At 43.9% G+C, this 57671-nt stretch carries 48 protein-coding genes, 6 tRNA genes and 1 other annotated feature (1 of these 55 cut by a window edge); of the genes, 13 read left to right on the forward strand and 41 right to left on the reverse strand.

What is annotated here, in order from left to right:
• Nucleotides 1–490: 490 nt before the first annotated feature.
• The 3 genes from clpB to rluD form a co-directional block, all read right to left on the reverse strand.
• The gene (clpB, locus tag Xbed_RS04690) at nucleotides 491–3064 is read right to left on the reverse strand and encodes an ATP-dependent chaperone ClpB (protein ID WP_086111783.1); all 2574 of its coding nucleotides are present in this window, start codon (nucleotides 3062–3064) and stop codon (nucleotides 491–493) included.
• A gap of 136 nt (nucleotides 3065–3200) precedes the next feature.
• The gene (gene yfiH, locus Xbed_RS04695) at nucleotides 3201–3932 is read right to left on the reverse strand and encodes a purine nucleoside phosphorylase YfiH (RefSeq protein ID WP_086111784.1); all 732 of its coding nucleotides are present in this window, start codon (nucleotides 3930–3932) and stop codon (nucleotides 3201–3203) included.
• Between the two features lie 4 nt (nucleotides 3933–3936).
• Nucleotides 3937–4914, reverse strand: a complete 978-nt coding sequence (rluD, locus tag Xbed_RS04700; protein ID WP_086111785.1) for a 23S rRNA pseudouridine(1911/1915/1917) synthase RluD — start codon at nucleotides 4912–4914, stop codon at nucleotides 3937–3939.
• 137 nt (nucleotides 4915–5051) lie between these two features.
• Between rluD and bamD the strand changes: the two genes are divergently transcribed.
• The 3 genes from bamD to pheA all read left to right on the forward strand — a co-directional run bounded on the left by bamD (nucleotide 5052) and on the right by pheA (nucleotide 8086).
• Nucleotides 5052–5783 carry an outer membrane protein assembly factor BamD gene (gene bamD, locus Xbed_RS04705; protein ID WP_086111786.1) on the forward strand — a complete coding sequence of 244 codons (732 nt, stop codon included), beginning with the start codon at nucleotides 5052–5054 and terminating at the stop codon, nucleotides 5781–5783.
• Between the two features lie 451 nt (nucleotides 5784–6234).
• Nucleotides 6235–6567 carry a ribosome-associated translation inhibitor RaiA gene (raiA, locus tag Xbed_RS04710; protein ID WP_086111787.1) on the forward strand — a complete coding sequence of 111 codons (333 nt, stop codon included), beginning with the start codon at nucleotides 6235–6237 and terminating at the stop codon, nucleotides 6565–6567.
• A 158-nt stretch (nucleotides 6568–6725) separates the two neighbouring features.
• Nucleotides 6726–6851, forward strand: a sequence feature (Phe leader region).
• Nucleotides 6852–6931: 80 nt separating this feature from the next.
• A complete protein-coding gene (pheA, locus tag Xbed_RS04715) occupies nucleotides 6932–8086 on the forward strand; it encodes a bifunctional chorismate mutase/prephenate dehydratase (RefSeq protein WP_086111788.1) in 1155 nt (384 codons plus the stop codon).
• 60 nt (nucleotides 8087–8146) lie between these two features.
• Here pheA and tyrA read toward each other — a convergent pair whose 3' ends face one another.
• Both tyrA and Xbed_RS04725 read right to left on the reverse strand, forming a co-directional pair.
• Nucleotides 8147–9268 (reverse strand): bifunctional chorismate mutase/prephenate dehydrogenase, encoded by a 1122-nt coding sequence (tyrA, locus tag Xbed_RS04720; RefSeq protein ID WP_086111789.1) that lies wholly within the window; start codon nucleotides 9266–9268, stop codon nucleotides 8147–8149.
• Nucleotides 9269–9273: 5 nt separating this feature from the next.
• Nucleotides 9274–10368, reverse strand: a complete 1095-nt coding sequence (locus Xbed_RS04725; protein ID WP_086111790.1) for a 3-deoxy-7-phosphoheptulonate synthase — start codon at nucleotides 10366–10368, stop codon at nucleotides 9274–9276.
• Nucleotides 10369–10922: 554 nt separating this feature from the next.
• On the opposite strand from Xbed_RS04725, the gene Xbed_RS04730 reads away from it, so the two are divergent.
• Nucleotides 10923–12266, forward strand: coding sequence for an anaerobic C4-dicarboxylate transporter (locus tag Xbed_RS04730; RefSeq protein WP_086111791.1), 1344 nt, complete (start codon nucleotides 10923–10925; stop codon nucleotides 12264–12266).
• Nucleotides 12267–12404: 138 nt separating this feature from the next.
• Here Xbed_RS04730 and rplS read toward each other — a convergent pair whose 3' ends face one another.
• From rplS to ffh, 5 genes are all read right to left on the reverse strand, one after another.
• Complete coding sequence (rplS, locus tag Xbed_RS04735) at nucleotides 12405–12758, reverse strand: 50S ribosomal protein L19 (protein ID WP_038262425.1); 354 nt, start codon at nucleotides 12756–12758, stop codon at nucleotides 12405–12407.
• 63 nt (nucleotides 12759–12821) lie between these two features.
• A complete protein-coding gene (gene trmD / locus Xbed_RS04740; RefSeq protein WP_086111792.1) occupies nucleotides 12822–13574 on the reverse strand; it encodes a tRNA (guanosine(37)-N1)-methyltransferase TrmD in 753 nt (250 codons plus the stop codon).
• A gap of 37 nt (nucleotides 13575–13611) precedes the next feature.
• On the reverse strand, nucleotides 13612–14160 hold the full coding sequence (gene rimM, locus Xbed_RS04745; RefSeq protein ID WP_086111793.1) for a ribosome maturation factor RimM: 549 nt from the start codon (nucleotides 14158–14160) through the stop codon (nucleotides 13612–13614).
• Nucleotides 14161–14178: 18 nt separating this feature from the next.
• On the reverse strand, nucleotides 14179–14427 hold the full coding sequence (gene rpsP, locus Xbed_RS04750; RefSeq protein WP_086111794.1) for a 30S ribosomal protein S16: 249 nt from the start codon (nucleotides 14425–14427) through the stop codon (nucleotides 14179–14181).
• Nucleotides 14428–14564: 137 nt separating this feature from the next.
• Nucleotides 14565–15926, reverse strand: coding sequence for a signal recognition particle protein (gene ffh, locus Xbed_RS04755; protein WP_086111795.1), 1362 nt, complete (start codon nucleotides 15924–15926; stop codon nucleotides 14565–14567).
• 286 nt (nucleotides 15927–16212) lie between these two features.
• Here ffh and Xbed_RS04760 point away from each other — a divergent pair, with 286 nt between their 5' ends.
• Both Xbed_RS04760 and Xbed_RS04765 read left to right on the forward strand, forming a co-directional pair.
• The gene (locus tag Xbed_RS04760) at nucleotides 16213–17004 is read left to right on the forward strand and encodes a cytochrome C assembly family protein (protein WP_086111796.1); all 792 of its coding nucleotides are present in this window, start codon (nucleotides 16213–16215) and stop codon (nucleotides 17002–17004) included.
• Between the two features lie 54 nt (nucleotides 17005–17058).
• Entirely contained in the window at nucleotides 17059–18354 is a 1296-nt protein-coding gene (locus Xbed_RS04765) for an HlyC/CorC family transporter (protein WP_139837452.1), read from the forward strand.
• 177 nt (nucleotides 18355–18531) lie between these two features.
• On the opposite strand, the gene Xbed_RS04770 is transcribed toward Xbed_RS04765, so the two are convergent.
• The 21 genes from Xbed_RS04770 to gpt form a co-directional block, all read right to left on the reverse strand.
• Entirely contained in the window at nucleotides 18532–19476 is a 945-nt protein-coding gene (locus tag Xbed_RS04770; protein WP_086111797.1) for a hypothetical protein, read from the reverse strand.
• A gap of 618 nt (nucleotides 19477–20094) precedes the next feature.
• A complete protein-coding gene (gene luxS, locus Xbed_RS04775) occupies nucleotides 20095–20610 on the reverse strand; it encodes an S-ribosylhomocysteine lyase (protein ID WP_086111798.1) in 516 nt (171 codons plus the stop codon).
• Nucleotides 20611–20771: 161 nt separating this feature from the next.
• Nucleotides 20772–22331: a glutamate--cysteine ligase gene (gene gshA / locus Xbed_RS04780; RefSeq protein ID WP_086111799.1), complete on the reverse strand. Its 1560-nt coding sequence runs from the start codon at nucleotides 22329–22331 to the stop codon at nucleotides 20772–20774.
• 196 nt (nucleotides 22332–22527) lie between these two features.
• A tRNA-Arg gene (locus Xbed_RS04785) sits at nucleotides 22528–22604 on the reverse strand.
• Between the two features lie 85 nt (nucleotides 22605–22689).
• Nucleotides 22690–22766: transfer RNA gene (locus Xbed_RS04790), tRNA-Arg, on the reverse strand.
• An 85-nt stretch (nucleotides 22767–22851) separates the two neighbouring features.
• Nucleotides 22852–22928 (reverse strand) — tRNA-Arg (locus Xbed_RS04795).
• An 85-nt stretch (nucleotides 22929–23013) separates the two neighbouring features.
• Nucleotides 23014–23090, reverse strand: a tRNA-Arg gene (locus tag Xbed_RS04800).
• A gap of 85 nt (nucleotides 23091–23175) precedes the next feature.
• Nucleotides 23176–23252, reverse strand: a tRNA-Arg gene (locus Xbed_RS04805).
• A gap of 10 nt (nucleotides 23253–23262) precedes the next feature.
• Nucleotides 23263–23355 (reverse strand) — tRNA-Ser (locus Xbed_RS04810).
• Between the two features lie 453 nt (nucleotides 23356–23808).
• Nucleotides 23809–23994, reverse strand: a complete 186-nt coding sequence (gene csrA / locus Xbed_RS04815; protein ID WP_010845367.1) for a carbon storage regulator CsrA — start codon at nucleotides 23992–23994, stop codon at nucleotides 23809–23811.
• 247 nt (nucleotides 23995–24241) lie between these two features.
• A complete protein-coding gene (alaS, locus tag Xbed_RS04820; protein ID WP_086111800.1) occupies nucleotides 24242–26869 on the reverse strand; it encodes an alanine--tRNA ligase in 2628 nt (875 codons plus the stop codon).
• Between the two features lie 330 nt (nucleotides 26870–27199).
• Entirely contained in the window at nucleotides 27200–28276 is a 1077-nt protein-coding gene (gene recA / locus Xbed_RS04825; protein ID WP_086111801.1) for a recombinase RecA, read from the reverse strand.
• Nucleotides 28277–28381: 105 nt separating this feature from the next.
• On the reverse strand, nucleotides 28382–28885 hold the full coding sequence (gene pncC, locus Xbed_RS04830; RefSeq protein ID WP_086111802.1) for a nicotinamide-nucleotide amidase: 504 nt from the start codon (nucleotides 28883–28885) through the stop codon (nucleotides 28382–28384).
• Between the two features lie 25 nt (nucleotides 28886–28910).
• A complete protein-coding gene (lplT, locus tag Xbed_RS04835) occupies nucleotides 28911–30107 on the reverse strand; it encodes a lysophospholipid transporter LplT (RefSeq protein ID WP_086111803.1) in 1197 nt (398 codons plus the stop codon).
• Between the two features lie 4 nt (nucleotides 30108–30111).
• The gene (gene aas, locus Xbed_RS04840; RefSeq protein ID WP_086111804.1) at nucleotides 30112–32259 is read right to left on the reverse strand and encodes a bifunctional acyl-ACP--phospholipid O-acyltransferase/long-chain-fatty-acid--ACP ligase; all 2148 of its coding nucleotides are present in this window, start codon (nucleotides 32257–32259) and stop codon (nucleotides 30112–30114) included.
• A gap of 129 nt (nucleotides 32260–32388) precedes the next feature.
• Nucleotides 32389–32919 (reverse strand): shikimate kinase AroL, encoded by a 531-nt coding sequence (aroL, locus tag Xbed_RS04845; RefSeq protein ID WP_086111805.1) that lies wholly within the window; start codon nucleotides 32917–32919, stop codon nucleotides 32389–32391.
• Nucleotides 32920–33098: 179 nt separating this feature from the next.
• A complete protein-coding gene (gene proA / locus Xbed_RS04850; protein WP_086111806.1) occupies nucleotides 33099–34352 on the reverse strand; it encodes a glutamate-5-semialdehyde dehydrogenase in 1254 nt (417 codons plus the stop codon).
• Nucleotides 34353–34390: 38 nt separating this feature from the next.
• Entirely contained in the window at nucleotides 34391–35494 is a 1104-nt protein-coding gene (proB, locus tag Xbed_RS04855; protein WP_086111852.1) for a glutamate 5-kinase, read from the reverse strand.
• A gap of 165 nt (nucleotides 35495–35659) precedes the next feature.
• Nucleotides 35660–36061: a sigma factor-binding protein Crl gene (gene crl, locus Xbed_RS04860; protein WP_086111807.1), complete on the reverse strand. Its 402-nt coding sequence runs from the start codon at nucleotides 36059–36061 to the stop codon at nucleotides 35660–35662.
• A gap of 71 nt (nucleotides 36062–36132) precedes the next feature.
• Nucleotides 36133–37416 (reverse strand): esterase FrsA, encoded by a 1284-nt coding sequence (gene frsA, locus Xbed_RS04865; RefSeq protein WP_086111808.1) that lies wholly within the window; start codon nucleotides 37414–37416, stop codon nucleotides 36133–36135.
• Nucleotides 37417–37431: 15 nt separating this feature from the next.
• Complete coding sequence (gene gpt / locus Xbed_RS04870; protein ID WP_086111809.1) at nucleotides 37432–37893, reverse strand: xanthine phosphoribosyltransferase; 462 nt, start codon at nucleotides 37891–37893, stop codon at nucleotides 37432–37434.
• Between the two features lie 278 nt (nucleotides 37894–38171).
• Here gpt and pepD point away from each other — a divergent pair, with 278 nt between their 5' ends.
• Nucleotides 38172–39632, forward strand: coding sequence for a beta-Ala-His dipeptidase (gene pepD, locus Xbed_RS04875; protein ID WP_086111810.1), 1461 nt, complete (start codon nucleotides 38172–38174; stop codon nucleotides 39630–39632).
• A 76-nt stretch (nucleotides 39633–39708) separates the two neighbouring features.
• Here pepD and dinB read toward each other — a convergent pair whose 3' ends face one another.
• Nucleotides 39709–40764: a DNA polymerase IV gene (gene dinB / locus Xbed_RS04880; protein WP_086111811.1), complete on the reverse strand. Its 1056-nt coding sequence runs from the start codon at nucleotides 40762–40764 to the stop codon at nucleotides 39709–39711.
• 370 nt (nucleotides 40765–41134) lie between these two features.
• Here dinB and Xbed_RS04885 point away from each other — a divergent pair, with 370 nt between their 5' ends.
• On the forward strand, nucleotides 41135–42394 hold the full coding sequence (locus Xbed_RS04885) for an MFS transporter (RefSeq protein ID WP_279625506.1): 1260 nt from the start codon (nucleotides 41135–41137) through the stop codon (nucleotides 42392–42394).
• 111 nt (nucleotides 42395–42505) lie between these two features.
• Here Xbed_RS04885 and Xbed_RS04890 read toward each other — a convergent pair whose 3' ends face one another.
• Entirely contained in the window at nucleotides 42506–44548 is a 2043-nt protein-coding gene (locus Xbed_RS04890; RefSeq protein WP_086111813.1) for a choline transporter, read from the reverse strand.
• A gap of 209 nt (nucleotides 44549–44757) precedes the next feature.
• Between Xbed_RS04890 and betI the strand changes: the two genes are divergently transcribed.
• The 3 genes from betI to betA are packed head-to-tail and all read left to right on the forward strand — an operon-like array spanning nucleotide 44758 to nucleotide 48573.
• Nucleotides 44758–45345, forward strand: coding sequence for a transcriptional regulator BetI (betI, locus tag Xbed_RS04895; protein WP_086111814.1), 588 nt, complete (start codon nucleotides 44758–44760; stop codon nucleotides 45343–45345).
• A 42-nt stretch (nucleotides 45346–45387) separates the two neighbouring features.
• Nucleotides 45388–46866, forward strand: coding sequence for a betaine-aldehyde dehydrogenase (gene betB / locus Xbed_RS04900; protein WP_086111815.1), 1479 nt, complete (start codon nucleotides 45388–45390; stop codon nucleotides 46864–46866).
• 27 nt (nucleotides 46867–46893) lie between these two features.
• On the forward strand, nucleotides 46894–48573 hold the full coding sequence (gene betA, locus Xbed_RS04905; protein WP_086111816.1) for a choline dehydrogenase: 1680 nt from the start codon (nucleotides 46894–46896) through the stop codon (nucleotides 48571–48573).
• Nucleotides 48574–48733: 160 nt separating this feature from the next.
• On the opposite strand, the gene Xbed_RS04910 is transcribed toward betA, so the two are convergent.
• Both Xbed_RS04910 and Xbed_RS04915 read right to left on the reverse strand, forming a co-directional pair.
• Nucleotides 48734–49171 carry a GNAT family N-acetyltransferase gene (locus tag Xbed_RS04910; protein WP_086111817.1) on the reverse strand — a complete coding sequence of 146 codons (438 nt, stop codon included), beginning with the start codon at nucleotides 49169–49171 and terminating at the stop codon, nucleotides 48734–48736.
• A 190-nt stretch (nucleotides 49172–49361) separates the two neighbouring features.
• Nucleotides 49362–49883: a hypothetical protein gene (locus Xbed_RS04915; protein ID WP_086111818.1), complete on the reverse strand. Its 522-nt coding sequence runs from the start codon at nucleotides 49881–49883 to the stop codon at nucleotides 49362–49364.
• Between the two features lie 297 nt (nucleotides 49884–50180).
• On the opposite strand from Xbed_RS04915, the gene Xbed_RS04920 reads away from it, so the two are divergent.
• Nucleotides 50181–52490, forward strand: coding sequence for a TonB-dependent hemoglobin/transferrin/lactoferrin family receptor (locus tag Xbed_RS04920; RefSeq protein ID WP_244182408.1), 2310 nt, complete (start codon nucleotides 50181–50183; stop codon nucleotides 52488–52490).
• 141 nt (nucleotides 52491–52631) lie between these two features.
• The gene (locus tag Xbed_RS04925; protein ID WP_086111819.1) at nucleotides 52632–53147 is read left to right on the forward strand and encodes a sigma-70 family RNA polymerase sigma factor; all 516 of its coding nucleotides are present in this window, start codon (nucleotides 52632–52634) and stop codon (nucleotides 53145–53147) included.
• 96 nt (nucleotides 53148–53243) lie between these two features.
• Here Xbed_RS04925 and nqrM read toward each other — a convergent pair whose 3' ends face one another.
• The 6 genes from nqrM to Xbed_RS04955 form a co-directional block, all read right to left on the reverse strand.
• Entirely contained in the window at nucleotides 53244–53468 is a 225-nt protein-coding gene (gene nqrM / locus Xbed_RS04930) for a (Na+)-NQR maturation NqrM (protein WP_086111820.1), read from the reverse strand.
• 16 nt (nucleotides 53469–53484) lie between these two features.
• Nucleotides 53485–54513, reverse strand: a complete 1029-nt coding sequence (locus Xbed_RS04935; protein ID WP_086111821.1) for an FAD:protein FMN transferase — start codon at nucleotides 54511–54513, stop codon at nucleotides 53485–53487.
• 125 nt (nucleotides 54514–54638) lie between these two features.
• On the reverse strand, nucleotides 54639–55865 hold the full coding sequence (gene nqrF / locus Xbed_RS04940) for an NADH:ubiquinone reductase (Na(+)-transporting) subunit F (protein WP_086111822.1): 1227 nt from the start codon (nucleotides 55863–55865) through the stop codon (nucleotides 54639–54641).
• A gap of 15 nt (nucleotides 55866–55880) precedes the next feature.
• Nucleotides 55881–56477 (reverse strand): NADH:ubiquinone reductase (Na(+)-transporting) subunit E, encoded by a 597-nt coding sequence (gene nqrE / locus Xbed_RS04945; RefSeq protein ID WP_038235359.1) that lies wholly within the window; start codon nucleotides 56475–56477, stop codon nucleotides 55881–55883.
• A gap of 8 nt (nucleotides 56478–56485) precedes the next feature.
• On the reverse strand, nucleotides 56486–57115 hold the full coding sequence (locus tag Xbed_RS04950) for an NADH:ubiquinone reductase (Na(+)-transporting) subunit D (RefSeq protein WP_086111823.1): 630 nt from the start codon (nucleotides 57113–57115) through the stop codon (nucleotides 56486–56488).
• On the reverse strand, nucleotides 57108–57671 hold the 3' portion of the coding sequence (locus Xbed_RS04955; RefSeq protein WP_086111824.1) for a Na(+)-translocating NADH-quinone reductase subunit C. Its footprint extends 231 nt past the window's final position; the window shows 564 of its 795 coding nt (coding positions 232–795); its start codon lies off the right edge, out of view; its stop codon occupies nucleotides 57108–57110. Before Xbed_RS04955 ends, Xbed_RS04950 begins: the two co-directional genes overlap by 8 nt.

A 57671-nucleotide genomic window follows, 5' to 3' on the forward strand; every position in this document is an offset into this window, starting at 1 on the left:
AAGGTTTGATGCTCAAAGAATTGTTTACTGTTAGTTCGTAATGAATTAACTGTTTTAGTCACTCTTCAAGACTTGTTTAATCTTTTTCGCCTTTCGGCGCTAGATAGGGTCTTGCGAGTGCCCACACAGATTGTCTGATTAATTTGTTAAAGAGCGTGGACAACCGGACATTCGTTCCGGGTTGCGAGGCTGCGTATCTTACGCTTTTCGCCTCGGGAGTCAAGCGTTTATTTTCGCTTTCCTTCCCCTGGCCTTCGCGGCGTGTTGCAGCTCAGCGTCGGTCAGTGGTGGCGCATTATAGGGAGTTTTCCGCGCCTGACAATAGTTTTTTTGAAAAAAACTTCCGAACGCCCATTTATCATCCAAAACAGCCCAATTCGATGTTTTTCTAATCTGCAAAAAGAAAAAAGAGGTGCTTTTTTCACCTCTTTTTATCGTTACGATTTATTTTCACTGGGTCTTTTAGTCACGACTCTCTAAGTAAACAGTATCACTGCCTTGCAACAATACGATTATTTTCCAGATCTAGGGTCACCAACTTACCCGGAATTAATTTGCCAGAAAGAATTTGTTGCGCCAGTGGATTTTCAATCTCTTGCTGAATAGCCCTTTTTAATGGGCGAGCACCATATACAGGATCAAAACCCGCTTCGCTAAGTTTTTCCAATGCAGAAGAGGTCATAGTAACCTGATAACCACGTTCTTCCAGGCGTTGATATAAACGCTGCAATTGAATATTCGCAATAGATGTTAAATGTTCTTTTCCTAATGGATGGAACACAACGATTTCATCGACACGGTTAATAAATTCAGGTCTGAAATGATGACCAACCACTTCCATTACCATCTCTTTCATTCCCGTATAATCCAGTGTACCAAAACGTTCCTGAATCATATCTGAGCCTAAGTTAGAGGTCATAATCACAACCGTATTGCGAAAATCAACCGTTCTTCCCTGACCATCGGTCAGACGACCATCATCCAATACCTGCAACAATATATTGAAAACATCTGGGTGTGCTTTCTCTACTTCATCCAGCAAAATGACAGAATAGGGACGACGGCGTACCGCTTCTGTTAGATATCCCCCTTCTTCGTATCCAACGTATCCTGGAGGAGCGCCTACCAACCTTGAAACGGCGTGTTTCTCCATAAATTCCGACATATCAATACGCACCATGGCATCATCACTGTCGAACAAGAAGTTAGCCAACGCCTTGCATAATTCTGTTTTACCTACCCCTGTTGGCCCTAAGAACATGAAAGAGCCAATGGGACGATTGGGATCAGACAGCCCGGCCCTGCTACGGCGAATTGCATTCGATACGGCATCCACGGCCTCATTCTGTCCGATAACGCGTTTATGCAATTCTTGCTCCATACGCAGCAGTTTGTCTTTTTCACTCTCCAACATTCTGGATACAGGAATTCCTGTCCACCGAGCCAGTATTTCAGCGATTTCGGCATCGGTGACTTTATTACGCAGCAGTTTCATATGGCGATTGTCTGCCGTGGTTGCTGTTGCCAGACGTTTTTCTAACTCCGGAATTTTTCCGTACTGAATTTCAGACATCTTGGCCAAGTCACCGCTACGGCGAGCTTTTTCTAACTCAATACGTGCCTGTTCTAATTCAGCCTTAATATTCTGGGTGCCACTGAGTTCTGCTTTTTCTGCTTTCCACTCTTCTTCCAGTTCAGAGTATTCACGCTCTTTTTCTGCCAGTTCTTCATTCAGCATTTCCAAGCGTTTCTTGCTGGCATCATCTGACTCTTTTTTCAGTGCCTGTTGTTCAAGTTTTAATTGAATGATCCGGCGTTCCAAGCGATCCAAGGCTTCTGGTTTAGAATCCATCTGCATACGCAGACTTGCCCCAGCTTCATCAATCAAGTCAATGGCCTTATCGGGCAACATACGATCAGCAATATAGCGATGAGACAGTGTTGCAGCCGCAACGATTGCCGGATCGGTAATCTGTACATGATGATGCAATTCATAGCGTTCTTTGAGGCCACGCAAAATAGCGATGGTGTCCTCAACAGTCGGTTCTGCAACATAAACTTTTTGAAAACGACGCTCCAAAGCGGCATCTTTTTCAATGTACTGACGATATTCATCCAATGTCGTCGCACCAACACAATGCAGTTCACCACGAGCCAGAGCGGGTTTCAACATGTTACCGGCATCCATTGCACCTTCAGCTTTACCGGCTCCTACCATGGTATGCAATTCATCAATAAACAGGATGACGGAACCTTCCTGTTTGGCAAGATCGTTCAAAACGCCTTTCAAACGCTCTTCAAATTCACCACGGTATTTCGCACCTGCCAATAGCGCTCCCATATCCAGGGATAAAACACGTTTGTTTTTCAGCCCCTCAGGTACTTCACCATTAACAATGCGCTGTGCCAAGCCTTCAACAATGGCCGTTTTCCCAACACCCGGCTCACCAATAAGAACAGGATTGTTTTTAGTTCTACGCTGCAACACCTGAATTGTGCGACGAATTTCTTCGTCACGCCCGATGACAGGGTCCAATTTGCCTTGTTCAGCACGTTCCGTCAGATCAATGGTATATTTCTTTAACGCTTGACGCTGATCTTCTGCGCCCTGGTCATTCACGTTTTCACCACCACGCATTTGTTCTATTGCCTTAGTGATTTTATCTTTGGTTGCCCCGACAGCTTTCAGTATGTCACTTAATGTTCCACGTTCTTCTATCGCTGCCAGAACAAAAAGTTCAGAAGAAATAAAGTTATCGCCTGCTTTTTGTGAAAGTTTGTCACACAGGTTTAAATAACGTCCTAACTCGTTGGATACCTGAACATCTCCACCGTTACCTTCGACTTTTGGCAATCGGTTCAGAGCCTGATTAAGTTGATGATTAAAGCTCCCCGTATCCACCCCTGCTGACATCAATAAAGGGCGAACAGAACCCCCCTCTTGATTGAATAGTGCACTCATCAAATGGATAGGTTCAATGAATTGATTATCACGCCCTAATGCGAGGGATTGGGCGTCAGCGAGAGCAAGCTGGAATTTATTGGTAAGACGATCCAGACGCATAACACCTCCAATACTGGTCAGAATTTGCTACTGGAGACTAGATAAAGTCATTCCTTAAATATTCAAGGTCTTCTGAAAAGTTAATTGGAAACTGATTGCTATACGTCAAAGATCGCCCTGTGAATTGTAAAGTAGGTTATTTCAACCAGATTAAGGTTGCCATTCGCCCAGTATTACCGTTGCGACGATAGGAGAAAAAGGTTTTCTCCTCTGTGACTGTGCATGCAGTTCCACCAAAAATGTCTGTTATCCCTACAGACTGCAATTTTAATTTAGCCAGTAAATAAATATTTGCCAGAAATTTATCGCCATAAGGTGTGAAGGCTTGTTCCAGATCAGCATTGGTTGCGATGAAAGCCTCCCTGACTTCATTGCCCACCTCAAATTTTTCAGGGCCAATAGCTGGCCCTAACCACACGCGGATCGTTTCAGGTTTTGCACTAAATCGAGATACCGTATTTTCCAATACGCCTGCACATAACCCACGCCATCCAGCATGAGCGGCTGCAACCTCATCTCCTGAAACACTACAAAACAGCACAGGCAGGCAATCTGCTGTCATAACAGCACAAATCTGCCCCGGGATATTGGTGTAAACGGCATCAGCCTGATTATTTGCCTGTGGCTGCCCATCAAGTGTGATAACACGTGTTCCATGTACTTGTTCCAACCAAATGGGGTGCCGTGGCAATTGAGCATATTCAGCCAACAGTGTTCTATTTCGTTCCACACTTTCCGGCTTATCCCCAACATGATCACCCAAATTTAAACTGTCATACGGGGGCAGACTGACGCCCCCCAAACGGGTTGTACTACAAGCGCCAACATTATCAGGCTGTGGCCAATCAGGAAAAATCAGTGATGTCATTTAGCTACCAATCCATTTCATCTTTGAAAGTTTCAGCATCCGCTTTCATTACTTCAATCAATTTAACTATGTCATCCGGTAGTGGTGCATGCCATTCCATCTCAATCCCAGTAATCGGATGGTAAAGGCGTAACATGGTGGCATGCAATGCCTGACGATCAAAATTGCGCATCACTTCGCGAAATTCGTCTGAAGCGCCTTTTAGAGGACGAGGACGACCACCATATAAAGGATCTCCAACCAAAGGATGCTTAATATGTGCCATATGCACACGAATTTGGTGTGTCCTGCCCGTCTCCAAACGCAGACGCAAACGAGTATGTGCCCGAAAATGCTCCATCACTCGATAATGGGTAACAGCAGGTTTTCCCATAGGATGTACGGCCATATGTGTCCGTTTAGTTGGATGGCGGGAAATAGGTTCCTCTACCGTCCCCCCTGCTGTCATACATCCCAAAGCAACAGCTTCATATTCACGGGTTATTTCGCGTAATTGCAGGGATTCTACCAAGCGGGTTTGTGCTGGTACGGTTTTTGCCACAACCATTAACCCTGTTGTATCTTTATCGAGACGATGAACGATGCCCGCCCGAGGCACATCTGCAATTTCAGGGTAACGATATAGCAACGCATTCAATACCGTACCATCAGGGTTACCCGCTCCTGGATGAACCACTAAATCCCGTGGTTTATTGATAACCAGAATGTCGTCATCTTCATAGACAATATTCAGCTCAATGTCCTGTGGTTCCCAACGTGCATCTTCTTCAATGATAGCATCAATGGAAATTTCCTCACCGCCCAGCACTTTTTCTTTTGGTTTACTAATTAATTTACCGTTAACTTGAACTTTATCATCCAAGATCCACTCTTTTATACGTGACCTGGAATAATCAGGGAACAATTCAGCCAAGGCCTGATCTAAACGTTGACCAAGCTGAGATTCAGCGACTATTGCATTAAGTCGGATTTGTTGTGCCATATATAATGTCTATATTTTACGTTGAGTTTTGACGGCGAAGCCGTTTCATTTAAAATAGTGTGCTATTGTAACTCTAATTTTGCCGGGAGCTTCATGGACAGTCTCCTAGAAAACACTCAGAGGATAATCAACACGTGATGATTCGCATGAAATATCTGGTGGCAGCGACCACATTGAGCCTGGTTTTATCTGGATGCTCCAGCAATAAGGATGCTGTTCCTGATATCCCGCCATCTCAAATTTATTCAATCGGGCAGGAAAAGCTGCAAGAAGGTAACTATAAAGCGGCAATCAAGCAATTGGAATCTCTTGATAACCGTTATCCTTTTGGGCCGTATTCCCAACAGGTGCAGCTCGATTTGATCTACGCCTATTATAAATCAGCCGAATTCCCACTGGCTCTGGCATCCATTGATCGTTTCATGCGCCTGAATCCAACCCACCCTAATATAGACTATGTCATGTATATCCGTGGATTGGTTTCACAGGCTCTGGATGACAGTACATTACAAGGCTTTTTCGGCATTGATCGTTCAGATCGTGACCCCGAACATGCCCGTGCTGCATTCCGTGATTTCGATCAGCTTGTGCGTTACCATCCCAACAGTCAATATTCCGCTGATGCAACCAAGCGTTTAATCTTCCTTAAAGAACGTTTGGCTAAATATGAGCTTGCTGTTGTGAAATATTACACTAAACGCAGCGCTTATGTGGCAGTTGTCAATCGCGTAGAACAGATGTTACGAGATTATCCTGATGCCAAAGCGACGTTAGAAGCTCTCCCTTATATGGAATCATCCTATAAAGAGTTGGGACTGACGGCAGAAGCAAATAAGGTAGCGCAGCTTATTGCCGCCAACCCTGCATAACATTTAACCTGATTAAAATTTAAACAGGCACTCAAAAACAGCAGCTAAACAGTTGCTGTTTTTTTTTATGGCGTCTGGTTCTTACGGGGCTTAGATTTTGGTGTTTTGACTTTGGTGCTTTAACAGATTTGGTGCTTTAACAGAACAGAACAGAACAGAAAAGTTAGCAGGGCAGAAAACGAGTGTTTCTTTAAGTTACACTTGTAATATTTTCATAACGGCAATAACTTCCATATTGGCATTATAACGTATTTTATAATACCATAACTGACCGATAATGACGCATAATGCGCCACTCCGCAACAAAAATTCTCTACATTTTCCCGGGCTATCACAATTCTGTCACTGACTTCCGAAATCGCTCAATAAAAGTGATTTAGATCATTCTTTTTACGCCAAAGCGCGGTATGCTGAATTCATCAAAGACGGAGTAACATTAAGAGGTAACTATATGTTAGTAAACATTACCAGCAAGCAAATGGAAATTACCCCCGCAATTCGTAGCCATGTGGAAGACCGTCTAAATAAGTTGAGCAAATGGCAAGTCAATCTAATTAGTCCACATATTGTACTGTCAAAAGAACCACAAGGATTCTTGGTTGATGCTACCATTGGTACACCTAATGGCACATTAGTCGCCAGTGCCAAACATGAAGACATGTATGCTGCCATCAACGAGCTATTAGCGAAATTAGAGCGCCAGCTCAATAAAGTGCGACATAAAGCAGAAGCTCGCCGTGCAGATAACAGCGTAAAAGAGTCCAACCTTAATCTAGAAGCATAACCATTCCTTATTCTTGTTCTAACGCGCTCAATGAGCGCGTTTTTACTGCCTGTTTTTACATTCTATCTCAGATGATAAAAGCCTTCTGTTGACACATCTCGTCAAATAGGTTAATAAAAGTACATTATTGAAACTATAAAGTGTTGGTTTACAAACCCAATGACTATCAATTCGTCTTGCTTATTTTTCTTTTTCTTCACCTTCTTATAAGGAGGTTGTTTCGTTTTAAAAAGAAATTAAGAAGACGAACAAAAAACCTCCCTACCGATGGGAGGTTTTTTGTTTTACAGGTCATAAACAATATCCACGATACACAAACTATATCGATAAACTATACCCATAATAAGAAGGTCAGGAACATGCTATGGAACGAGATTTGATTAACTTACGAGAAGAGATTAGTAATCTTGATGCAGACCTGCTGGACTTGCTCGCTAAACGTCGGCGGTTAGCCAGTAATATCGCCCAGACCAAACTGCTCGATCACCGCCCTATTCGAGATAAAAACCGTGAACGGGAACTACTGAATGTATTAATTGATAAAGGTAAATCCCGTGGGTTAGATGGATTCTACATTACGCGACTATTTCAGATGATCATTGAAGATTCTGTTCTCACTCAACAGGCTTTATTGCAACAGCATCTGAACCAGACACCTTACGATACTGCCCGCATCACTTTCTTAGGACCAAAAGGTTCTTATTCTCATATCGCGGCTCGCCAATTTGCAGCCCGTCACTTTAATCAGTTGGTTGAATGCAGTTGTCACAAATTCCCAGACATTTTTTCATTAGTTGAGATTGGTCAGGCTGATTATGGCATTCTACCGCTGGAGAATACGAGTTCTGGGGCAATTAATGAGGTTTATGACCTATTGCAACATACTCCCCTATCCCTTGTTGGGGAGATAACCCTGCCAATCAATCACTGTTTATTGATTTCCGGAAAAACAGATATCTCCAAGATAAAAACCGTTTATAGCCACTCCCAACCTTTCCAGCAGTGTAATCAATATCTCAATCAATACCCTCACTGGAATATCATCTATTGTGAAAGTACCGCTGCAGCCATGCAGAAAGTCGCTGAGCTAAACTCACCCGAAGTGGCTGCATTAGGGAGTGAAGTCGGTGGTGCTCTCTATGAATTACAGGTTTTGGAAAATAATTTAGCTAATCAGCAAGACAATAGTACTCGCTTTATTGTTGTGGCCCGCAAGCCTATTGAGGTATCGGACCAAGTTCCCGCCAAAACGACTTTTATCATGTCAACAGGGCAACAAGCAGGTGCCCTGGTTGATGCACTGATTATTTTGAAAAAAAATGAGATCGTCATGAGTAAGTTGGAATCTCGCCCAATAACCGGCAAACCGTGGGAAGAGATGTTTTACATTGATGTGCAAGCCAATCAGCGTTCTATGAAAATGCAGCAAGTACTTAAGGAGTTGTCAGAAATCACCCATTTCTTGAAAGTGTTGGGCTGTTATCCATCAGAAAATGTGATTCCTGTCGATCCAATATAAAATAAGCAACCGGATGGAAACATCCGGTTTCAGCAGACCATAAACAGACCAAATTGCTTGCTATACTCGGCTATCACTGGCCTGTTGCAGAAGAGTCCGACTCTCTTTCATAAATCGGGTTGCTTCATCCCCGAACCACTCACTAACTTGGTTAAAACTCGCAATGAATGTCGATTTATCCTGATTTTCCAATATCTCTAACGCCTGTCCAAAACTTTGGTGATAACGACGGATCAACGCAATATTCTCAGGGCTGGACATAATAATATCAGCGTATAGCTGGGGATCTTGTGCAAATAACCGCCCTACCATCGCCAGTTCCAGTCTGTAAATTGGTGAAGATAGTGAGAGCAATTGCTGTAAATCAATACCTTCTTTTGCAAGGTGCCGGCCGTAAGAAAAAGTAGTGAAATGGCGCAGGGCCTGAATAAAACTCATATTTTTATCATGCTGCTCTGCGCTGATTTGATACAATCTCGCCCCCCACACCGCTATTTGCTCCAAAAACCATTGATATGCTTCTGGATAACGCCCATCACAATACACAACTACCTGTTTAGCAAAACTGCCTACATCCGGCCCAAACATAGGGTGTAGCCCCAAAACAGGCCCTTGATGCACATCAAGCATCGCTTTTAACGGCCTGTGTTTGATGGAAGCCAAATCGACCAAAATACATTGTTCTGGCAAAGGAGGTAAACGGTGGATAATTTCTTCAGTCAGATGAATCGGAACACTGACTATCACCATCCCTGCATCGGCCAATATAGATTCAGCGTTATCCCAATCCCCGGCCTCAAGCACTCTCACTTCATAACCCGACAAGGTTAACAAGCGGCTGAATAGTTTCCCCATCTTGCCTGCACCACCGACAATGACGACCGGTCCCAAGTGGCTACAGAGTTTTTTGAAACCCTTATCGTTTTCACTGACATAAGATTCCCGCATAATGCGACGCAAGATATCTTCAATCAAATCAGGCGGAATTCCCATATTTTCAGCTTCCTGCCGACGGGAAGCCAACATTGCAGCCTCCCTATCAGGTGCATAAATCGGTAAACCAAGCTGACTTTTAATTTCCCCAACTTGCGCCACTAAATTCATACGATTCGCCAACAAAGCTAATAGCGCTTTATCTACCTCATCAATTTGTTCCCTCAACTGCGACAATTCTGCTGCCATATTGATTACCCTGCTTTTGCCATCACCGTGTTTCTGTTTGCCAAATGTGGAGCCATTTGTTGATGTAATTTTCTTAATACCTGCTCCGTGGTCTGCCAGTTAATGCAGGCGTCTGTTACTGAAATACCATACTTCATCCCGGCACGCGGCTGTTCGGAGGATTGATTGCCCTCGTTAATATGGCTTTCCAGCATGATGCCAATAATGGACTTATTCCCCGCCATAATCTGTTCAGCAACAGAGTCCACGACAACACTCTGACGGCGAAAATCTTTATTGGAATTACCATGACTGCAATCAATCATGAGTGATGGCGTTAGCCCTGCTTTAAGCATTTGGTGTTCACAGTCAGCAACATGTTCAGCGCTGTAATTGGGGACTGCCCCACCACGTAGGATCACATGCCCGTTCGGATTACCTTGGGTTTGCAGCAAGCAGACTTGGCCTGACTGATTGATGCCCATAAAACGATGAGGCATTGCCGCGGCTTTCATGGCGTTAATTGCGGTATTCAGATTACCGTCAGTGCCATTTTTGAACCCAACTGACACAGATAACCCTGATGCCATTTCCCGATGGGTTTGAGATTCAGTCGTTCTCGCGCCTATTGCTGACCAGCTAAATAAATCTCCCAGATACTGTGGATTATTGGGATCAAGCGCTTCATTCGCTAAAGGCAAACCCATTTTTACCAAATTTAATAACAGACTACGGGCAATATGTAGCCCGGCATCCATATCAAATGAACCATCCATATAAGGATCACTGATTAAGCCTTTCCAACCCACCGTGGTACGGGGTTTTTCAAAATAGACACGCATGACAATATACAGACAATCACTCAATTCAGCAGAAAGCGTTTTCAAACGCTGCGCGTAATCTAAAGCAGCCTCCACATCATGAATTGAACACGGGCCACATACCACTAATAAACGAGGATCACGATGCTGGATGATATCAGCAATAGTATTACGTGCGTTTGTGATGGCATGCAGATCGTTGCTACTCAATGGGTATTTTTGTTTTAGTTCTTCTGGAGTGATAAGAACCTGTTCATCAAGAATATGAACGTTATTAAGTGCATCTTTTTGCATGATCATTTCTATACCTGCCTTGTCCATTTAAGGTTTTTTTGAGTGTCTGCTGGATAACATACCATGCATCGTGCAGAATACAATTCAAAAGTGTAAATAATTTACATTAACTGTAAATAAAACTTTCCATTAACGTAGTTATCATCATTACTGTATACAAAAAAATAATTTATTCAGTTTCTAGTTTACAAAAAGAATATATAAATAAATTTGTAAGTTACTTTTTTGTAAATTGGGTTTCACAATTTCATTTACAATAGAAATATTTCATTAACTTTCTGTAATTCATTTATCATGAAGATAAAATTCTTTTAAAATCATCTAGTAAAAATAAGATCTCAATCCCGTTTTTATATTCAGTTTCTAATAATATTAATATGTGTTTTTAATGTTGATGTGAAACTATAAAACAACATTTATAAAGAATAGCTATGCCCAATAGATCTCAAATTTGTGAGCAAAAAATAGCAGATTGAAAGACGACGGGGATACGTGATGCAGATTCAACAGCCTGTATTACCAGCTTTTATTTATTTTTTAATCACTTATTAAGGACAGATATGATAACGCTGCAATTTGCAATAATAATCATATGCTTATTGATCGGTACGCGTTATGCGGGAATGGGATTAGGGCTGATCAGTGGTATTGGGCTTTTTATACTGACATTTGTTTTCGGCTTGGAACCGGGTAAACCTCCTGTTGATGTGATGCTCACTATCCTCGCCGTCATTGGGTGTGCGTCTGTTTTACAAACAGCGGGTGGACTTAATGTCATGATGCAATTTGCAGAACGCCTTTTACGTCGCCACCCACAACACATTACCCTTTTGGCGCCATTGACAACTTGGACCCTCACTTTCCTTTGTGGTACAGGGCATGTGGTTTATACCATGTTTCCCATCATTGGGGATATTGCCCTTAAAAAAGGCATCCGCCCTGAGCGTCCAATGGCCGTTGCCTCTGTTGCTTCTCAAATGGCAATCACGGCTTCTCCCGTTTCTGTTGCCGTTGTTTCCTTAGTGTCAATTATTGCTGCCAGTCATGGTATTGGTCAGGCTTACGGGATCTTGGAAATTTTAGCTGTTTCAATACCCGCATCGCTGACGGGTGTAATACTTGCTGCGTTATGGAGTTTGCGCCGAGGAAAGGATCTCGATAAGGACGAAGAGTTTCAGGAAAAAATTAAAGATCCGAAACAACGTGAATTTATTTATGGTGGCTCAGAAACGTTGTTAGACCAGATATTTCCTAAGCAGGCTTATTGGGCAACCTGGATTTTCTTTGCCGCCATTGCTGTCGTGGTCTTATTTGGTGCATTTACAGATTTACGCCCTGCCTTTGAAGTAAAAGGCACATTAAAACCGCTCTCTATGAATCTGGTCATTCAGATGATGATGCTGATTGCTGGTGCTATCATGTTGATGGTGTGCAAAGTCAAAGCCAACGATGTCGCCAATGGTGCCGTGTTCAAAGCCGGTATGGTTGCCATCTTTTCTGTCTTTGGCGTGGCATGGATGAGTGATACTTTCTTTCACTCACATCTGGGCGATTTAAAACTAGTCTTAGAAGATGTTGTTCAAGCTCAACCGTGGACTTATGCCTTAGTGCTATTCTTGGTCTCAAAATTAGTCAACAGTCAGGCAGCAGCTTTAACCGCTATTGCTCCAATGGGGTTACAACTTGGCGTTGACCCCAAACTCCTGATTGCTTTCTTCCCTGCCGCCTATGGCTATTTTGTTTTGCCTACTTATCCAAGTGATCTAGCCTGCATCGGTTTTGACCGTTCAGGTACAACAAAGATAGGGAAATTCATTATAAACCACAGCTTTATTCTGCCAGGGCTGATTGGCGTCAGTGGTTCCTGCACAGTAGGATATCTTTTAGTCAGTGCTTTGATGTAATGCCAAAATCAACTTGGAACACAGTCAACTTCATAGCCCGCTTATCGCGGGTTATTTGTTGGATGGGTTTATTAATAACGTAAAAAGGCCAGCAAATGCTGGCCCTTAACGATAACTTTCGGATGTAGCAAAAGCGTATTATTTCGCGTTCAGACGCTCTTTAATACGAGCAGCCTTACCGGAACGCTCACGCAGGTAATACAGTTTAGCTCTGCGAACAGCACCACGACGTTTAACGTTGATGCTGTCTACAACTGGGGAGTGAGTCTGGAATACACGCTCAACACCTTCGCCGTTAGAAATCTTACGAACAGTGAATGCAGAGTGCAGACCGCGGTTACGGATTGCAATAACCACGCCCTCGAATGTCTGCAGACGCTTTTTAGAACCTTCAACGACCCATACCTTAACTTCCACGGTGTCACCCGGACGGAATGATGGTACGTCTTGCTTCATCTGCTCTTGTTCAATTTGTTTAATAATGTTGCTCATAATAACTCTCTTACCCTAGGTAAACTGATATATCAAAGACATTCCTTCACGGATATGTCTGGATTAATTTGTTGCCTGATCTTGATATTCACGTTGGAATTCAGACAGCAACATCCTTTGCTCGTCAGTCAGAGCTAGGCTTTCTAGAAGTTCGGGCCTTCTTAACCAAGTTCGGCCAAGGGCTTGTTTCATTCGCCAGCGATTAATTTCGGCATGGTTTCCCGACAGCAAAACAGGTGGAACTTCCATGCCATCTAACACTTCAGGGCGAGTATAGTGCGGACAATCCAACAATCCATCAGCAAATGAGTCCTCTTCTGCTGACGCCTGATGCCCCAAAACCCCCGGAATGAACCGAGATATTGAGTCAATCATGGTCATTGCAGGAAGTTCTCCCCCGCTAAGAACGTAATCACCGATAGACCATTCTTCATCAATTTCGGTTTGGATAACACGCTCATCAATACCTTCATAACGACCGCAAACCAGAATTAATTTCTCATTTGCTGCCAGTTCACAAACTCCCTGTTGATCGAGTCTGCGCCCCTGAGGTGAAAGATAAATCACCTTTGCACCAACACCCGCCGAAGATTTGGCTGCATATATGGCCTCCCGTAATGGTTGCACCATCATCAGCATACCTGGACCACCGCCATAAGGACGATCATCAACAGTACGATGCCGGTCGTAGGTAAAATCCCGCGGACTCCAACATTCGATACTCAGCAGGCCATTTTTTACTGCCCGACCAGTTACCCCGTAATCGGTTATTGCGCGGAACATTTCAGGAAACAGGCTAATAACCCCAATCCACATAGTGCGTCCCACTCATTTAAACCGTTTTTACCGGAGATTAAAAACTAGGATCCCAATCTACCTCAATAGTTTTGGTAGCGAGATCGACTTTCTTGATAACCTGCCCATCAAGAAACGGAACTAACCGCTCCTTGATACCGAATGCATCTTTCAGGTTCGCTTGTATTACCATCACATCGTTAGAACCGGTTTCCATCATGTCATGAATGATCCCAAGGTTGTAACCCGCAGTGTTTATTACCTGGCAACCCATTAGGTCTTTCCAATAATAATCACCGTCTTCCAGTTCTGGTAATTGACGAGAATCCACTACGACTTCACAGTTGGTCAGTAAATTCGCCGCATCCCGATCATCAATATCTTTGATTTTGATGATAATATCCTGATTGTGGTGTTTCCACGTTTCCAGCTCAACGTGTTGCCACTGGCCTGAACGTTGAATAAACCACGGTTGATATTCAAAAATGTCTTCGGCATGTTCGGTGGAAGAAAAAACTTTGAGCCAACCACGAATGCCATATGCTGCCCCTAATTTTCCCAATACGATTGGCTCAACAGGGAGCTTCAGGCCAGATTGTTTGCTCATTGTTACCACCGCGACAGATTAAGCTGCTTTCTTAGCGTCTTTGATCAGTGTAGCAACACGATCAGACACAGATGCACCCAGACCAACCCAATGTTCGATGCGGTCCAGATTTAAACGCAGAGTTTCTGCATTGCCAGAAGCGATTGGGTTGAAGAAACCAACACGCTCAATAAAACGACCATCACGCGCATTGCGGCTATCGGTCACGACTACTTGATAGAACGGACGCTTTTTTGCGCCGCCACGAGCTAAACGAATTGTTACCATAACATCCTCATTAGTTAGCAAAACAACCAGACTCCATCGGGGAACAGAGTCCGGCTGTCCATTAAAAAGCCCGAAAATTTTACTCACTTTGGCGCAAAAAGCAATCCAAAGTACATTTTCTTTCGCGACTTTGTTGATTATCGCCCCATAAATCCAGGTGGCAGCATGCCTTTCATACCGCGCATCATTTTTGCCAACCCACCTTTCTTCATTTTTTTCATCATACGCTGCATTTCGTCAAATTGTTTCAGCAAACGGTTGACATCCTGCACTTGCGTACCCGAACCCATCGCAATGCGACGTTTACGAGAGCCCTTAATGATTTCTGGTTTTTCACGCTCCTTGCGGGTCATGGAATTAATAATCGCTTCCATTTTAACCAGAACTTTGTCATCCATCTGAGATTTGACAGTATCAGGGATCTGCGACATTCCCGGCATTTTGCTCAACATGCTGGTCATACCACCCATGTTACGCATCTGCTTTAGCTGATCGAGAAAGTCGCTTAAATCAAAACCATCACCTTTTTTCAGTTTCGATGCTAATTTTTCCGCTTGGGTACGATCAACCTTGCTTTCAATTTCTTCGATCAGTGAAAGCATATCTCCCATACCCAGAATACGGGATGCAATGCGATCCGGATAGAAAGGCTCCAGCGCATCGGTCTTCTCGCCGACCCCAAGGAACTTGATTGGCTTGCCAGTAATATGGCGGATGGAAAGCGCTGCACCACCACGGGCATCACCATCAACTTTGGTCAGGACAACCCCTGTTAATGGCAAGGCTTCATTGAATGCTTTTGCTGTATTTGCCGCATCTTGGCCCGTCATTGCATCAACGACAAACAGCGTTTCGACAGGATTGATAGCGGCATGAACCGTTTTAATCTCATCCATCATGGCTTCATCAACATGCAGACGACCTGCGGTGTCAACTAACAGCACATCATAGAATTTCAACTTAGCGTGCTTGATGGCCTTAGTGACGATATCAACCGGCTTTTCCTGCGGGTCTGAAGGGAAAAAATCAATTCCGACGGTTTCAGACAGCGTTTCAAGTTGTTTAATAGCCGCAGGACGATAAACGTCAGCCGAAACGACCAATACTTTTTTCTTATTTTTTTCTTTTAGCAGTTTACCCAATTTGGCAACACTGGTTGTTTTACCTGCGCCTTGCAAACCGGCCATCAGAACAACCGCAGGAGGCTGTGTAGAAAGGTTTAGTTCACTATTAACCTCTCCCATCGCCTTAACCAATTCATTCTGAACGATTTTGACGAATTCCTGACCTGGGGTCAGACTTTTGTTAACTTCATGCCCCACTGCGCTCTCTTTGACTCGCGAAATAAAATCACGCACAACGGGCAATGCAACATCGGCCTCAAGCAAAGCCATACGAACTTCGCGCAGTGTATCTTTAATATTATCTTCAGTCAGCCGCCCACGGCCGCTGATATTGCGCAGTGTGCGCGATAGTCTGTCAGTTAAATTATCAAACATTGTCTCAGCTCAGATATCTACAAGTGGGTCTACCTGTAAGGCAAATTTTGCGAATTATAACACGATGATCATGTGATCTCTGCAAAGAGATTCCCAACTATAATTAACAATGGTTGGAGGCTCCTCCTGCTAGCGGTATACTTAAATTTTAAGTTCAATCCATACCCAATAGATTTCAAGCTGTAGTTTAATGCCTGTAGTTGAAACCTATAGTTTAAAACCTATAGTTTAAACCTGTAGCTTGAAAAATGACGGGTATAACACTATTGCGAAAACGATAAACGTTATGCTGGTATTCTCAATTATTGCCTTACTTGCTTATCTCATTAGCCTGACGCTCGTCGTACCAGGTTTACTGCGCCAACAAAACAGTTATCAAAAACTGGCTCTTTTTTTCGCAATTGTGGCATTAGTTAATCACGCGATTGCATTAAAATATCAAATATTTCATGTCAGTAGTGGCCAAAATCTTACGCTACTGAATTTAGGTTCAATCGTTAGTTTGCTGATGTGCATCATTATGACGATCGTCGCGTTTCGTGGCCGTGCATGGTTTTTATTGCCGATTGTTTACAGTTTTTCCATGATAAATTTGATACTAGCCAGCATGATGCCAGGAGAATTCATTACTCATCTTGAAGATAGTATTGAATTATTCATCCATATTGGGCTGGCCTTGTTTAGCTATGCGACTTTGCTCATTGCCGCTCTTTATGCATTGCAGCTTGGTTGGTTGGACTATCAGCTTAAAAAGAAAAAATTCTCTTTCACCTCTGGTATGCCTCCATTGATGGTAATTGAGCGTAAAATGTTTCACATTACTCAAGTCGGTGTAATCTTACTAACATTGACGTTATGCACCGGCATCATGTATATGGATGATGTTTTCAGTAAAGAAAATATTCATAAGTCCGTTTTATCTATTGTTGCATGGTTTATCTACGTCATTCTACTTTGGGGACATTATCATGAAGGGTGGCGTGGTAAACGTGTTATTGGCTTCAATCTGATTGGCGCGTTTATTCTGACCCTCGCTTTTTTCGGTAGCAGGCTATTGCAGGAAATTATGGTCTATTAAGAATTCAAAGCACACTATAGCCAGTTTGTATAAATATTAGGAAGGAATTCTGTTTTGGAGCACGTCTCAACAGGCACACTGATTATCATTCTCGTTGTCATGGTTTTCGTTTCAGCCTATTTCTCGGCTTCAGAAACTAGCATGATGACGATCAACCGCTATCGCTTACGTCATTTAGCTAAACAAGGGAGTAGCCCCGCACGCAGGGTAGAATCTCTGCTGCGTCACCCCGACAGACTGATCAGCCTTATTCTTATTGGTAATAACCTTATCAATATTCTTGCATCTTCTCTCGCGACTATTGTTGGCATGCGACTTTATGGTGATGCCGGTGTTGCCATTGCAACGGGCATACTCACTTTTGTGATCCTCATTTTCTCCGAAGTTATGCCAAAGACCATTGCGGCGCTTTATCCAGAAAGGGTGGCATTTCCAAGTAGTTTCCTGCTGCGCCCACTGGAAAAAATCATGCTGCCGCTTGTTTGGGCATTTAATAGAATCAGTTTGTTACTTATGCGTTGTATGGGCATCAAAGTCTCTAATATTCGTAATGATGCGGTCAGCAAAGATGAACTCCGAACAATCGTGAATGAATCAAACACCAACCTATCTCGCCGCAATCAAGACATGTTGATCTCAATATTAGATCTTGAAAAAGTTACTGTCGGCGACATCATGGTGCCTCGCAATGAGATTGTCGGTATTGACATTAACAATGATTGGAAATCCGTCATCAGGCAATTGACGCACTCACCACATGGGCGCATTGTGCTTTATCGGGATTCCCTTGATGATGCCATTGGTATGTTGCGAGTCCGTGAAGCCTATCGACTGATGATGGAGAAAAAAGAGTTCACAAAAAGAAATTTGATCAAAGCGGCGGATAAAATCTATTTTATCCCTGTCAGTACGCCACTGAATACCCAGCTTATTAATTTCCAACGCAATAAACAAAAAGCGGGCCTGATTGTGGACGAATATGGAGATATTCAAGGACTCGTCACTGTCGAAGATATTTTGGAAGAAATTGTCGGTGATTTTACCACCTCCATGTCCCCAACTCTGGCAGAAGAAGTCCTCCCACAAAGTGATGGTACTGTTTTAGTGGATGGTACAGCCAATATTCGTGAATTAAACAAAGCCTTTAATTGGGCGTTACCCGAAGACGGTCCAAGAACAATGAATGGGATGATTTTGGAAGAGTTAGGTGAAATTCCTGGATTGAATATTCAAGTACAGATTGGTGGATACAATTTTGAGATTCTTTCAGTACACGATAACGTTATCAAGCGAGTTCGTGTCACACCCTTACACAAAAGTACAGAACAAAACATAAAATCCAGTGAATAATTTCATTATTATTCACGCAAGATAATGAGTTCCAAACTCTGTCTAGCTTTATCATCGAGGGTAGTTGAAGAGTCATAATAGTTTTACTTTTTGAGAAAGAATACAGGAAGAAAGCATACATATTCAATGCATTAAACATTGGATATGTATGCCTGTGTAATATTCACCAAAATAATACTAACCATGCACAACATTATTAACCGTCATTTCAACTTTCAATCTTTCTATATGTGGATTATCAAGTAAATCTTGATTGGATTTTAAATGATTAAATTCTGAAAATGTAATTGGATAATAAGAAGACCCTATATCGGAATAAGCCTTATTGAACCTATGAGGCTCTATGTTTTCCAACATTTTAATTTGATTAGGCACACGCTCTTGATCTAAATAATTTGTAATAAACTTCAATGACTTAACTGGCGAGTTTACTTTATTCAATTCTATATTGATCCAATCTAATGCTAATTTACATGATTTTCTGAGAAATGCATGTATAAAAGAATGTATAATCACTCTATTAAAGCTCATATTTAGATAAGTATCCATGCTACTCTCAATTTTAATCAATAACTCAAAACCTTCCTTATCTCCTTTTTCCATAAAAGTTTTGAAAACATCATTAGTACCATTATAATTAGCTACTTCATTAAACGATGTTTCACCATATGGATCTTCATGATGTCCAGTCATGGGATTTAATCTAAGATTGCGAAAATTTTTACTCAGGAATCTTGCTTGGTAATCCCCCTTCAAGTTATTCTTTTGTTTTTTCCTTTGCAAACTACGACTAATCGATAACTTATCCTTATTGAAATTTAAAAAGTCCAACCAACTCTTTAGCAAAAATTTTGCTATCTCTTTTTCTAAGTTTTGTCCCGTTATTTTTATGAGTCGTTCTATCATATCATCTTCAATATTAAAAGAATAATTTCTCTCAATAACTTTTGATATGTCGCCAATCCCTGTTAGCCCCAGACATACATTAAATGTATCGATAACGACATATATATCATCATCATGACCTGATTTTTTTCTATCATTTTTCAAATGATGAAGTAGATTTGCTCTTGTTTCCCGCATACCAAAAACAAAAACAATATTTTTATTTTCATTCATCATACTTCTCCCAAAACTTATCTTCTACGTTTTAGTTTGCATCACTGGCATAACTCTCTGAAAAAAATCATTATATCCACTTGGTCTTGAGTGATATTCAATAATAATCTTTTCTCAATAAATAAATAGTTATGATACCTTCAGAAAGGCTTTTATCATCAATTTCTATTGGCTGTGGATCTGTGGGTATAGTGTGTTATTTAAAGAACCTAAGGTAATATCAATATTCTTATCTTTACTTACTGCATTCAGATAAGATAATTTTAACTGCTTGAAGTATTCTGATCTCACCAAATTAATACCAAAAACAAACACAATGTTTTTATCAAAGTTATTCATAATGAAATCCATAACAGTAATAAAAATATAAGGTTAAGATATTATAACATCTCGAATGTTTCCATTCAGAAAGGAACTCTCTGTTCAAAAGGAAAATACATCGCACTGATACACTTTCGATGAGCATTTTTTAAGAGGGAAAAATCAGTATAGGGTTAGCAAAAAATCAGCTAACCCTATCAATATAAAGTAGATTTTACAACTTAACAAGAGCTTTGCAGCCAGAATAGAAGGGTGGCCGAAATATCGTATCACTTATACGATATTTCGCTAATAAATAAACTAAACCTGAAGCGCAACCAGTTTTTCTTCAGGCAATGCCAATTCGTCGTTCAGATTAACACGAACATCAGCATCAAGAATACTCTGAGCAATATCTTGAGCCTCTTTCAGTGAGTGCATTTCGTAAGTACCACACTGATAGATGTTTAATTCTGGGATCTGGCTCTGATCTTGCACTTTCAATACATCTGCCATCGCAGCTTTCCAAGACTCGGCCACTCTCAATTCTGCTGGAGCACCGATCAAACTCATATAAAAACCAGTGCGGCATCCCATCGGGGAGAGATCGATAATTTCAACACCATCACCGTTCAGATGATTGCGCATAAAACCCGCGAACAGATGTTCAAGCGTATGAATACCTTTTTCTGGCATCACTGCTTTGTTGGGAACACAAAAACGTAAATCGAATACGGTGATAGTATCGCCATGAGGCGTTTTCATCGTCTTGGCAACTCTGACGGCTGGTGCAGCCATGCGAGTATGGTCAACTGTAAAACTGTCCAATAAAGGCATAATCCTACCTCCTAATGCATCAGATTTTTTACGAAAATTTTTTCAGATAGATGAAACCTTTTCATTTGCGGCTGGTCATAAGATATGAAGACGCGCAAATTGTTATCATCCCTATTCTCTAAGTGATTTTATTCGGCCACCTTTGGTGGCCATTTTCTTTTCTAACTTCCAGCATGAAGTTTTAGATAGTCTTCAAAACTCATGCTGTCTTGCTGCTCAAGATTGTGCTGCCTCAATATAGAAGCATCACGCTCGGCAGAGAAATGTTCATCATTCAAAACTGAGTATGGCTCTTCAATTAATTCTTTACTGTATTTTTTTGCCAGATCCAATCCAAGACCAACTATTCCCTGAGTTTTCATCTTGCCCAATACTTGAGCTGAAAACGTTAATGATGGATCTTCAAACATCGTAATCAGTTTCTTACACACTGACTGATACTGAGTTCCTGAGCAAGTATCCAAAATTTCAGCAACCCGTTCTAAGTCCCGGAAGAGTTTTTGACCCACACTTTTGAAGGATTGTTGTTCAATACCACAGCCAATGCCAATACTCAACCCTGGTTTACGCCCTTCCAAAATGATTTTATTCCAGTTTTGGCGGCAACACTCAAGTTCTTCATGACCCATTTCAGGCGCATCAGCTAAGGCACACCATATCAAGAATAGGTCAAGAAAACGAATCTGAGTCTCATCAACGCCAATCGGGGAGAAAGGATTAATATCCAAAGAACGCACTTCAATGTACTCTATACCGCCTCTCAATAACGCATCCGACGGGGACTCACCTTCTTGAGTAACTCGTTTAGGGCGTATCGGTGCGTACAGCTCATTTTCAATTTGAAGAACATTGGTATTAAGTTGTAGGTACTTATCGCCCTTTTTGATGCCCATTGTCGCAAAATCGACAGATGGCTTATGTATCGCTTTTTTAAGACCTTCTACATACGTATGGAGATGATTAAAGGTGATATTCAGATCACTTTGTGATTTGTTAGTATACCCCAGGTCACTCATCCTCAAGGAAGTAGCATAAGGCAGGTAACAAGTCCCTTTCTCCGTTTCCTCAAAGGATAATGTTGTATTCCGACCACTTAAGAATGAAGAACAAATTGCCGGTGAGGCACCAAATAAATAAGGTATCACCCAGCCAAAACGGTAGTAATTACGGATCAGGCGAAGATATCCATCCGAAATCTGCTCTTTTCCCGTTTCTGCATCTTTAATGCCTAATCGTGCCTGCCAGAAACTGATTGGAAGAGAAAAATTATAATGTACACCTGAAATCGTCTGCATCAGAGCACCGTAACGGTTCTTTAATCCCTCACGATACAAAGTCTTAAAACGCCCCACATTAGACGTACCGTATTGCGCCAGAGTGATGTTTTCCTCTTCGTCAATAAAACATGGCATGCTCAAAGGCCACATTTTTTCATTGCCCAGATTCCTAGCGGTATAACGATGTAAATCGTTAAGGAAATCAATGGTTCTGTCTATGTTGTTATCAACAGGGGTAATAAACTCCAATAAAGATTCAGCAAAATCAGTTGTAATCCATTTATGCGTTAAAGAAGCACCAAGTGATTCTGGATGCCCCGTCTTAGCTAAATGACCGTCTGGAGTAACACGCAATGTTTCACGTTCAATGCCGCGACAAATACCATTTAACACCGTAGGATTTGCCTCTAGCCATGACAATGCTTTTGATACGTCCGGGATCAATTTGACCTCCCGTGGAGTTTTGAAATGATTATTACTAAGAGTTTACTTTATATGAAACAAGCCAAGTTGTCGCTGATTACATAGAGGTGATGACATGCCATTGGTCAAATTGCAACCAAATAATAATAAAGGAAATGTTATGCTTCAAAAGACAATAAAAAGAAAACCCCTGTCTTAATAAGACAGGGGCTTAATATGGTGCATCCAGGAGGATTCGAACCTCCGACCGCTCGGTTCGTAGCCGAGTACTCTATCCAGCTGAGCTATGGATGCGTTATCAGTTTTCGATTTCTGGTCAGACAGTTGGTTGTCTTATTCTCAGAATTTTAACACCATGATGAAATCACAATGTTGAAGATGGTGCATCCAGGAGGATTCGAACCTCCGACCGCTCGGTTCGTAGCCGAGTACTCTATCCAGCTGAGCTATGGATGCGTTGTCAGTTTTCTATTTCTGGTCAGGCGCTGCTGATTGCCTGTCTTGACAGAATTGAAGCACCTAAAATTCACGGTACTTAAAATGGTGCATCCAGGAGGATTCGAACCTCCGACCGCTCGGTTCGTAGCCGAGTACTCTATCCAGCTGAGCTATGGATGCATTGTCGGTTTACTATTTCTGTTCAGGCGCTGTTGATTGCCTGACTTGACAGAATTGATACACCTAAAAATCGCGGTATTTAAAATGGTGCATCCAGGAGGATTCGAACCTCCGACCGCTCGGTTCGTAGCCGAGTACTCTATCCAGCTGAGCTATGGATGCATTGTCGGTTTACTATTTCTGTTCAGGCGCTGTTGATTGCCTGACTTGACAGAATTGATACACCTAAAAATCGCGGTATTTAAAATGGTGCATCCAGGAGGATTCGAACCTCCGACCGCTCGGTTCGTAGCCGAGTACTCTATCCAGCTGAGCTATGGATGCATTTCTTAAATGGCGGTGAGGGAGGGATTCGAACCCTCGATGCAGCTCTTAACCACATACTCCCTTAGCAGGGGAGCGCCTTCAGCCTCTCGGCCACCTCACCATTTTTTAAAACTATATACTTTAAAACCATGCGCTTTAAAACTTGCGACTCACGGCTTTCAGAACTTTTACTTCTGATGATTACTCAGAAGCCTTTCTTCAAGCTCTTCGTCGCTGCGATGGCGCACATATTACTTTCCCTGCCTGATAAGTCAAACAATTTTTCGAAACTTTTTCCCGTTTGAACACTTAGCACCCAAAATGCGTGGATTAGCATCTAAGGGGCTGTTTTATCAACAGTGAAATCATCTAAGCGTCGTTAAAGTTCATGAAAAGAATTATTCATCGCTATAACCTCATGAACGAGGCTTTTTCAACAGATAGAAAATGAAAAGACATGAGAGAATAGAATTAAGTAAGGTAGTAACAAGAAAAGGTAATAGTAACAAGGTTGATAAAGTAGGGAAGCAGAGTAGCGCCCAAGTCTTAAAAAAGAGTGGACGCCATTCTTGAATTAAAAAGTTGTCGGCTGAGACTTCTCTGCCTGAATCCGTTGATAAATTTCTTCACGGTGAACAGAAACTTCCTTGGGTGCGTTTACACCAATGCGAACTTGGTTGCCTTTAACTCCCAGTACTGTGACTGTTACCTCATCGCCTATCATGAGTGTTTCACCAACTCGACGAGTCAGAATAAGCATTCTTTGCTCCTTGAAAATTTAAAAGAGTCGGGTCTCTAGGTTTCCCCGCTATTATCCATCAAACACCGTGAAAACGTAAAGCAATGATATCTACTTAAAGTATAAGCAGTTTTGAACACATTTCCTATATCTATAGGATAGCTAAAATATAAGCATGCGCCCAACATTTCAACAATTTCACAACAAAAAACATTCGGCACCATAAAAAAACACTTTCATGATGCCGTTACTGTCACGGCGATACCAACTATAACCGCAATGTTACCCACTCTTCTACACTAATCAATGCGGAAGGAAGAGCGGCTACATCCGTCCCGCCCGCTTGAGCCAGATCAGGACGCCCTCCTCCTTTACCTCCAACTTGCTGGGCAACAAAAGAGATTAAATCGCCTGCTTTTATTCTAGCAGTCAAATCCTTTGTTATACCAACAATTAGGCTGACTTTATCACCAGTTACCGTAGAAAGCACAATAATTGCCGATCCTAATTGATTTTTAAGATCATCAACCATTGTTCTGAGCATTTTAGGTTCAACATCACCCAATTGTGTCACCAGTAAACGAACACCTTGGATCTCTTTGGCCTGATTCGCCAGAGAAGAGCTTTCCTGAGCGGCTTGCTGAGATTTCAACTGTTGCAACTCTTTTTCCAATTGTTTCGTTTTGTCCAGTGTCGTTTTCACTTTCTCATTCAGGCTACTGATATCACCTTTCACCAGATGGGCAATCTCTTGCAGTAAATCAGTCTGCTGATAGATGGAGTTCAGCGCAGTTTGCCCCGTAATGGCTTCGATACGGCGAATGCCTGCGGCTGTACCTGACTCACTGGATATACGGAACAACCCAATATCACCTGTGCGACTTGCATGAGTACCACCACATAATTCGGTAGAAAAGCCCCCCATGCTCAACACACGAACTTTTTCATCATACTTTTCGCCAAACAGTGCCATGGCACCTTTCGCTTTTGCGTCTTCCAGCTCCATTAACTCTGTAACAACGGGAGAGTTTTTGCGAATTTCTTCATTCACCCGGTTTTCTACCTGACGAATTTGTTCTGGCTTCATTGCTTCAAAGTGAGAGAAGTCAAAACGAAGGTACTTGTCATTTACCAAAGATCCTTTCTGAGAAACGTGCTCCCCCAGAATTTGACGCAATGCTGCGTGCAACAAATGGGTTGCTGAGTGATTCAAACGGATCGCATCTCTACGCACCACATTAATTTCGGCATTGACAGTATGATTAACGCTCAAGCTACCACTTGTCAATTTACCAATGTGGCCAATTGCCTGTGCATATTTTTGCGTATCCGCAACTTCGAATATACCATTGCCACTCAACAAGTGACCTGTATCACCAACTTGTCCGCCTGATTCAGCATAAAAAGCGGTTTTATCAAGTATAACGATTGCCTCTTCACCTGCATGAATTTGATCAACCGCTTCGCCATTACGGAAGATAGCAGTAATGGCCGCCTGCTGTGAATGATGTTCATAACCACAAAAATCACTTCGGCCGTCAACTTTGATCAACTCGTTGTAGTCTGTACCAAAACCACTGGATTCACGAGCACGCCGACGTTGGTTTTCCATCGCCACTTCAAAACCCGCTTCATCAACTTTGATATTTCTTTCACGGCAAACATCTGCGGTGAGATCAACGGGAAAACCATAGGTGTCATACAAACGGAAAGCAGTTGTGCCGTCTAAAGTGTCACCAGACAATTTTGCCAGCTCTTCATCCAGTAATTGCAAACCACGATCCAGAGTACGGGCAAATTGTTCTTCTTCGGTTTTCAATACCTGTTCAACCAAGGACTGCTGTTGTTTCAGCTCTTCGCCAGCCGCTCCCATGACTTTAATCAGCGGGGCAACTAACTTATAGAAGAAAGCATCTTTTGCTCCAAGCATATTGCCATGGCGGACTGCTCGGCGAATGATACGACGAAGTACGTATCCACGGTTTTCATTGGATGGAATAACACCATCACAAATTAAGAATGCACATGCCCGGATATGATCCGCAACAACACGCAGAGATTTATTGGTGAGATCGGTCGCCCCCGTCACTTCTGCAACTGAAGTAATCAGGTTCTGGAACAAGTCAATCTCGTAGTTGGAATTGACGTGCTGCAATACTGCGGTAATACGCTCCAGCCCCATACCGGTATCAACAGAAGGTTTTGGCAGTGGCTCCATTGTACCATCAGCATGGCGGTTGAATTGCATGAAAACGATATTCCAGATCTCAATATATCTGTCGCCGTCTTCTTCCGGGCTGCCTGGAGGGCCTCCCCAAATATGCTCACCATGGTCATAGAAAATTTCTGTACAAGGGCCACAAGGACCGGTATCCCCCATTTGCCAGAAGTTATCTGACGCATAAGGAGCGCCTTTGTTATCACCAATACGAATAATTCTGTCTGTTGGAACGCCGACTTCTTTATGCCAAATATTATAGGCTTCATCGTCTGTCTCATAGACAGTAACCCACAGTTTTTCTTTTGGCAGATTAAACCATTCTTCGCCGGTTAATAATTCCCATGCGTATTTAATAGCATCTTGTTTAAAATAATCGCCAAAACTGAAGTTACCCAACATCTCGAAGAAAGTGTGATGACGGGCTGTATAACCCACATTTTCTAGATCGTTATGTTTACCGCCAGCACGTACGCAGCGCTGAGCCGTTGTTGCTCTGGAATAAGGTCTTTTATCCAACCCAAGAAAGACATCTTTAAACTGGTTCATTCCTGCGTTGGTGAACAACAATGTTGGATCATTGTTTGGCACCAACGAACTACTTGGTACTATCTGGTGCCCTTTAGTATGAAAAAAGTCAAGAAACGCTTGACGGATCTCAGCGGTGCTTTTGCTCATAATTGTCCCGAAATCAAGCTGAAAAAACAGATTTATGAATGGTTGAGATGGTATATTGCCTATCGCATCACCATTTCCACTCACGAATAAATTAAAGTGGGGTTAAGATAAAATGTCTTCTATTAGAAGTAAAATCCCATATAAGTCCATTCGCTTTTCAGCATTGTAATTCGTCTGGACATTTTCTGAAAGTCTGTTTGTTAAGCCAGTTTCAATACACCTGTTTCAAAGATACTCATTTCCCATAAAAACAAAAACCACACCCAAGATGGATGTGGTTTTTAAAAAGCCAAATTATTTCTGTATATTACGAGACAGAGTAAAGAGTCATTAGAACTCTTCGTTATTCACTTCTTCACCGTTGTCTTCATAATCTGTCACATAATCGGCAGCCGCACTGCTGAAATCACCGGTCTTATTCAGCAATAACTCGCGCAGTTTTTTGTCCAGCTCGACCGCAGCTTCTGGGTGCTCTTTCAAATAAATAGTGGCATTGGCTTTACCTTGTCCAATCTTGTCACCATTGTAGCTGTACCATGCACCCGCTTTTTCTACCATTTTGTGTTTAACACCCAGATCGATTAATTCACCCAAAGTGTTAATGCCTTCACCATACAGGATTTGGAATTCAGCCTGCTTAAATGGTGCTGCAACTTTATTTTTAACCACTTTCACACGAGTTTCGCTGCCAACAACCTCATCACCGTTTTTCACAGAACCTGTACGGCGGATATCCAAACGGACAGAGGCGTAAAATTTCAGTGCATTACCACCTGTCGTGGTTTCAGGATTACCGAACATGACACCAATTTTCATGCGGATCTGGTTGATGAAGATCAACAGGGTATTAGAGTTTTTCAGGTTACCCGCCAGCTTACGCATGGCCTGGCTCATCATACGCGCTGCCAGCCCCATATGAGAGTCACCGATTTCACCTTCAATCTCTGCTTTTGGTGTCAATGCAGCAACGGAGTCAACGATAATGACGTCAACAGCGCCAGAACGAGATAAAGCATCACAGATTTCCAATGCCTGTTCACCCGTATCAGGCTGCGAACACAACAAATTATCAATATCTACACCCAGTTTTTTGGCATAAACCGGATCAAGGGCATGTTCGGCGTCAATAAAAGCACAAGTTCTGCCTTCGCGCTGGGCTGCTGCAATCACTTGCAATGTCAGCGTTGTCTTACCGGAAGATTCAGGCCCGTATATTTCAACAATACGCCCCATTGGTAAACCACCCGCACCCAATGCAATATCCAATGACAGAGAGCCGGTTGAGATGGTTTCAACATCCATTGAGCGGTTTTCACCCAAACGCATGATGGAACCTTTACCAAATTGTTTCTCAATTTGACCCAGTGCCGCTGCTAGTGCTTTTTGTTTGTTTTCATCGTTAGCCATGTTTACTCCTTCGCAAGCAATGAAGGGGCTGCCCCACTGCTGATAAACGGTTTTTGATACCAAAGTGCTGGAACTAATTATACTGTATAATCATACAGCATCAAGCTAATTTTTTATGATTTCTTCCAACAACGTTTTTAAAGAAAAAATGACGGCCTGTAGACGCACGGCATTGCGGTCTCCCGCAAACTGTTGACGATATGCTACAGTCTGAACACATTCATCAATATGGAAGGCAAATCCAAACCAAACCGTACCCGTCGGTTTTTCCTTACTGCCACCCTCCGGCCCGGCAATGCCACTGACAGAAACAGAAAAATCCGCTCTAGCGGTTTTTAATGCGCCTGCAGCCATCTCTTTTACGACTTGTTCGCTTACAGCACCAAACTGTTCCAGTGATGCCAGTGAAACACCCAGCATTTCATGTTTAGCTGCATTGCTGTATGTCACGAAACCGCGGTTAAAATAGGCCGAACTGCCCGCAATATCTGTGATCACCTTGGCAATCCAACCCCCTGTGCAGGATTCTGCACAGGTCACGGATAATTTTTTCTGTGTTAATTTCTTACCCAGTTCAATACTAAGCTGATTCAGGAATTTTTCATCCATAACAGACCTTCAATGCTATAAGAAATTAATTTTTTCGAAATAGATCCCAAATCCATAGCCCACCAATGGCCAGAGAAAGCAAAATACCAAAGCCAATGCCAACCGAAACCACTGACGCACCAAACTTAATGGAAATTAAATATAACCCCAGCATAACCAGCATGGCACTATTTTCGCCAAGATTTTGTACAGCAACGGCTTTACCGGCTCCCATTGAATGTTTTCCATGCTCTTGTAACAACGCATTTAAGGGGACAACAAACAGTCCACCAAATACGCCGAGAATGATCAAAATTAAATAGGAGAACCCTATTGATTGCTGAGTGGCAAAAAGGATAACCATAATGCCGATTAAGATCCCCGCAGGCATGCAACGGCGCACCGTTTTCAATGTAATAAACCGTGCAGCCAGACCCGCTCCGGCAATGATACCAATAGCGACGATGGCATTCATCAGTGTAGGTGTTGTATTTCCTTCAACGCCCAGTACAACGGGAACCCAGGCAACCAACAGGAACCGCAGTGTAACACCCGCCCCCCAAAATAAGCTGGTGCCTACCAGTGAAAATCGGGTTTCCTGATTACGCCAAAGTGTGGCACAAACCGCCATGAAATCCACCAGCATTTTTTGGGGATACCAGCCCTTTTCCTGACGGGCCGCAGCCAAACGGGGAATATAGAAATTCGCCACGACGGCCGCACCATACAACAATGCACAAAGCCCTAATGCCAATATCAGATTAACATCAGAAAGGGATCCGCCAGTGACTGAACCAATCAGGATCGCGGCAATGGTCGATGCTTCCATCATCCCATTGGCTTTTACCAAGCTCCCCTTCCCCGTCAATTCACCCAAGATCCCATACTTAGCGGGAGAATAGGCTGCCGCCCCAATTCCCACTAAGGTATATCCCAGAAACGGGTTCATATCGATGCAAATGCTGATGGCTCCAAGCAATTTAATGCCGTTGGAAAAGAGCATGACGCGCCCTTTTGAAAACCGATCAGCAACTTGCCCCACAAAAGGGGCAAGTACAATATAGGTCAGAACAAAAACCATTTGCAGGGCCGGCAGACTCCATTCAGGGTAAGCCTCGACCTTCAATTGAGCCAAGAGGGTAAAAAGTAGTGCGTTGTCAGCAAAAGCAGAAAGAAATTGTGACAATAATACCGCTTTCATACCTCGATTTAACAGTGGTCGTGTCTCCACAGTGCCATTCATTTCCTTACTCCTGTTCGGCCATTTTTCTCAATGTGACAAAATCCGGTTTACCACTGCCAAGCAAAGGAAGTTGCTTCACATAACGAATATCCCGTGGAACCGTCAATTCAGGCATTCCTACTTCACGGGCCACGCCAAGCATGGCATTTCTATTCAAATTGGCATCCGTTGTGAACAGGACCAGCGCTTCGCCTTTACTTTGATCACTCCTGGCTGTTGCTGCATGCAGCGCATCAATAGAAACCCTTGATGCAATTTGTTCTACTGCTTCGAGAGAAACCATTTCTCCCGCCAACTTAGCAAAACGTTTCACCCGCCCCTTGATCGCACAGAAGCCTTCTTCGTCAATAGAAACGATATCTCCGGTGTCATACCAGCCGATTTGATTATTTCCTGCTGCATCTTCCGCCGATGGTGGTTCCAAACGCTCAGGGGCTTCGACACGCAAATAGCCTTTCATGACATTCGGGCCACGTAGCTGCAAGCGCCCTCCTTTTTCGATCCCCGGCACAGGCAGTAAGCGAGCTTCCATACCCGGCAAGAGCCGCCCGACCGTTCCTATTTTTGCAGCCATAGGGACGTTAATTGCGACAACAGGTGCACATTCGGTCACGCCATAACCTTCCAGAATGCGGATACCGAATTTATCCTGCCAAACACGTTTGGTCTTCTCTGACAGCTTTTCTGCGCCAGCGACGACATAGCGCAGTCGGGCAAAATCATAGGGATGAGCAAAGCGGGCATAATTACCCAGAAAGGTCGAAGTTCCGAACAATACAGTGCAATTGCGATCATAAACCAGCTCAGGCACAACACGATAATGCAGGGGGCTAGGATAGAGGAATATTCGGCTGCCTGTCATTAGCGGCGTCAATAAACCGACTGTCAGGCCAAAGGCATGGAACAGGGGTAAAGAGGACATGAAACGATCCTGGGGGGTAAAATCAGCAATCGTTTTTATCTGTTCGACGTTAGCCAGTAAGCTGGCATGACTGTGAACCACGCCCTTTGGTGCCCCTTCTGAACCTGATGTAAACAGGATCAATGCATCATCATCAGGCTTTTGTGAAGTCATGACCGCTTTGGAAGGGAAAATCAGGTGCCACAGTATCCAAAGTTTATCATCCCGAGTGATGGTGTCTTTTAAATCCTCAAGGTATATCCAATTCGCTTCTGTTACCTGTTCTGGCAGATGAGTCAATTGCCCTTTCTCCAGAAATTGGCGAGACGTCACGATAGTTTTGAGGGTCGCAGCCTGCATAGCGCTTTTAATTCCGCTGCTGCCGGCCGTGTAGTTCAGAAGGGCAGGCACACGTCCTTTCAACAAAGCGCCATAAATGGCAGCAGCCATCACCGTCGCATTTGGCAATAGTAAACCGACTCGTTCACCTTCTTTTGTAAAACGTTCCAGGATCCGGCTGACACCCAATATTTTTTTCAGTAATGAGTGGTAACTATCTTCCTTGAAGCTCACATCCTCAATGCAAGGTTTGAAACGACCAAAACGTTTTTGTGCAGTCAAGTAAGCATTGAACAACGTTTCTTTTGGCCGGGTTTTCATTCTCACATCCATCATGATGGCGTGGAGATGTTCTCCCGCTAAACGACGGCGCATTGTTGAGTTGGGAGCATCCGGCATAGGCAGATCGACGGCGGGTAAAATTTTGAGGGTGATTTTCGGGAACCAATGCAGTTTCATTATTCCTTTCAATCGGCCAAAAATGGTTTGTTCTGCACCATCAATACGAATTGGAACCACCTTTGCACCTGATTTCGCGGCAACAAAGGCCGCACCATCATAGATTTTCATGAGCGAGCCGGTTATCGTGATCCGTCCTTCCGGGAAAATCACGATCGGACGCCCTTTCTCCACTTCTTTAATCAACGTCCTGACGGCCATCGGGTTGGTTGGGTCCAGAGGAACAACATCGGCATAAGACTTAATGAATTTGAAAAAACCCCGGGTCGCAATACTAGAATAGATAGCGAATACGGGTTTTACTGGCAGGAACAACCCAATTAATAGACCATCCAGAAATGAAATATGATTGGGTGTAATAAGACATTTTGGGTGTTTAAGCTGCTTATCATCACCTTCTACTGTGACTCGAAAGAGCACCCGTACAAGTAACCGAATAAAATTCAAGAGCATATCCATATCTCAAATATAATTAAATAAAATTAAAGTGAGTAAGTAGGATGATACTATAAGTTGTATAAGCAGCCTGATATATAAGATTTCCCTGTTATATGGAAAATAAACTTAAAAAACCTCAATATATCAAATTATTTTATTTTCCTGGCTCAAAATGTAAGAGTTAATGTTAAAGACGATATCTTCTGTTGCAAGACTGGCATCAACAATGAGATCTGCGCACTCATGATAGAGTGGCTCCCTTTCAACCAATACCCCTTCAATTTCTTCTATGATGGATTTTCCCGTCAAACTGGGGCGCTGTGAGTTTTCTGGATTAAGGGATAACCGCTTGATTAAAATGTTTGCGGATGCCTGCAAATAAATCACGATGCCATTTTGTTGCATATACAGACGATTTTCCGGCGACAGAACCATTCCCCCACCCGTGGAAATGACGTGTTCACTTTGGCTCACCGTTTTCAGTGTTTGACTTTCCAATTTTCTGAAATATTCCCAGCCATTGTGTTCAACAAGCGTTGCAATACTCATTTGGCTGGCGGTTTGAATACTCTCATCAGTGTCAACAAATTTATACGACAATGCTTCAGCTAACAACTTACCTATTGTCGTCTTCCCTGCACCTCGTGCACCTACGATGAATAGAGTTCGTTTCATTTTGTTGTCTTCCTGAAGGATATATAAAATTAAGATTAAGCATAAAGTATAGTAACTAAATATTTACACTAGTGTAAAAAGTATTTTTTATTGAACAAAAAGTCACACTTAATGCTAAGTGTGACTTACTTTAGTTCACAATCAACCGTTCAACCCGATCTCATTACAACAGAATACGATTAACCACGGGGTAAGTAATCGCCATAACCGATCCATTTATAGGTTGTCAGCGCATCCAGCCCCATTGGCCCCCTGGCGTGTAATTTCTGGGTACTGACGGCCACTTCAGCGCCTAAACCAAACTGACCACCATCAGTAAAACGGGTACTTGCATTCACATACACCGCCGCTGAATCCACTCGCTGCACAAAATAGTCAGCCTGCTGCAAAGATTCCGTCAGGATCGCGTCAGAATGGGCCGTGCCATAAGTACGAATATGTTCAATCGCTTGATCGATACCGCTGACAAGCTCCACATTCATATCCAGTGACAACCATTCATCACCGTAATCTTCTTCTGTCACTTCGACGACGGTTGCGGGGCCATCTTTCAGCAATATAATTGCGGATGCACCCGCATGTAATGTCACCCCCTGCTCTTTCATTTTTGTGCTCAGAACCGGCAGGAAATCGGCGGCAATTTTTTCATGTACCAACAGGGTTTCCAGTGAATTACAGGCACTCGGACGTTGTACTTTCGCATTAGTGATCACTTCCAAGGCTTTTTCAATATTGATGTTTTCATCTACAAATGTGTGACAAACACCAATGCCTCCAGTAATCACCGGAATAGTAGATTGTTCACGGCACAGTTTATGTAAGCCGGCACCACCACGAGGGATCAACATATCAACGTAGCGATCCATTTTCAGCAATTCAGTCACCCACTCACGGTCTGGTTTACTGATGGCCTGAACCGCAGCCGCAGGTAAACCACTTTGTTCCAGTGCCTGCTGAATGACTTTCACCATCACCTGATTGGTATGATGGGTCTCCTTGCCGCCGCGCAGTATCACCGCATTACCGGTTTTCAGACACAATGATGCCACGTCAATAGTGACATTCGGACGGGCTTCATAAATAACGCCAATGACGCCCAAAGGGACACGGCGCCGGCTTAATTGCAATCCATTATCCAATAATTGCCCATCCAAAACCTGTCCTACAGGATCGGCCAGACGACAGACCTGACGTACATCATTGGCTATGGCGTTCAGCCGCTCAGGGGTCAACAATAACCGATCGAGCAGTGCGTCACTCATTCCCTGCTCGCGGGCTTGATGCATATCTTGCTGATTAGCCGCAAGAATGATCTCAATTTCTGTCTCCAGCAAATCAGCAATGTGATTCAACGCCTGATTTTTCTGGCGGGTATTTAACTGTGCCAATTGCCATGATGCGGCTTTGGCTGCTTTTCCCATCTGCTCTAGCATGGTGGAATCCTTTATTCCGATCGATCAATGATGATCAATTAGCTTACGATTAAATCGTCACGGTGAACCGCAACGGCGCCATACTCATATCCCAGTATCCGGTTAATGTGCATTGAATGCTGACCGGCAATCATACGTAAGGCATCGCTGTTATAGCGACAAACTCCGTGAGCCAAATCTTTGCCGGATAAGCTGAGGATGCGAATGACTTCACCACGGGAAAAATCACCTTTAACGTTTTTGATCCCTTTTGGCAGCAACGAGCTGCCTTTTTCAAGGATTGCCGTTTCTGCACCATGATCAACAATGATTTCTCCGGCCGGGGGGGCACCAAAGATCCAGCGCTTGCGATTTTCCATTGGGCTAGATAAGCCATGAAAACGGGTTCCCACCGCTTTTCCCTCAATGACATCGGCAATGACATCGGGTTTATTGCCAGCGGCGATGATAACATCAATTCCCGCACGCCCGGCGACTCCAGCAGCCTGAAGTTTTGTCGCCATCCCTCCCGTTCCCAAACCTGAAACACTGTCTCCCGCCATCATCTTCAATTCATCGCTGATGTCATGCACTTCAGAGATCAATTCGGCATCAGGATGATGACGAGGATCAGCCGTATAAAGCCCTGCGATATCTGTCAGGAGCAATAACTTATCTGCACTGCCCAAAATAGCCGCCAGGGCAGAAAGGTTATCATTATCCCCCACTTTAATCTCTGCTGTCGCAACGGCGTCATTTTCATTAATAATGGGAACAATATGGTTATCAAGCAATGCCTGGAGGGTATCCCTCGCATTCAAGAAACGCTCACGATCTTCCAAGTCCGCACGCGTGAGCAACATTTGCCCGACATGGATACCATAAATCGAGAAAAGCTGCTCCCACAGTTGGATCAGGCGACTTTGTCCGACGGCGGCCAGCAACTGTTTTGAAGCAATCGTGGCGGGAAGGTCGGGATACCCCAAATGCTCACGTCCGGCCGCAATCGCGCCAGACGTCACAATAACAATGCGGTGGCCTTTTTCATGCTGTTGAGCACATTGGCGAACCAGCTCCACGATGTGGGCACGATTCAAACGACGAGAGCCACCGGTCAATACACTCGTCCCCAGTTTCACAACCAAGGTTTGGCTGCCATTCATCATATTTCTGCCATTAACAGTTATTTGAACAAATAATTCGATTAAAAAAACAATTCGATTAAAAAAACGATTTTCTTAAAAAAACGGTATCCAGTTTTAACAGGAGAGAAGCGTTATGCCAACTGACATAACGCAAAATTTAAAAAAAGCAGGCTTAAAACAGATTCATGCCATAACTTGAGTCTGAAGAGAAATGGTATTTTTGGAGGGAGTCAGCGTCAGTTTGAGCGCATCAAAAGAATTCGCCAGACGTTGATGAAATGTCTGCAAGGTTGATTCAAGATGTTCCAGATCAGCCTTTTTTTTGATACTCATGGCGTGCCATTCACCATTTTTATCAAATAAACCTATCTGATAGTGATAAACAAAGCCCTGCCCCTGTGCTTCTAACTCTAACCACCATCCCCAGAATTCGCGTTTTTCGGGTGCCGCTTTTGCACTGACACAAACTGCTAAACAGTCAAAGAAAAAATAACCGTTTTGGCATTTTAATTCACGTACATACGGCCCTAAGGCAGAAAAATTCTTTAACAGCCTATTTTTAGAATAACTTACGGGCAAAGTCATACAAAGGTCTCCTTATATACAGAACACCTTTGTATCAAATGGTTAAAAAATATCAAGTAATAAATTTTACTTTATACAACTTTATCTTTCAACCATACACTTATTTCGTGTAGCGCCTTATTGAAACCACTATAAACTGAGGTGGCAGGGATCGCCCGCAATGAACCCTCCATTGATGACATAGCAATCAATTTTGAGTCCTTTCTTGGGCTGAAAATATCATCTTCCCAATACACCGAAAACATAGGGACACTACAGCGACGCCCCAACAAGCCTTGATTTTTCAATGAATAACATCTCAGCTCTGAACGCAGTCTCTCTTCATCAACGTGGTAAATCCCCAGACGACTGGCCAGTACGTCAATATACATTGACGGAATTTTCTGCTGTAATTTCCCATCATGCAGTAATTCATGAACAATCGGGCCAACTACCGCAATCCCTTTAATCAGTTTCGGTTCCAGATAGGCAAGACGAACAGCAATATTGGCACCAAAACGAAAACCAAACACGCCTACACGAGTATGGTCAATCCACGGTATGGTATCCAGTTGTTGCAAAACTTGTTGATGAAGCGCGCAGGTATCCTGTGTCAGTGTGAATTTGGCGGAATAACCCACAGAAGGCATATCCACCGTCAACATGGCAAAACCGAGAGGCGAGAAATATTCGCGGAACAACCGCCAACAATCGCTCTGCACATTATCAAGGCTGGTACAGACTAAAATCGTTGGGCAGGGTCCTTGAACATGGGAAGGAAGATGCAATAATCCAGTCACACTTTTCCCCCCTTCCAAATGAAATTCCAGTTTTTTCAATTCATAATCAGAAAAACGCGCCGCATTTTCGTAGGCTTTATTCGCCAACACGATAGCTTGATCAGCCAACTCGTCACCGCGCAAATGAGGATAAGCGGCGATACTGTAAAGCGTTGCCGCCTTTAACCAGCATGCCCCAGCTTTCTCAGCCTCTTCAGTATGCAGAGCTTCCTGCTGCCAGTGCATTGCCTGCTGTGACCACTCAAATGCCCAATTTCCTTTACGATAGCCGATCACAGTATCCAACAAATGATCGGTACTGCGCTCGGCATCTGTCACGGCAATCCGGCTGAGAACTTCTTGAATTTCAATCGGATTGATTCCCCTCCAGATCCAAGCGAGCCAATTAATCATTCGATACCAACGCTCGCAACGCTTACCACCACGCGGGCTATTACCGACAAGGGTACGATCACCAACAATAGAATTATCACCAGCCGTGATAGATTGTAGTCGAGTGGATTTTACCAGTGTGGAGGTCTCCCGATGTTTAAATCGAGATTTAAACAGCGACTCTGAAAGGTTTTGTTTAGTCATGACAAAAGAAAATTCTTACTGCTTATCACAAATAGGAGGAACGAACATAACGCCCATATCCCATGGCTGCTCAATCCAGGTGTTTTGAGGAATATCAACGACATAATCATTCACAAGAGGACGGCCGGCAGGTTTTGCAAAAATCGTGACAAAATGGGCTTTCGGATACATATCGCGGATTGCCTGTGCAGTCCCGCCGGTATCAACCAGATCATCAACAACGATAAATCCCTCACCGTCGCCTTCCGCTTTTTTCAACACATTCAACTCGCGCTGATTATTGTGATCATAGCTGGAAATACAGACCGTATCGACATGGCGAATTCCCAGCTCACGAGCCAACAATGCGCCCGGCACAAGGCCACCGCGACTCACGGCAATAATGCCTTTCCACTGTTCTACCGGAAGTAAACGTTGTGCCAATTGACGGGCATGTATTTGCAACATATCCCACGTTACAACATATTTTTCACTCATAAAATTTGATCCTGGATACTAAAGAATATTTCAGAAAAGTGTTTTTTTTGCGGAAAAAAGGTTGCGCGAGATTATAGTGATTTGAACAGACAAAGACCAGTAAAAACAAGGTAGGACCCTATCCTGACTGCGCATTACAGATAATAAAATGATATTCTCAGACATGACATGAACCTTAGGATAGCGCAAGATGACAAAAGCGCCCTAATGTATCAAGCATTACCATTTTCTCACCAAGATGTATTTTCTCACTCAGATGTCGTTACAGGAGATTCGCCGTGTCCGAATTATCAACCTTATCCCCTCAACCACTATGGGATATTTTTGCCCAAATTTGTTCCATTCCGCATCCATCCTACCATGAAGAAACGCTGGCAGCCCATATCATTGAGTGGGCAAAAAGCAAAGATTTCCATGTGGAGCGGGATGACGTCGGTAATATTTTGATTAGAAAACCGGCTTCGAAAGGTATGGAAAATCGCAAGGCCGTTGTACTTCAAGCGCACCTTGATATGGTTCCACAAAAAAACAATGATACCCAGCACGATTTCACCCAAGATCCGATCCGCCCTTACATTGACGGTGATTGGATTACGGCCGAGGGGACAACGCTAGGCGCTGATAACGGGATCGGCATGGCTTCTGCTCTGGCCGTCTTGGCGGACGAAACAGTCAAACATGGTCCATTGGAAGTGTTGCTGACCATGACCGAAGAAGCGGGCATGGATGGTGCGTTCGGCCTGAAATCCGGCTGGTTGCAGGCCGATATTCTGATCAATACCGATTCAGAAGAAGAAGGCGAAATTTACATGGGCTGTGCCGGGGGCATTGATGTTGTTACCACTTTGCCATTATCCCGTGAAGCTCTGCCAGCCGGTTACAAAACTCTGGAACTGACGATTAAAGGGTTAAAAGGTGGCCACTCTGGTGGCGATATTCATCTCGGATTGGGCAATGCCAACAAATTACTGGCGCGTTTCCTGGCGGCACAGGCAGATGACTTGAACCTGAAATTGATTCATCTGCAAGGGGGAACGCTGCGCAATGCCATCCCCCGTGAAGGTTCCTGTGTCATTGCCGTTCCTGCTGATCAACTTGAAACACTGCATCAACGGAAAGAGCGCTATCTGGAAACATTGACAAACGAGTATGCGGTCGTTGAAGCCAACCTTACCCTCCTGCTGGATGAAATCGAAACATCAACACCGGCGTTGACGGCCGATTGCCAGACCCGTTTCCTGTCCATGCTCAATGCCATGCCTAACGGCGTTATCCGCATGAGTGATGTGGCCAAAGGCGTTGTAGAAACTTCGCTGAACGTCGGCGTGGTGACAATGGATGAAGAAAAAGTCGAGGTTTTTTGCCTGATCCGTTCACTGATCGAAACGGGCAAGACGTATGTTGCTGAAATGCTGAATTCTCTGGCAAAACTGTCTGGTGCAAAAACAGTAGCCAGCGGCAGCTATCCGGGCTGGCAGCCTGATGCCGATTCGCCAGTGATGCATCTGGTTCGCGAAACGTATCAACAACTTTTCGATAAAACCCCCAATATCATGGTCATCCATGCAGGTTTGGAATGTGGCCTGTTCAAAGAGCCGTATCCCGACATGGACATGGTTTCCATCGGTCCGACCATTCGTGGCGCGCATTCCCCGGATGAGAAAGTTCACATTAAGAGCGTGGGTCAATATTGGCAACTACTGACCGCAATTCTGAAATCTATTCCGGTTAAAGAGTAATAAAAAGATCAATAAAAAGTCACAACAGAACCCTATTGCCCCTCCCCTATTCTCTGCCGTAGGGGAGATTCCAGCGTTATAACGCCAGTAAAAGCTGACGTTCCAATTGTGGATTTTGTAAGGTGACATGCAGCCCAACCAACCGGACGCCCCGCCCTTCCCTGCGCATTTCCCACGCCTGTTTTGCGACCCGAATCAGATCGGCCTTATCCAATACAGGATGAGTATGTTCCTGTGTCGTCATTTGGAAATCATCAAACTTTAATTTGATACCCTGACGGGCAATGCGCAGATCGGGGTTTACCTTTGCTAACCGTTTTTCCAGCTCAGGATAAAGTTTTTCAATTAATTCCACACACTCATGCCATTCATGAATATCCTGCGCCAGTGTTTTTTCTACCCCAACCGATTTGCGCAAGCGTTCTGGCGTGATCGGCCGTTGATCAATGCCGTGGCAACGTTGCCAAAGTGATACCCCAAATTTGCCCAAACTTTTTATTAACGCCAGTTTATCGTAGTGTTGAACATCAGAGCAGGTTTCCAGCCCCATGTCTGACAGCCGTTTGGCCGTCACTTTTCCAACTCCGGGAATTTTGCGTAATGGCAGTGACTTAACAAACGTATCGACCTGTTCAGGAGAGATAACATATTGACCATTGGGTTTATTAATATCAGACGCTATCTTGGCTAAAAACCGGACTGGCGCAACGCCGGCGGAAGCCGTTAACTGCAATTCATCAAAAATGACCTGACGGATTTCCTCGGCAATCAATGTCGCAGAACCGTGGCAATAGTGACATTCTGTCACATCGAGATAGGCTTCATCCCAAGAGAGAGGTTCAATCAACCCGGTGTAACGGGAAAAAATCTGCCGGATATGCTGGGACACTTCTTTATAAATCGCCATGCGGCCGGGGATCACTTTCAATTGCGGGCAGAGTTTTAACGCCATGGCGGTGGGCATTGCACTATGCACCCCAAAGCGACGGGCAGGGTAATTTGCCGTGCTAATTACCCCTCGCCGATCAGCACTTCCCCCCACCGCAATAGGTCTATTGCGAAGTAATGGGTTATCCCTCATTTCAATGGCAGCAAAAAAACAGTCCATATCAATATGAATAATTTTGCGCATCTGATCTCCCCACACCAAAAGACTGTATAAATATACAAGCATATCTAGTGAAAGTTAAGCTAATTTTTAGCAAAATTTCAATGGATTGATTTATTGATGGGGCATTATTCATGGTGAAATGAAAATATTAAATAATCCCATTAAGTGATTATATAAGAGATAAATAACAGCAAAAAACATTGAGATAAATAGCACATTTAAACAGGATAAAATAAAAAACCTTTTATTGATTGTTTTTCAGTTACATATTTCACTCAATCCATTAAATAACCATTTAATATATCATTTATTTTCAATACAGCGGTGACAGGGATGTATTTACTCTGTACCATTAGATAAATCAATAAATTAAATAGGTTTATTAAAAAATATAAGGATAGTAATGAAAAATAATATTTCCTTTTTTCTATATCAAATGTCTGATATTTTATTTACCTCCTCTACAAGAGCATTTGCTATGCTATTCTCATGGTGGATGATTGAAGTCCTTAATCTAGACTTTCAACTTGGGTGGTTCATTTTTTCATCATGGTTATTGCAAGTCTTATTTCTGGTCTTTATGAGTAACCTTGGAGACAGATTCAATAAGAAAACCATCCTATTTTTTTGTATCATCCCAACCTCTTTACTTTTAATTCTCGCTAATTTTATAGATACCCGTCTCTATCTCCCGTTAGGCATTATCTCTATTTTTGCTTCTATTTCAGCCATACTCATTCAACCAATTGGCACCAGTATTCTTCCTGAAATCAGTGATGAAAATAAGTTGGAGTCTGCCTTTAAATACAGAGGGGTTGTTAATTCCGTTAATATTATCCTTGGGCCTGCTATATCTGGGATCGTTATTCATTATTTAAAAATAGACGGAGCTTTACTTTTTATTTCGCTAATGTCGCTTTCATCAATCATTGGATTTTATTTTATAAAAAATCAGAAAAAAGAGAAACCATTACAACAACATACCGGCAACATAGGCAGTATTAAGATCATTACCAAAAACCCAACAGAAACCCGTCTGGTTATCGTTTCCTCCTTTTTCAATTTCACGACAGTCCCATTAGTTACTTATATTACTCCACTGATTATCATCAATGAATTTAAACTCAGCGCCTTACAGGTGGGGATTGCCGAGGCAACATTTGGGGTCGGTATGATGATTGGCAGTGTCATCATTATTAACTATCTGAATAAACTCCTCTGCAAAGCCCACAGTGCCTTTATTGCCGCCTTCACGATATCTGTATGTATCGCTGGTATCTCCACGGCAACCTCATTAATCGGGTTGTGCAGTTATATGTTAATCAGTGGAATTGGTTTGGTTATTTATAATATCAATACCACTTCCATTCGCTGCCTGGCAACACCGGAATCTTATCGTAATACCATGGAATCAAAATTTCTGGCTATTTGCATAGTCTCAATACCGTTGGGGATGATATCGGCAACTTACATTGTAGAAAGTTATGACATAAGAATTCTGTTACTCGCCTTCTCTGCCTCAATGGGATTGATGTCGTTCCTGGTTCTGTTTTCACCCAAATATGTGGAGATATCAAAAATGTCAGAAGCTCAATTGAATGGTTATTATGGTAAACTCTATCCTGATGCTTACCCTTCAAAAAATAGATGATAGGATTTTTATCTATTTTAGCAGATAAACTCATTATCTAACTTGATAAAGAATATCAATAAAAAACGCCTGCAATTTCATATAGCGCAGGCGTTTTTTTATCCTTTATGCTTATCCACCACTCGGAAAAATCAGCGTTTGTCCCGGCGATTCACGATTAAGGTGAATAAAATTCAGGTGTTTCTCATAATGATCAAGAATATCGCTGATGATTTGCTCTTTGGTATAATCCATCAAGTCATTACCCTGCGTCCCTTCCATCAAAAACGTTTCCAAACGGTAATAGTCAGATTTGCCTGATCTCGCCCGATAGGTAAATCCGGGTACGGAATAACGTTGCGGCCAAATCTGATAAACAAAATTCTGCTCATCGCCCAAATCAACAACCAATTCAAGGGGATTCAGCCTCTTGCTCCCTTGCGCAGGCAAGGCGTGGAACTGAACACTTGCACCACGCACGACCAACTCTTTGGCAACGTCCAACATGGCTGGACGACACACCATATCCAGCATCCGCTGAGTGTTTTTCGTGCCCGGAAAATGCATCATACGGCTCAGGCGCTGTTTCCAGTTCAGGGAGCCATTATCATGCACCAATGTCGGCGATGTATTCTGCAATGCACTGGCCTTGCGAAAATCCTCTACCCGCAACGATTTATATAATCCTGCCATGATAAAAAAGATCACAAAACTAAAAGGCAGCCCCATGATTACCGTCATATTCTGCAAAGCGGAAATGCCATCCGTCATCAATACCCCCAGCGTCAGTACACCAATCGCCACAGACCAGAATATCCGCAGCCAGTTCGGTGAGTCATTATTAATATCACTGAGGTTAGAAGTGAAATTGCCTAAAACCAGCGATCCCGAATCTGCGGAAGTCACGTAAAACAGCAGCCCCGTGATTGTGGCAACAGAAGCACTTAGCGTGAACGCCGGATACAGTGCCAGCAAATCATAAAATCCCCGCTCCGGGTGAACTAACACGGTTTCAGCTAATTGAGGGTTGCCATGAAGAATTTCATATAACGCGCTATTGCCAAAAACCGACAGCCAAATCAGGGTAAAAACAAAGGGAATAATCAGCGTTCCCATCACAAACTGGCGGATCGTGCGGCCACGGGAAATACGGGCCAGAAATAATCCAACAAACGGTGCCCAGGCGACCCACCACGCCCAGAAAAACAGCGTCCAGCTATTCATCCATTCAGTCGGCCGCTCAAATGCGAAACTATTGAGTGTCATGCCCATAAAACGGCTGATGTAATCACCCACATTCTGCACCAGCCCATTAAGCAAAAACTCCGTATCCCCCACAAACAGAATAAACAACACCAACCCCAACGCCAGCAGTACATTCAGTTCAGACAGAAACCGAATCCCTTTGTTCACCCCAGAGGTCACAGACACCGTTGCCACGATAACCGACAGCAGTATTAATCCGCCCTGAACGCCCAACCCCTGTGGCAATCCGAACAGCACTTTTAGCCCATAGTTTAACTGCACAACGCCAATCCCAAGTGTTGTCGCGATGCCGAAAATCGTTCCTATCACTGCGGCAATATCCACAATGTGACCAATCGGCCCTTTGATGCGATTCCCGAAAATAGGGTAAAGCGCCGAACGGATAGTTAATGGCAAATTGTAACGATAACTGAAATAACCCAGCGCAATCCCTACCAAAGCATACATAGACCAGCCCGTCAGGCCATAGTGAAACAGTGTCCACACCATCGCCTGACGGGCTGCTTCAATGGTTTCTCCTTCGCCCGTTGGCGGACGCATATATTGAGTAACCGGTTCAGCCACCGAGAAAAACATCAAATCAATACCTATTCCGGCGGCAAACAGCATGGCAGCCCAACTGAGCAAACTGAATTCTGGCTTGGATTGTTCTGGCCCTAACTTGATGGAACCAAAACGGGAAGCCGCAACAAAAATGACGAACACAATGTAAAGCGTAGCCGCCAGCAAGTAGTACCAGCCAAACGTTTTAGAGACCCAGGATAGAGTATTTTTTATCCAGACACTTGTTGCCTCCGTGAAGAAAATCGTGAATAGAGAAAAAATGATAATCAGTCCAGCAGAAGCGAAAAAAACGACAGAGTTCAGTGTATCCTTCTGAGTGTTTTTCGGACTGTCTTGTATGTTCATAGGCAGTTCCTGAAATAATTGCATGTAGAGATATGAAAAAGGCTAATGGATATAACACATTGAATCAAAAATAAAATTTAAGTCATATTGAATAGTTTTAAGTGCAAATTGTGAAAATATTGTAATAAAACATATTTAATTTTGATTGAACATTCAATCAAAAAAAAGTTTAATGAGCGCCGAATGTTTGATTTTCTGAGCATAAAATCATGCCAAAAATTGGAATGCAGTCCATAAGAAAACAACAACTCATTGATGCAACATTAATTGTCGTCAATGAAGTGGGGATGCAGGAAGCAAGTATTGCGCAAATAGCCCGGAAAGCAGGGGTTTCCAACGGGATTATCAGCCACTACTTTAAAGATAAAAACGGGCTACTCGAAGCCACCATGCGTTACTTATTACACCAACTGAGAATGGCTGTAGCGCGCCGAATACGCCTGCTTGACGACACCACCCCCATGCAAAAACTGAAGGCCATTGTCGAAGGGAATTTTGATCCCAGCCAAATCAACAGCGCTGCCATGAAAACTTGGTTGGCATTTTGGGCCAGCAGTATGCACCAACCCAGCCTTTATCGCTTACAACAGGTCAATGAACGCCGTTTGTATTCCAATATCTGTGTCGAATTCAAACGTACTCTGCCAAAAAAAGAAGCGCAACTTGCGGCACAAGGGCTGGCTGCATTGATTGATGGTCTATGGCTGAGAAGCGCATTAAGCAGCAAACCTTTTGATCTCGATGGAGCATTAAAAATCACCCTCGATTACATCGAACAGAAACTCGGTCCGGCCTGAATTCTGACTTATAACCCAATGGATAAGCTCTAAGGAGAATCTATGACTCATTTCAGCTCACAGAAACTTTATATCCACGGTGCTTATGTTGATAGTACCCATCCCAACACCACCATGTTTGATGCCATTAATCCTGCCAATGGCGAGATTATTGCTCAATTTCAATCCGCAACTGAGCAAGATGTGGATTTAGCGGTCAAAAGCGCCCATCAGGGGCAGAAAATCTGGGCGTCAATGACGCCGGTAGAGCGTTCCCGGATCTTACACAAGGCCGTAGATATATTGCGTGAACGCAATGATGAACTGGCGGAGTTGGAAACACTGGATACCGGCAAGCCACTTTCTGAAACCCAACAGGTTGATATTGTCACGGGTACCGATGTGCTGGAATATTATGCAGGTTTGATCCCTGCCCTTGAAGGCCAGCAAATTCCACTGCGTGAATCTTCTTTCGTGTACACACGCCGTGAACCTCTGGGGGTCGTAGCCGGCATCGGGGCATGGAACTATCCCATTCAAATCGCGCTCTGGAAATCAGCGCCCGCGCTGGCTGCCGGCAATGCCATGATTTTCAAGCCCAGTGAAGTCACTTCCCTGACCGCCCTGAAACTGGCCGAAATCTATACCGAGGCCGGTTTGCCTGACGGTGTATTCAACGTCCTGACTGGCGCAGGCCATGAAGTGGGGCATTATCTGGCTATTCATCCGCAAATCGCCAAAATGTCGTTTACGGGTGGCATTGTCACCGGCAAGAAAGTGATGGCGAATGCTTCAGGGGCAACGTTAAAAGAAGTCACCATGGAATTGGGCGGTAAATCTCCGCTGATCATCTTTGATGATGCCGATCTGGATCGCGCTGCCGATATTGCCATGATGGCAAATTTTTTCAGCTCAGGTCAGGTTTGTACCAATGGCACCCGGGTTTTTGTCCCCAAGGCACTGCTTGCGCAATTTGAAGCTAAAATTCTTGAACGTGTTAAACGCATTCGCATTGGCTCGCCCCTCGATCCCAACACCAATTTTGGCCCTCTGGTGAGCTTTCCACATATGGAATCTGTTTTGCGCTATATCGAAAGCGGCAAAAATTCCAATGCCCGTTTGCTCTGTGGCGGTAAACGCCTGCTGGAAGGCGATCTGGCGAAAGGTGCATTTGTTGCACCGACGGTATTCAGTGATTGTACTGATGATATGCTGATTGCGCAGGAAGAAATATTTGGCCCTGTGATGTCTATTCTGACTTATGAAACGGAAGATGAAGTCATTGCCAGAGCCAATGATACAAAATATGGCCTGGGTGCGGGCTTGGTGACGAAAGATCTGTCCCGGGCACATCGCGTAATCCACCAACTGGAAGCCGGGATCTGCTGGATCAACACATGGGGAGAGTCCCCGGCAGCCATGCCGGTGGGGGGTTACAAGCATTCCGGGGTGGGTCGTGAAAATGGGTTGGTCACACTGCAACATTACACTCAAATCAAATCAATCCAGGTCGAACTGGGTGATTTTGAATCCCTATTTTAATCCATCACTGAAACAGGGGAGATAACAATGGTATTTGATTACATTATTATCGGTGCTGGTTCAGCGGGGAACGTACTTGCAACCCGTTTGACGGAAGATCCCGATGTAACGGTCCTGCTGCTGGAAGCCGGTGGGCCAGATTATCGATGCGACTTTCGTACCCAAATGCCGGCAGCGCTGGCATATCCTTTGCAGGGAACCCGTTATAACTGGGCATATGAAACCGATCCTGAACCCCATATGAACCATCGACGCATGGAATGTGGTCGCGGAAAAGGGCTGGGTGGCTCTTCACTCATCAACGGCATGTGCTACATCCGTGGCAATGCGATGGATTTTGATCATTGGGCAACGCAGCCGGGTCTGGAAGACTGGACTTATCTTGATTGCCTGCCTTACTTTCGCAAGTCTGAATCACGGGATATTGGCGGAAATGACTATCACGGCAGTGATGGCCCCGTCAGTGTCACGACCCCCAAAGCGGGAAATAATGAACTCTTTCATGCGATGGTTGCAGCCGGTATTCAAGCAGGATATCCGCGTACTGAAGATTTAAATGGCTACCAGCAAGAAGGCTTTGGCCCAATGGATCGCACGGTCACCCCCAACGGGCGTCGGTCCAGTACCGCCCGGGGTTATCTGGATCAAGCGCGATCGCGTGCCAATCTCACGATTATTACCCATGCCTTGACCAATACCCTCGAATTTGCAGGAAAAACAGCGGTTGGGGTCAATTTTTATCGGGGTAATAGTTCGACACCAACGCAAGCGACAGCACGCAAAGAAGTTTTACTCTGCGCCGGAGCCATTGCTTCCCCGCAGATCTTGCAACGCTCAGGAATTGGGCCAGAAGAGGTATTGAACGAGTTTGGCATTTCTGCGGTACAGGTATTACCGGGCGTTGGGCAAAATTTACAAGATCACCTTGAGATGTATTTGCAGTATGAATGCCTTAAACCCGTCTCTCTCTATCCTGCGTTGAAATGGTATAACCAACCTCAAATCGGAGCCGAATGGTTATTCAAAGGGACAGGCATTGGTGCCAGCAATCAATTTGAAGCAGGTGGATTTATTCGTACCAATGAAAAATTTGCCTGGCCAAATATTCAGTTTCATTTCCTGCCCGTTGCCATTAATTACAACGGCAGTAATGCCGTTAATCAACATGGTTTTCAGGCTCACGTGGGTTCCATGCGCTCCCCAAGCCGGGGCCGGGTAAAAATTAAGTCACGGGATCCACGTCAGCATCCCAGCATTTTGTTCAACTATATGTCAACCGAACAAGACTGGCAGGAATTCCGCGATGCGATCCGCATTACCAGGGCAATTATGGCGCAGCCTGCACTGGCTCCGTATTGTGGGCGGGAAATCAGTCCGGGCGCTGAAATCCAGACTGATGAGCAGCTAGATGCTTTTATTCGTGAACATGCCGAAACCGCATTTCACCCATCATGCAGTTGCAAAATGGGAACAGATGAAATGGCCGTTGTGGATGGTGAGGGGCGCGTGTATGGTATTGAGAACTTGCGGGTTATTGATGCTTCCATTATGCCAGAAATCATAACGGGTAATTTGAATGCCACAACCATTATGATGGCAGAAAAAATAGCGGATAAAATCCGGGGGATTTCTCCTCTGCCACGCAGTCAGGTGAAATATTATGTTGCCAATGGCGCCCCCATCCGCCAATTAGCACAAAATAATTGAACAATGAATTTGTGCGCGTAAAAAGGAATAAATCACTAATACGGGAAATTGAGAAAGTTACGTTATATTATTAACATACTCATTTTTCCCGTATTAATATTTCAAATAATAATTATTGTTTTATTATATTAGCCCTTTCAGGCTTCATAATGAAAATCCGTTACGTCACATCCAGTACCATAAAGATATGTTCTGCACCTTCCTCCAAATAAATTTCACCACGAGCTTGATAGCCAAGGCTTTCATAAAACGGCCGGGCATGACATTGCGAAGATAATTCAATCGCTGAAACTTTATTTTTTCGTCCATAATCCTCAATAAATTCCATGATCTTACGCCCCACTCCCCGACCGCGATAATCTTTCAATACCGCAACACGCCCAACTTTAAGCCTGTTATCGTCTTGTGGGATCGCCCGTAGTACCCCGACTGGCTTTTCATCATCAAATATCACCACATGTAAGGCGATATCATCATATTCATCAATATCAATTTCCGCTTCAAATCCCTGCTCATCCGCAAATATCTGTTTGCGAATGGAAAATGCGTGTTGAATTAATTCTGAATCCTGCCTTCCCGTACTGAATTTTATTTTCATTATTATTTCCTGAGTCTTTTTGCGGAATTTCTAATCTACTTTTAGGTGGATAATTAAGTCAAGCAGGCAGGAAGACTATTTCGTTGACATCAGATAAAAATAGAAGGGTGATCATTGGCGGATCACCCTTCTGATATTGATCCCTTTCACACTAATCCCTTTTACACTGATCGGAAATTGAAACGATCAATTAACCTTCTTCTTTTTTATCACCGGCATCTTTAAGACTATTGATTAAATCATCCGTTTTTTTATCGGTTTCAGATTTTATTTCTTCCGTTGTCGATTTTATGCCATCTGAAAGCTGATGAAGTTTGTCAGTGGCCTGACGTTGTATATCATCTTTTTTCGCTTTCATATCATCGATCAGATCACTGGCTGTTTTCCCTGCCTGATCCTGCATATTTGCCGCTTTAGACTTTATCTGTTCAGCGATATCATTAACCGAATGAGTCACCTGATTTTGCACTTCCTTAGACTTTTCGATCATGCCATGACTTCCACTCAGGGCGTTTTCCTTTATCTCCTGTGATTTTTCTTTTGCACTCTCCACTATGCCTGTGGCTTTCTGTTCAGCATCGGTTTTCATGTGTGTTGCTCTGTCTTCCGTTTGCTGTGTAACCTCTTCTGCTTTTGTAGCAGTATCATCACAACCCGCAATCAGTGCCACAATACCGGCCAAGATCAGAGAACTAAAGATCTTTTTCTTCATTGACTAACCCCTTGCACTTAAGGAAATAACCTCACCAATGAGTGCCCTGGCGACTCTGTGCCAAAACATCTCATAAGCACGTTGATCCCATTGCCGACATTGTCAGCGACTGAGAAGGTGTAACACAATACACAAATATTTCAATCAATTGAAATGAACAAAGGTGATAAACGCTTCAACAAAACGCAGTCACAGAGACAAAAACAAAAATAATTCTCATTTTTATTTACCCGATTTAATTTCTCAAGTGACTTATAACAATGTAAATATTTTACTTGATCATATTTCAGGAAATTTATGGCAAATAATAGTCAAAAATTAGAAAAACGCCCAATCACAACGGTGATTCAATACATTTTAAGAGGCACATTCTCAGGGACATTCGTGTTAAGCACAGCATTTTCCGGTGCGGTTTATGCGCTGGAAAATCCCACTGAGCCAAAATCTGAAAAGAAAAATGAGGTCATAAAATTACCTTCACTGTCTGTTGTAGGAAGTTTACACAACAGCACCAGTGCGGGCAGTTCAGTGCTCAAAAAGGCGGATATTGACCGGACTCAGGCAGATAACCTTGGCCAATTACTGGATCAGCTTCCCGGTGTTTCGATGTCAGGTTCGCCGCGTCCCGGCGGGCAAACGCTGAACATCTGGGGGATGGGAGACGTCGAAGATATCAAAGTCACACTGGATGATGCGCCAAAAGGATTCGAGAAATATCGTCAGGGTTCAGTCTTTATTGAGCCTGAGTTAATCAAGCGGGTCGATGTTGATAAAGGGCCACACAATTTGCTGAACGGCAACGGCGGATTTGGCGGCTCGGTCAAAATTGTGACCAAAGATGCGGGCGACTTATTGCGCCCTGATGAGGATTGGGGCGGCTTTATCAAACAAAGCTACCACACCAATGACAGACAGTGGATCAGCAGTGGTGCCCTATATGGCAGAGATCCCAATGGCTTTGCCGACGGATTGCTCTATGTGAGCAAGCGTGATGGGCATAATATTAAACGCCCTGATGGCACCCATTTTGAGTATTCGCAAAACAAGCAAACCTCCTATTTGTTGAAAACTAATTTTTATCCCAGTGACACACATACCGTAAGTCTGTCCGCAATGCGATCTGAATCAGATGGCTGGCAGCCGTGGGCCGCGAAACGAAATAAGACGGCTGTTCCCACTGCCTATGACATAAAAAAATATGGTTTGGATGGTGCATGGAAAAGAAAACTGGTCTTTCGTGATCAAATTGATCAAAACTACTCTGCCAAATGGAATATTGCACCAGAGGATAACCCTTGGTTGAATCTAACGATGACCTATGCTTATTCGAAAACTAAGCAAACGGATCATCGTCCGGAAGATATTATCGTTAATTACAGCGCCTCTATGGGCAATAAAAGCTGGGTGGATTACACCGATCATGTTATTGATATAAATAATAAAAGTGTATTTTCAACCGGTTTCATTAAGCACGAATTACTGGGTGGTGCTAGATGGCATAAAAACCAACGTCATGTGTGGATGTTTGATAAGGATAAGATAGAAGAAGCCGAATATAATTATGGCTATTACCAGCCTTATTATATGCCTGCTGGAGATCAGGCAACACATAGCCTCTATGTACAGGATTCTATGACATTCTCAAACATTACCATTACGCCGGGTGTTCGTTATGACCATACCAAAAACATAGGTAAGGAAAATGCAGCGCCACGGTTTAATAACCCGTTACCCGAAGCGGGGCATGATTATCATGGTGTCACTTACGCCGGATGGTCTTCACATCTGGGTATCATGTGGAAAGCAACACCAAACTTGTCTCTCTTTTCTGATATCAGCCGCACGTGGCGTGCGCCCTTAGTTGATGAGCAATATGAAGTTCAGTCAATGGGCACCCGTCTTCCCAGTACCAGCCGCGATCTTGATGTCGAAAGAATGACCGGCATACGCTTGGGTGCCATTCTCGATTTCGATCATTTAATGCTTGAAGATGACAGTCTGCAAATCCGTACCACCTTATTCCGCAACCGTGGTAAAGATGAAATTTTCAAAAGACGCGGGATTTATTGTGAGGCCCAAATAAAAAGTGGTTCGCCCAGTTCATGCGGAAAGCCACTGGCAAATAATCGTAATTTACCGGGCTATACCATTGAAGGTCTGGAAATTGAGACTTTCTATGACAGCAGCACGCTATTCGGCAAGCTCTCTTTCTCCACGATGCGCGGCCAGCGCGATGCTTCCCCGCGTGATCCGTGGATAGGGCGTAAAACCTGGCTGGCAGAAATTCCCCCAACATCGGCTCACGCGATGTTAGGGTTCAAAATTCCACAATGGCAGATGGCGATGGGCTGGAAAGGCGATTTTATCCGTAAACAAGATCGCTCACCCGTTGATGGTGACCCGATGGCTGAATATTGGGAACTACCAAAAAGCAGCGGCTACGCCCTGCATGGCCTGTTTGCAAGCTGGCGTCCTTCTGATATCAAAGGATTTGAAGCACGAGTCACCATCGACAACCTATTTAACCGGGATTACGCCCCTTACTTAGGAGAATCAGTGTCAGGCATTGGCCGGAATTACAAATTCAGTATTTCACAACAGTTCTAATGAGTATTTGACCACTTAATCACTTAACCACTTAACCCCCTTAATTTTTAAGGGGGTTAGCTCTAGAATGCCTCATTGACTTCTTCCGAACAAATACAAATAATAATCATTATCAGATTTATCCTATCAGGCAATATCATCATGGCGGTGCAAAAAAGCACATTTGGGCACAAAGAAATCGCCCAAAAACTCTATTCCGATTACCATCACTGGTTATGCCACTGGATCAGACAAAACAGTGCCTGCCCAAACCAGGCCGAAGACCTCACCCATGAGATTTTCATTAAGCTGATGCAATCTTCGGATCTTGAGAATATCCGCCAGCCAAGAGCTTTTTTAATCACGATAGCCCGTAGAACCCTTGCCAATCACTGGCGCAGGAAAAAACTGGAAGACAATTATCTGGAGTATATGGGTACAACACCGGAAATCTCATCACATTGTTCTGAGAATCAACTCATGTTGCTGGAACAGCTTGAAAAGATAGATAAGACACTGGATGAACTGCCGGCAAAAGTTCGACAGGCATTTCTGCTTACTCAACTTCAGGGTCTGCGTTACAAAGAGGTTGCAGACGATTTGGGTATTTCAATAAGTTCAGTGAAAAATTACTTACATCAGGCCCACAGAAAATGTCACCCTTTCAATATGCCCTGAACAATGCCCTGAGCCCCTGAATAAGTAACAAAACCCGCTGATTGTCCGGCAGCGGGTCACTTTTTGGGCTATCCATTTATTGAGCGGCAAACCGCATCAAAGAATACGGTTCTTCGCCAACTGCGCCTGACGAACGGCTTCCCTTGCCAGGCGTTTTTTACGGGCATCACAGGGTTCAGGACAATCACAAACTTTCTCTACACCGAGACTTCCCAACCCCCCACAGCTCCCTTGGATACTCTTGCGTTTAACAATATAGCCCAATGCCATGCCCGCGAAGGCCAGCAAGAAAAAGATAAAAGCGGCAATAAAGACTTCCATAACCCTTTCCCCTCTCTTATTGCTTCTGTAAGTATGCCTTGAAAGCAGTACTATAGCGCTCTTCAAAACCTGCTTTGGTTTTGACAATCATAAAGACCGGGATATTCAGCTTTTCCGCCAATTCCATGCCCTTTTCTGGCCCCAAAACATCCAGCCCGGTAGAAAAGCCATCCGCATTCATGCAATTGGGTGCTATCACCGTGATTGAAACCAGATTATGCGTGATGGGCCGGCCGGTTTTCGGATTAATGGTATGTGAGTAACGAACGCCATTCTGTTCAAAATAGTTGCGGTAATCACCCGATGTTGCCACAGACATGGTGCCCGGCTCAATGATCTCCTGAGCGCTCTGTGCCATACCGCTATCCGAGGGTTTTTCAATCGCTATCCGCCATGGGTTGCCTTTGCCATTGTTGCCCGATGTACGAACTTCACCCCCAATATCGACCATGTAATTTTTGATATTCTGGGATGCCAGATACTCTGCCACAACATCAACACCATAACCTTTGGCAATGGAAGAAAGATCGACATAAAGTTCAGGAATAGATTTAATCAGGTTATTGCCTTCAACAGACAGGTGGCTGATGCCCGTCCAGACACGACGAGTCGCTAACTCTTCATTTGTCGGCGCTTTGGTAATTCGCCCTTCCGGTCCAAAACCCCATAAATTCACCAATGGGCCAACCGTGACATCCAGAGCACCCTTTGTCAGCCTATTGATTCGAATCGCTTCTTTGACAACTTTTGCCGTGGCGGCAGAGACCGGAAACGGTTTATTCACTTCACGGCTTTGATTAAAACGACTCAATTCAGAATTTGGCCGGTAAGTGGACATCTGGTCGTTGACTTCTTCCAGCAGCCGATCAATCTCTTGTTGCAGGTTTTCAGGGGCAGGGGCAGACGAATCAGCAACATATTTAACGGAGTAATAAGTCCCCATCGTCTGCCCATTCAGGTTTTGCTGTTCAGGGCCACCACACGCCGCCAGTAGCACAACCGAAAACAATAATGCACTCCAGTGGATAATTTTTTTACTCAGCATAACTTACTCTTCTGACTTATTTTGGCTCTTTCTGAATCGTCAGCGCCCACAAAAAGTGGGCGCTTATCGTTAAATCAACGTTATCTTAAAATCAAAGTTATTTTAAAATCAACGCATTACAAACATCAGCCACCGAAATCATCCAACATGATGTTTTCGTCTTCAACACCGAGGTCTTTCAACATCTTGATGACCGCCGCGTTCATGACCGGAGGCCCACACATGTAGAACTCACAGTCTTCTGGAGCCGGATGATCTTTCAGATAGTTTTCATACAGGACATTATGAATAAAGCCGGTGTAACCATCCCAGTTATCTTCCGGCAGAGCATCAGATAACGCCACATGCCATGTGAAGTTTTCATTCTCTGCAGCCAGCTTGTCAAAGTCTTCGGTATAGAACATTTCACGCTTGGAGCGTGCTCCGTACCAGAAGGTAATCTTACGCTTGGAGTTCAAACGGTTAAGCTGATCGAAAATGTGGGAACGCATTGGCGCCATACCCGCCCCCCCCCCAATGAAGACCATTTCAGCCTCAGTGTCTTTCGCGAAGAATTCACCAAATGGGCCGGAAATGGTCACCTTATCACCCGCTTTCAGTGACCAGATATAAGAAGACATAATACCCGGCACCACATCGGGATTTCTTGGCGGTGGCGTAGCAATACGCACGTTCAGCATGATGATGCCATGCTCTTCTGGATAGTTAGCCATGGAGTAAGCACGAACCGTCGGTTCATTCACTTCAGAAACATAGCGGAACAGATTGAATTTATCCCAATCTTCACGATATTCCTGTGGCACATCAAAATCAGAATAACGGGCAACGTGTGGAGGACATTCAATCTGAATGAATCCCCCCGCACGGAATGGCACCACTTCCCCATCAGGAATTTTCAGTTTCAATTCTTTAATGAAAGTGGCTTTGTTATCGTTAGAGATAACTTCACATTCCCATTTCTTCACGCCGAAGATTTCTTCCGGCAGCTCAATTTTCAGGTCTTGTTTAACGTTAACCTGACAGGCCAGACGGCAACCTTCTTTTGCTTCACGCTTATTAATGTGAGAAAGCTCGGTTGGCAGGATATCACCACCACCGTCGCTGATTTTCACCCGGCACTGACCACAAGAGCCACCACCGCCACAAGCAGAGGAAACGAAAATCCCCTGATTGGACAGCATGTTCAACAACTTGTCACCCGCAGGCGCTGAGAAACTTTTATCCTCATCGCCATTGACTTCAACTTTAATATCCCCGGTGTTCACTAACTTAGATTTTGCGAACAAAATCATTGCCGTCAGTACCAACACAATCAGGGTAAACATTACTACGCCTAGAATGATTATATCCATGAATTATTCTCGCCTTTAGAGCTGCACACCGGAGAAGGACATAAAGCCCAATGCCATCAAACCAGTGGTGACAAAGGTGATCCCCAAGCCTTTCAGACCCGCCGGAACATCCGCATATTTCATTTTTTCACGGATAGCCGCCATCAGCACAATCGCCAGCATCCAGCCCATGCCTGAGCCGAAACCGTATACGATGGACTCACTGAAGTTATAGTCACGCTGTGCCATGAATGAAACGCCACCGAAAATGGCACAGTTCACGGTAATCAACGGCAGGAAAATACCCAGCGCGTTGTAAAGTGCCGGAACATAACGGTCTAAGATCATTTCCAGGATTTGTACCAGTGCAGCAATAACCCCGATAAAGGTAATGAAGTTCAGGAAGCTCAGGTCAACCCCATCCATCAGGGCACCATCACGGAGTACCAGATTGTAGACAAGGTTATTGGCAGGAACTGAAATTCCCAGCACGACAGTGACCGCAACCCCCAGGCCAAAAGCCGTCTTCACATTCTTTGATACCGCCAGAAACGTACACATACCAAGAAAGAAAGATAACGCCATATTCTCGATAAAAACGGCGCGGACAAACAAACTAATATAGTGTTCCATTTTGTTTGTTACTCCTTCTCAACCTGCGCAGGTTTCAGAGTCCGCAGACCCCAAATCAGCATACCAATAATAAAGAATGCACTCGGCGCCAGCAGGAACAGACCATTTGGCTGATACCAGCCGCCATTTTTGACAGATTCCAGCACCGTCATACCGAACAGTTTTCCTGAGCCAAACAGTTCGCGCAGGAAGCCAACCAGCAACAGAATGACACCGTAACCCAATCCGTTACCGATACCATCCATGAAACTTTCAACCGGGGGTGACTTCATGGCATAGGCTTCGGCACGTCCCATGACGATGCAGTTCGTGATGATGAGACCAACAAATACCGATAGCTGTTTGGAAATTTCGTAGGCATAAGCCCGCAAAATCTGGTCTACCACGATCACCAACGAGGCAATGATCGCCATTTGAACAATGATCCGCACACTGCCGGGAATATAGTTACGAATCAATGAAATGAAAAAGCTAGAAAATGCGGTCACCAGTGTTACAGCCAGAGTCATAACCAGCGCCGTTTCCAGTTTAGTGGTCACGGCCAGCGCTGAACAGACCCCCAAGACTTGCAATGCAATGGGGTTATTATCAAACAGCGGCCCAAGAAGGACGCGTTTTATCTCTTTACTATCAGCCATCTTTCAAGGCTCCTTCGCGTACTTTTTTCAGGAATGGGCCAAAACCATTGTCACCCAGCCAGAAATCAAACATATGCTGAACACCGTTAGAGGTCAGGGTCGCACCGGACAAGCCGTCTACACCATAAGGATTGTCACCGGCCCCACCACGGACGATCTTAAGCGCAGGGACACCTTGCGGGTTATAAAGTTTTTTACCTACCCATTGTTTGCGCCATTGTGGGTTATCAACTTCCCCCCCCAAACCCGGGGTTTCACCATGAGAATAATAAGTAATACCGCGAGAGGTTACGCCATCGATGTCGATGGAAATAAAGGCATACATGACTGACCACAATCCAGAGCCATAGATGGGCAGAACCACTTCCGTGGTTTTGCCCTGCTCATCCCTGACCAGATAAATTTCTGCCATATTGGCACGACGGCGGATTTTTGCCAGATCTTGCTCTGGAGACAAAGCCATGCTGGTTTCATCACTGCGCAGAGCATTATTCAGGTCAAAATTGCCAGCGCCTTTTTCCAGCGTTGCGGTTTTTAAATCAAGCAATTCAGGCTG

Source organism: Xenorhabdus beddingii (assembly GCF_002127545.1).
In the GTDB taxonomy this organism is placed as follows: domain Bacteria; phylum Pseudomonadota; class Gammaproteobacteria; order Enterobacterales; family Enterobacteriaceae; genus Xenorhabdus; species Xenorhabdus beddingii.

Bases quoted from the DNA above. Each gene is read 5' to 3' on its own strand.
- csrA (WP_010845367.1), bottom strand. From the start codon at position 23,994: ATGCTTATTCTGACTCGTCGAGTTGGTGAAACACTCATGATAGGCGAT.
- nqrM (WP_086111820.1), bottom strand. From the start codon at position 53,468: ATGGAAGTCTTTATTGCCGCTTTTATCTTTTTCTTGCTGGCCTTCGCG.
- Xbed_RS04915 (WP_086111818.1), bottom strand. From the start codon at position 49,883: ATGAAGAAAAAGATCTTTAGTTCTCTGATCTTGGCCGGTATTGTGGCA.
- Xbed_RS04760 (WP_086111796.1), top strand. From the start codon at position 16,213: ATGCTGGTATTCTCAATTATTGCCTTACTTGCTTATCTCATTAGCCTG.
- Xbed_RS04925 (WP_086111819.1), top strand. From the start codon at position 52,632: ATGGCGGTGCAAAAAAGCACATTTGGGCACAAAGAAATCGCCCAAAAA.
- luxS (WP_086111798.1), bottom strand. From the start codon at position 20,610: ATGCCTTTATTGGACAGTTTTACAGTTGACCATACTCGCATGGCTGCA.
- betI (WP_086111814.1), top strand. From the start codon at position 44,758: ATGCCAAAAATTGGAATGCAGTCCATAAGAAAACAACAACTCATTGAT.
- proA (WP_086111806.1), bottom strand. From the start codon at position 34,352: ATGCTAGAGCAGATGGGAAAAGCAGCCAAAGCCGCATCATGGCAATTG.
- pncC (WP_086111802.1), bottom strand. From the start codon at position 28,885: ATGGATGAAAAATTCCTGAATCAGCTTAGTATTGAACTGGGTAAGAAA.
- bamD (WP_086111786.1), top strand. From the start codon at position 5,052: ATGATTCGCATGAAATATCTGGTGGCAGCGACCACATTGAGCCTGGTT.
- ffh (WP_086111795.1), bottom strand. From the start codon at position 15,926: ATGTTTGATAATTTAACTGACAGACTATCGCGCACACTGCGCAATATC.
- nqrE (WP_038235359.1), bottom strand. From the start codon at position 56,477: ATGGAACACTATATTAGTTTGTTTGTCCGCGCCGTTTTTATCGAGAAT.
- Xbed_RS04950 (WP_086111823.1), bottom strand. From the start codon at position 57,115: ATGGCTGATAGTAAAGAGATAAAACGCGTCCTTCTTGGGCCGCTGTTT.
- lplT (WP_086111803.1), bottom strand. From the start codon at position 30,107: ATGAATGGCACTGTGGAGACACGACCACTGTTAAATCGAGGTATGAAA.
- recA (WP_086111801.1), bottom strand. From the start codon at position 28,276: ATGGCTAACGATGAAAACAAACAAAAAGCACTAGCAGCGGCACTGGGT.
- Xbed_RS04725 (WP_086111790.1), bottom strand. From the start codon at position 10,368: ATGATCATGCAAAAAGATGCACTTAATAACGTTCATATTCTTGATGAA.
- Xbed_RS04770 (WP_086111797.1), bottom strand. From the start codon at position 19,476: ATGATGAATGAAAATAAAAATATTGTTTTTGTTTTTGGTATGCGGGAA.
- aroL (WP_086111805.1), bottom strand. From the start codon at position 32,919: ATGAAACGAACTCTATTCATCGTAGGTGCACGAGGTGCAGGGAAGACG.
- rpsP (WP_086111794.1), bottom strand. From the start codon at position 14,427: ATGGTAACAATTCGTTTAGCTCGTGGCGGCGCAAAAAAGCGTCCGTTC.
- rluD (WP_086111785.1), bottom strand. From the start codon at position 4,914: ATGGCACAACAAATCCGACTTAATGCAATAGTCGCTGAATCTCAGCTT.
- trmD (WP_086111792.1), bottom strand. From the start codon at position 13,574: ATGTGGATTGGGGTTATTAGCCTGTTTCCTGAAATGTTCCGCGCAATA.
- alaS (WP_086111800.1), bottom strand. From the start codon at position 26,869: ATGAGCAAAAGCACCGCTGAGATCCGTCAAGCGTTTCTTGACTTTTTT.
- Xbed_RS04890 (WP_086111813.1), bottom strand. From the start codon at position 44,548: ATGAACATACAAGACAGTCCGAAAAACACTCAGAAGGATACACTGAAC.
- Xbed_RS04910 (WP_086111817.1), bottom strand. From the start codon at position 49,171: ATGAAAATAAAATTCAGTACGGGAAGGCAGGATTCAGAATTAATTCAA.
- raiA (WP_086111787.1), top strand. From the start codon at position 6,235: ATGTTAGTAAACATTACCAGCAAGCAAATGGAAATTACCCCCGCAATT.
- Xbed_RS04920 (WP_244182408.1), top strand. From the start codon at position 50,181: ATGGCAAATAATAGTCAAAAATTAGAAAAACGCCCAATCACAACGGTG.
- rimM (WP_086111793.1), bottom strand. From the start codon at position 14,160: ATGAGCAAACAATCTGGCCTGAAGCTCCCTGTTGAGCCAATCGTATTG.
- dinB (WP_086111811.1), bottom strand. From the start codon at position 40,764: ATGCGCAAAATTATTCATATTGATATGGACTGTTTTTTTGCTGCCATT.
- proB (WP_086111852.1), bottom strand. From the start codon at position 35,494: ATGAATGGCAGCCAAACCTTGGTTGTGAAACTGGGGACGAGTGTATTG.
- gpt (WP_086111809.1), bottom strand. From the start codon at position 37,893: ATGAGTGAAAAATATGTTGTAACGTGGGATATGTTGCAAATACATGCC.
- rplS (WP_038262425.1), bottom strand. From the start codon at position 12,758: ATGAGCAACATTATTAAACAAATTGAACAAGAGCAGATGAAGCAAGAC.
- frsA (WP_086111808.1), bottom strand. From the start codon at position 37,416: ATGACTAAACAAAACCTTTCAGAGTCGCTGTTTAAATCTCGATTTAAA.
- pheA (WP_086111788.1), top strand. From the start codon at position 6,932: ATGGAACGAGATTTGATTAACTTACGAGAAGAGATTAGTAATCTTGAT.
- nqrF (WP_086111822.1), bottom strand. From the start codon at position 55,865: ATGGATATAATCATTCTAGGCGTAGTAATGTTTACCCTGATTGTGTTG.
- yfiH (WP_086111784.1), bottom strand. From the start codon at position 3,932: ATGACATCACTGATTTTTCCTGATTGGCCACAGCCTGATAATGTTGGC.
- clpB (WP_086111783.1), bottom strand. From the start codon at position 3,064: ATGCGTCTGGATCGTCTTACCAATAAATTCCAGCTTGCTCTCGCTGAC.
- Xbed_RS04730 (WP_086111791.1), top strand. From the start codon at position 10,923: ATGATAACGCTGCAATTTGCAATAATAATCATATGCTTATTGATCGGT.
- crl (WP_086111807.1), bottom strand. From the start codon at position 36,061: ATGACTTTGCCCGTAAGTTATTCTAAAAATAGGCTGTTAAAGAATTTT.
- aas (WP_086111804.1), bottom strand. From the start codon at position 32,259: ATGCTCTTGAATTTTATTCGGTTACTTGTACGGGTGCTCTTTCGAGTC.
- tyrA (WP_086111789.1), bottom strand. From the start codon at position 9,268: ATGGCAGCAGAATTGTCGCAGTTGAGGGAACAAATTGATGAGGTAGAT.
- betA (WP_086111816.1), top strand. From the start codon at position 46,894: ATGGTATTTGATTACATTATTATCGGTGCTGGTTCAGCGGGGAACGTA.
- betB (WP_086111815.1), top strand. From the start codon at position 45,388: ATGACTCATTTCAGCTCACAGAAACTTTATATCCACGGTGCTTATGTT.
- Xbed_RS04935 (WP_086111821.1), bottom strand. From the start codon at position 54,513: ATGCTGAGTAAAAAAATTATCCACTGGAGTGCATTATTGTTTTCGGTT.